The sequence below is a fragment of the Paenibacillus sp. FSL H7-0716 genome (assembly GCF_038002705.1).
In the GTDB taxonomy this organism is placed as follows: domain Bacteria; phylum Bacillota; class Bacilli; order Paenibacillales; family Paenibacillaceae; genus Paenibacillus_AQ; species Paenibacillus_AQ odorifer.
The window spans coordinates 1-57,671 of the sequence record NZ_JBBODA010000002.1 but is presented as its reverse complement, the minus strand read 5'-3'; the positions used below and the strand labels follow the sequence as shown (position 1 = coordinate 57,671).

The 57,671-nt window shown below is 44.9% G+C and carries 58 protein-coding genes (1 of these 58 running past the window's edge); 51 read left to right on the top strand and 7 right to left on the bottom strand.

Annotated features, from left to right (window positions below; translation table 11 throughout):
• Both hisC and MHH60_RS03115 read left to right on the top strand, forming a co-directional pair.
• Positions 1-573 carry the 3' portion of a histidinol-phosphate transaminase gene (gene hisC / locus MHH60_RS03120; protein WP_076127634.1) on the top strand. The gene continues 525 nt to the left of window position 1, outside the view, so only the last 573 of its 1,098 coding nucleotides appear in the window; the start codon falls outside the window, past its left edge; the stop codon is at positions 571-573.
• A gap of 46 nt (positions 574-619) precedes the next feature.
• On the top strand, positions 620-1,714 hold the full coding sequence (locus tag MHH60_RS03115) for a prephenate dehydrogenase (protein WP_036676253.1): 1,095 nt from the start codon (positions 620-622) through the stop codon (positions 1,712-1,714).
• A gap of 424 nt (positions 1,715-2,138) precedes the next feature.
• Here the strand turns inward: MHH60_RS03115 and MHH60_RS03110 are convergent, their stop codons facing one another.
• Positions 2,139-3,443 (bottom strand): CynX/NimT family MFS transporter, encoded by a 1,305-nt coding sequence (locus MHH60_RS03110; protein ID WP_081388949.1) that lies wholly within the window; start codon positions 3,441-3,443, stop codon positions 2,139-2,141.
• Positions 3,444-3,659: 216 nt separating this feature from the next.
• The gene (locus MHH60_RS03105) at positions 3,660-4,226 is read right to left on the bottom strand and encodes a helix-turn-helix domain-containing protein (protein ID WP_076134680.1); all 567 of its coding nucleotides are present in this window, start codon (positions 4,224-4,226) and stop codon (positions 3,660-3,662) included.
• A gap of 237 nt (positions 4,227-4,463) precedes the next feature.
• Between MHH60_RS03105 and MHH60_RS03100 the strand changes: the two genes are divergently transcribed.
• The 12 genes from MHH60_RS03100 (at position 4,464) to MHH60_RS03045 (ending at position 13,479) form a co-directional block, all read left to right on the top strand.
• Positions 4,464-4,613 carry a hypothetical protein gene (locus MHH60_RS03100; protein ID WP_179088888.1) on the top strand — a complete coding sequence of 50 codons (150 nt, stop codon included), beginning with the start codon at positions 4,464-4,466 and terminating at the stop codon, positions 4,611-4,613.
• 539 nt (positions 4,614-5,152) lie between these two features.
• A complete protein-coding gene (locus MHH60_RS03095; protein ID WP_036676255.1) occupies positions 5,153-5,740 on the top strand; it encodes an RNA polymerase sigma factor in 588 nt (195 codons plus the stop codon).
• A 152-nt stretch (positions 5,741-5,892) separates the two neighbouring features.
• The gene (locus MHH60_RS03090; RefSeq protein WP_143766678.1) at positions 5,893-6,339 is read left to right on the top strand and encodes an anti-sigma factor; all 447 of its coding nucleotides are present in this window, start codon (positions 5,893-5,895) and stop codon (positions 6,337-6,339) included.
• 178 nt (positions 6,340-6,517) lie between these two features.
• Positions 6,518-7,105 (top strand): histidine phosphatase family protein, encoded by a 588-nt coding sequence (locus tag MHH60_RS03085; protein WP_076134678.1) that lies wholly within the window; start codon positions 6,518-6,520, stop codon positions 7,103-7,105.
• 89 nt (positions 7,106-7,194) lie between these two features.
• Complete coding sequence (locus tag MHH60_RS03080) at positions 7,195-8,280, top strand: hypothetical protein (RefSeq protein ID WP_076134677.1); 1,086 nt, start codon at positions 7,195-7,197, stop codon at positions 8,278-8,280.
• A 244-nt stretch (positions 8,281-8,524) separates the two neighbouring features.
• On the top strand, positions 8,525-8,704 hold the full coding sequence (locus MHH60_RS03075) for an IDEAL domain-containing protein (protein ID WP_036676261.1): 180 nt from the start codon (positions 8,525-8,527) through the stop codon (positions 8,702-8,704).
• A 184-nt stretch (positions 8,705-8,888) separates the two neighbouring features.
• Complete coding sequence (locus tag MHH60_RS03070; protein ID WP_076134676.1) at positions 8,889-9,308, top strand: DUF2487 family protein; 420 nt, start codon at positions 8,889-8,891, stop codon at positions 9,306-9,308.
• A 239-nt stretch (positions 9,309-9,547) separates the two neighbouring features.
• Positions 9,548-10,102 (top strand): QcrA and Rieske domain-containing protein, encoded by a 555-nt coding sequence (locus tag MHH60_RS03065; protein WP_076134675.1) that lies wholly within the window; start codon positions 9,548-9,550, stop codon positions 10,100-10,102.
• A gap of 5 nt (positions 10,103-10,107) precedes the next feature.
• The gene (gene qcrB / locus MHH60_RS03060; RefSeq protein WP_036676266.1) at positions 10,108-10,779 is read left to right on the top strand and encodes a menaquinol-cytochrome c reductase cytochrome b subunit; all 672 of its coding nucleotides are present in this window, start codon (positions 10,108-10,110) and stop codon (positions 10,777-10,779) included.
• 26 nt (positions 10,780-10,805) lie between these two features.
• A complete protein-coding gene (locus MHH60_RS03055) occupies positions 10,806-11,678 on the top strand; it encodes a menaquinol-cytochrome c reductase cytochrome b/c subunit (RefSeq protein ID WP_076134674.1) in 873 nt (290 codons plus the stop codon).
• A 91-nt stretch (positions 11,679-11,769) separates the two neighbouring features.
• A complete protein-coding gene (locus tag MHH60_RS03050; protein ID WP_076134673.1) occupies positions 11,770-12,417 on the top strand; it encodes a DUF1405 domain-containing protein in 648 nt (215 codons plus the stop codon).
• Between the two features lie 159 nt (positions 12,418-12,576).
• A complete protein-coding gene (locus MHH60_RS03045) occupies positions 12,577-13,479 on the top strand; it encodes a sporulation protein YpjB (RefSeq protein WP_081388948.1) in 903 nt (300 codons plus the stop codon).
• Between the two features lie 60 nt (positions 13,480-13,539).
• On the opposite strand, the gene MHH60_RS03040 is transcribed toward MHH60_RS03045, so the two are convergent.
• Positions 13,540-14,409 carry a YitT family protein gene (locus MHH60_RS03040; RefSeq protein ID WP_036676270.1) on the bottom strand — a complete coding sequence of 290 codons (870 nt, stop codon included), beginning with the start codon at positions 14,407-14,409 and terminating at the stop codon, positions 13,540-13,542.
• Positions 14,410-14,576: 167 nt separating this feature from the next.
• Between MHH60_RS03040 and MHH60_RS03035 the strand changes: the two genes are divergently transcribed.
• The 27 genes from MHH60_RS03035 (at position 14,577) to MHH60_RS02905 (ending at position 39,740) form a co-directional block, all read left to right on the top strand.
• Positions 14,577-14,906: a nucleotide pyrophosphohydrolase gene (locus MHH60_RS03035; RefSeq protein WP_036676271.1), complete on the top strand. Its 330-nt coding sequence runs from the start codon at positions 14,577-14,579 to the stop codon at positions 14,904-14,906.
• A gap of 59 nt (positions 14,907-14,965) precedes the next feature.
• Positions 14,966-15,487 carry a tetratricopeptide repeat protein gene (locus MHH60_RS03030; RefSeq protein WP_036676272.1) on the top strand — a complete coding sequence of 174 codons (522 nt, stop codon included), beginning with the start codon at positions 14,966-14,968 and terminating at the stop codon, positions 15,485-15,487.
• A 34-nt stretch (positions 15,488-15,521) separates the two neighbouring features.
• Positions 15,522-16,325, top strand: a complete 804-nt coding sequence (gene dapB / locus MHH60_RS03025; protein ID WP_036676273.1) for a 4-hydroxy-tetrahydrodipicolinate reductase — start codon at positions 15,522-15,524, stop codon at positions 16,323-16,325.
• 15 nt (positions 16,326-16,340) lie between these two features.
• Positions 16,341-16,763, top strand: a complete 423-nt coding sequence (gene mgsA / locus MHH60_RS03020; protein ID WP_036676275.1) for a methylglyoxal synthase — start codon at positions 16,341-16,343, stop codon at positions 16,761-16,763.
• Positions 16,760-17,452, top strand: a complete 693-nt coding sequence (gene bshB1 / locus MHH60_RS03015; protein WP_076127533.1) for a bacillithiol biosynthesis deacetylase BshB1 — start codon at positions 16,760-16,762, stop codon at positions 17,450-17,452. The genes mgsA and bshB1 overlap by 4 nt, the downstream gene beginning before the upstream one ends.
• 45 nt (positions 17,453-17,497) lie before the next feature.
• Positions 17,498-17,641, top strand: a complete 144-nt coding sequence (locus tag MHH60_RS03010) for a hypothetical protein (RefSeq protein WP_179088887.1) — start codon at positions 17,498-17,500, stop codon at positions 17,639-17,641.
• Between the two features lie 46 nt (positions 17,642-17,687).
• Entirely contained in the window at positions 17,688-18,848 is a 1,161-nt protein-coding gene (bshA, locus tag MHH60_RS03005) for an N-acetyl-alpha-D-glucosaminyl L-malate synthase BshA (RefSeq protein WP_036676278.1), read from the top strand.
• Entirely contained in the window at positions 18,784-20,208 is a 1,425-nt protein-coding gene (locus tag MHH60_RS03000; protein WP_256715095.1) for a CCA tRNA nucleotidyltransferase, read from the top strand. Before bshA ends, MHH60_RS03000 begins: the two co-directional genes overlap by 65 nt.
• Positions 20,198-20,998, top strand: coding sequence for a biotin--[acetyl-CoA-carboxylase] ligase (locus tag MHH60_RS02995; RefSeq protein WP_076134671.1), 801 nt, complete (start codon positions 20,198-20,200; stop codon positions 20,996-20,998). The genes MHH60_RS03000 and MHH60_RS02995 overlap by 11 nt, the downstream gene beginning before the upstream one ends.
• A gap of 335 nt (positions 20,999-21,333) precedes the next feature.
• Positions 21,334-22,200, top strand: a complete 867-nt coding sequence (gene panB / locus MHH60_RS02990; RefSeq protein ID WP_076134670.1) for a 3-methyl-2-oxobutanoate hydroxymethyltransferase — start codon at positions 21,334-21,336, stop codon at positions 22,198-22,200.
• Positions 22,201-23,091: a pantoate--beta-alanine ligase gene (gene panC / locus MHH60_RS02985; protein ID WP_076134669.1), complete on the top strand. Its 891-nt coding sequence runs from the start codon at positions 22,201-22,203 to the stop codon at positions 23,089-23,091.
• The gene (gene panD, locus MHH60_RS02980) at positions 23,084-23,467 is read left to right on the top strand and encodes an aspartate 1-decarboxylase (RefSeq protein WP_036676288.1); all 384 of its coding nucleotides are present in this window, start codon (positions 23,084-23,086) and stop codon (positions 23,465-23,467) included. Before panC ends, panD begins: the two co-directional genes overlap by 8 nt.
• 111 nt (positions 23,468-23,578) lie before the next feature.
• Positions 23,579-24,220, top strand: a complete 642-nt coding sequence (locus MHH60_RS02975; protein WP_076134668.1) for a tetratricopeptide repeat protein — start codon at positions 23,579-23,581, stop codon at positions 24,218-24,220.
• 126 nt (positions 24,221-24,346) lie between these two features.
• Complete coding sequence (gene dinG, locus MHH60_RS02970) at positions 24,347-27,208, top strand: ATP-dependent DNA helicase DinG (RefSeq protein ID WP_076134667.1); 2,862 nt, start codon at positions 24,347-24,349, stop codon at positions 27,206-27,208.
• A 130-nt stretch (positions 27,209-27,338) separates the two neighbouring features.
• A complete protein-coding gene (locus MHH60_RS02965) occupies positions 27,339-27,992 on the top strand; it encodes a redox-sensing transcriptional repressor Rex (RefSeq protein WP_036676294.1) in 654 nt (217 codons plus the stop codon).
• Positions 27,979-29,280, top strand: a complete 1,302-nt coding sequence (locus MHH60_RS02960) for an amidohydrolase (RefSeq protein WP_076134666.1) — start codon at positions 27,979-27,981, stop codon at positions 29,278-29,280. Before MHH60_RS02965 ends, MHH60_RS02960 begins: the two co-directional genes overlap by 14 nt.
• 172 nt (positions 29,281-29,452) lie before the next feature.
• Entirely contained in the window at positions 29,453-29,971 is a 519-nt protein-coding gene (locus MHH60_RS02955) for a cell wall elongation regulator TseB-like domain-containing protein (protein ID WP_036676299.1), read from the top strand.
• A 410-nt stretch (positions 29,972-30,381) separates the two neighbouring features.
• Positions 30,382-30,924: a hypothetical protein gene (locus MHH60_RS02950; protein ID WP_076127549.1), complete on the top strand. Its 543-nt coding sequence runs from the start codon at positions 30,382-30,384 to the stop codon at positions 30,922-30,924.
• Positions 30,917-32,419, top strand: coding sequence for an AAA family ATPase (locus tag MHH60_RS02945; protein ID WP_036676302.1), 1,503 nt, complete (start codon positions 30,917-30,919; stop codon positions 32,417-32,419). Before MHH60_RS02950 ends, MHH60_RS02945 begins: the two co-directional genes overlap by 8 nt.
• 133 nt (positions 32,420-32,552) lie before the next feature.
• Positions 32,553-33,425: a 3-hydroxyacyl-CoA dehydrogenase family protein gene (locus tag MHH60_RS02940; protein WP_036676304.1), complete on the top strand. Its 873-nt coding sequence runs from the start codon at positions 32,553-32,555 to the stop codon at positions 33,423-33,425.
• Positions 33,422-34,630 (top strand): acetate/propionate family kinase, encoded by a 1,209-nt coding sequence (locus MHH60_RS02935; RefSeq protein ID WP_076134665.1) that lies wholly within the window; start codon positions 33,422-33,424, stop codon positions 34,628-34,630. Before MHH60_RS02940 ends, MHH60_RS02935 begins: the two co-directional genes overlap by 4 nt.
• 21 nt (positions 34,631-34,651) lie before the next feature.
• Entirely contained in the window at positions 34,652-35,950 is a 1,299-nt protein-coding gene (gene asnS / locus MHH60_RS02930) for an asparagine--tRNA ligase (RefSeq protein ID WP_036676308.1), read from the top strand.
• Positions 35,951-35,981: 31 nt separating this feature from the next.
• The gene (locus MHH60_RS02925; protein WP_076134664.1) at positions 35,982-36,728 is read left to right on the top strand and encodes a DnaD domain-containing protein; all 747 of its coding nucleotides are present in this window, start codon (positions 35,982-35,984) and stop codon (positions 36,726-36,728) included.
• Positions 36,729-36,799: 71 nt separating this feature from the next.
• Entirely contained in the window at positions 36,800-37,408 is a 609-nt protein-coding gene (locus MHH60_RS02920; RefSeq protein ID WP_174890058.1) for an RNA polymerase sigma factor, read from the top strand.
• Positions 37,405-37,896: a hypothetical protein gene (locus tag MHH60_RS02915; protein WP_076134663.1), complete on the top strand. Its 492-nt coding sequence runs from the start codon at positions 37,405-37,407 to the stop codon at positions 37,894-37,896. The genes MHH60_RS02920 and MHH60_RS02915 overlap by 4 nt, the downstream gene beginning before the upstream one ends.
• 15 nt (positions 37,897-37,911) lie before the next feature.
• Positions 37,912-39,012, top strand: a complete 1,101-nt coding sequence (locus tag MHH60_RS02910; protein WP_076134662.1) for a hypothetical protein — start codon at positions 37,912-37,914, stop codon at positions 39,010-39,012.
• Positions 39,013-39,014: 2 nt separating this feature from the next.
• A complete protein-coding gene (locus MHH60_RS02905; RefSeq protein ID WP_081388947.1) occupies positions 39,015-39,740 on the top strand; it encodes a hypothetical protein in 726 nt (241 codons plus the stop codon).
• A gap of 50 nt (positions 39,741-39,790) precedes the next feature.
• Here the strand turns inward: MHH60_RS02905 and proC are convergent, their stop codons facing one another.
• The 3 genes from proC to proB are packed head-to-tail and all read right to left on the bottom strand — an operon-like array spanning position 39,791 to position 43,097.
• The gene (gene proC / locus MHH60_RS02900; RefSeq protein WP_076134661.1) at positions 39,791-40,660 is read right to left on the bottom strand and encodes a pyrroline-5-carboxylate reductase; all 870 of its coding nucleotides are present in this window, start codon (positions 40,658-40,660) and stop codon (positions 39,791-39,793) included.
• Between the two features lie 49 nt (positions 40,661-40,709).
• Positions 40,710-41,957, bottom strand: a complete 1,248-nt coding sequence (locus MHH60_RS02895; protein ID WP_076134660.1) for a glutamate-5-semialdehyde dehydrogenase — start codon at positions 41,955-41,957, stop codon at positions 40,710-40,712.
• A 36-nt stretch (positions 41,958-41,993) separates the two neighbouring features.
• Positions 41,994-43,097, bottom strand: a complete 1,104-nt coding sequence (gene proB / locus MHH60_RS02890; protein ID WP_076134659.1) for a glutamate 5-kinase — start codon at positions 43,095-43,097, stop codon at positions 41,994-41,996.
• A 432-nt stretch (positions 43,098-43,529) separates the two neighbouring features.
• Here proB and MHH60_RS02885 point away from each other — a divergent pair, with 432 nt between their 5' ends.
• Positions 43,530-43,727 carry a hypothetical protein gene (locus tag MHH60_RS02885; RefSeq protein WP_076134658.1) on the top strand — a complete coding sequence of 66 codons (198 nt, stop codon included), beginning with the start codon at positions 43,530-43,532 and terminating at the stop codon, positions 43,725-43,727.
• Between the two features lie 84 nt (positions 43,728-43,811).
• Here the strand turns inward: MHH60_RS02885 and MHH60_RS02880 are convergent, their stop codons facing one another.
• Positions 43,812-44,723 carry a LysR family transcriptional regulator gene (locus tag MHH60_RS02880; protein WP_076101451.1) on the bottom strand — a complete coding sequence of 304 codons (912 nt, stop codon included), beginning with the start codon at positions 44,721-44,723 and terminating at the stop codon, positions 43,812-43,814.
• Between the two features lie 774 nt (positions 44,724-45,497).
• On the opposite strand from MHH60_RS02880, the gene leuC reads away from it, so the two are divergent.
• From leuC to MHH60_RS02835, 9 genes are all read left to right on the top strand, one after another.
• Entirely contained in the window at positions 45,498-46,922 is a 1,425-nt protein-coding gene (leuC, locus tag MHH60_RS02875; RefSeq protein ID WP_036676324.1) for a 3-isopropylmalate dehydratase large subunit, read from the top strand.
• 29 nt (positions 46,923-46,951) lie between these two features.
• Complete coding sequence (gene leuD, locus MHH60_RS02870) at positions 46,952-47,554, top strand: 3-isopropylmalate dehydratase small subunit (RefSeq protein ID WP_076134657.1); 603 nt, start codon at positions 46,952-46,954, stop codon at positions 47,552-47,554.
• Between the two features lie 186 nt (positions 47,555-47,740).
• Positions 47,741-49,345 carry an N-acetylmuramoyl-L-alanine amidase family protein gene (locus MHH60_RS02865; protein ID WP_081388946.1) on the top strand — a complete coding sequence of 535 codons (1,605 nt, stop codon included), beginning with the start codon at positions 47,741-47,743 and terminating at the stop codon, positions 49,343-49,345.
• Positions 49,346-49,494: 149 nt separating this feature from the next.
• Positions 49,495-50,934, top strand: coding sequence for an N-acetylmuramoyl-L-alanine amidase (locus tag MHH60_RS02860; RefSeq protein WP_076134655.1), 1,440 nt, complete (start codon positions 49,495-49,497; stop codon positions 50,932-50,934).
• A gap of 116 nt (positions 50,935-51,050) precedes the next feature.
• Positions 51,051-51,710, top strand: a complete 660-nt coding sequence (locus tag MHH60_RS02855; RefSeq protein WP_076134654.1) for a GerMN domain-containing protein — start codon at positions 51,051-51,053, stop codon at positions 51,708-51,710.
• A gap of 86 nt (positions 51,711-51,796) precedes the next feature.
• Positions 51,797-54,529 carry an S-layer homology domain-containing protein gene (locus tag MHH60_RS02850; RefSeq protein ID WP_081388945.1) on the top strand — a complete coding sequence of 911 codons (2,733 nt, stop codon included), beginning with the start codon at positions 51,797-51,799 and terminating at the stop codon, positions 54,527-54,529.
• 312 nt (positions 54,530-54,841) lie between these two features.
• On the top strand, positions 54,842-55,522 hold the full coding sequence (nth, locus tag MHH60_RS02845; protein WP_076134653.1) for an endonuclease III: 681 nt from the start codon (positions 54,842-54,844) through the stop codon (positions 55,520-55,522).
• 32 nt (positions 55,523-55,554) lie between these two features.
• Entirely contained in the window at positions 55,555-55,821 is a 267-nt protein-coding gene (locus MHH60_RS02840; protein ID WP_036676334.1) for a hypothetical protein, read from the top strand.
• A 344-nt stretch (positions 55,822-56,165) separates the two neighbouring features.
• Positions 56,166-57,671 (top strand): dynamin family protein (locus tag MHH60_RS02835; protein ID WP_341161110.1); only part of this gene is annotated, 1,506 nt, incomplete at its 3' end.

The following is a 57,671-nucleotide window of genomic DNA, read 5'->3' as shown; positions in this document are numbered from 1 at the left end:
TTCCTGGATGCTGTGCCTTCCAATGTAATGGTTGTCCTTGATGAGGCATACTGTGAGTATGTAACAGATCTTTCATACTCCAATGGTATCCAGTTACTGACTCGTTACAAGAATCTGGTTGTGCTTCGCACCTTCTCCAAAATTTATGGCTTAGCTGCATTGCGTATTGGATACGGTGTTGCGAGTCCTGAGATCATTTCGTTGATCAACAAGGTACGTGAGCCTTTTAATACTTCACGGCTTGCTCAAGCTGCAGCTCTTGCTGCTTTGAATGATCAAGATTACGTACAGGAATGCCGTCGTCTTAATAGCGCGGGTATTGTCCAATTGCAAGGTGAATTCAAACGTCTGGGTCTAGAATCCTTCCCGGCACACGGGAACTTCATCATGGTAGATGTTCGTAAGCCTGCTACAGAGGTCTTTGATGCTTTGATGCGTAAAGGAATCATCGTAAGAGCGGGTCATCAGGTTTATCCGACTTATATTCGGGTTACTGTGGGCTCGGCTGAGCAGAATACAGCTTTTATCACCGCGCTCGAACAAACGCTTATAGAGAGCGGAGTACGCGCCTAGTAATAACAGCAAGTCAAGACTAAAGAAGGCAGGTAGTTCAAAGAACATGACGACAAAAATAGCAATATTCGGTGTCGGTCTGATCGGAGGCTCACTGGCCCTTTGCTTTAAAGGCAAGGAGGGCCTGACCGTCGTTGGCCATGCCCACCGTCCTGAATCCGCGAGTAAGTATATTAGCAGAGGTGTGGTCGATAGTGCCACATTGTCTGTGGAGGAAGCGGCAATCGATGCCGATTTCATTTTTCTATGTGTGCCAGTGGGTATGCTAGAGGATTATTTGCAGCAGTTAAGCAAATTGCCGCTCAAGCCCGGCTGCATCATTACAGATGTTGGAAGTACGAAAGCTAGTATTGCCGCATGCGCGGTGTCTTTGGATATTCCTGGAGTACATTTTATCGGCGGTCACCCTATGGCAGGATCAGAGCGTTCAGGTGTTGAGGCAGCTTCATCGCTGTTGTTTGAGAATGCCTATTACGTATTAACGCCTCCACCGGGAGTGCCAGATGAGGCTTATCATGCGTTGGAGTCCTTACTCCACCTTACTAGAGCGCAGATTGTACGCCTTAATCCAGAACGTCATGATGAGATTGTAGGCGCCATTAGTCATTTACCACATATTATTGCCGTTGCGCTGGTAAATCAGATTAAAGCTTATGATGATACTGACTCCTTGTATAGTACGTTAGCTGCAGGGGGCTTTCGGGATATTACACGGATTGCGTCTAGTGATCCAATTATTTGGCGTGATATCTTGTTAAACAATCGTTCAGTGATGCTTCGATTGCTGAAGGATTGGAACGAGGAAGTTTCTTCTTTTGTTCGTTTGCTGGAAAGTGAAGATGGTGTAGGGATTGAAGAGGCATTTCATGAAGCCAATGGCTTCCGTAGTCAGTTGCCAGAACGGCGTAAAGGTATGATAGCACCTTTATTTGACCTACATATTGATGTACCCGATCATCCGGGGATTATCGGTCGTATTGCTACAGAGCTGGGGGATCAAGGAATTAACCTTAGCAACGTACAAATTATCGAAAGCCGTGAAGATGTGCCGGGGATTATGCGTCTCTCTTTCCGTCAGGAGAACGATATGGAGCGGGCGAAGATCCTGTTGCAGCATCATGATTATACGGTATACGTGTAGTATAAAGTTCGCTCGGGTTCATTTTCAAATCATAATAAACAGTAAAACAGCGATTCTCATGTGAATAGAGAATCGCTGTTTTTTGTTGGCTGCTTATTTCTACGTGCCTTCGTCAGTATCGTCATCGGTATCGCCATAAGTACCACCTAGTACTTACGGACCCTAGTGACGTTATTTGCTCGTTTTTTGCCTTTGAAGCAGTATTTCGGACTCCACAAACGCTATTTCACATGAAGAGGCTTATATTGTGTGTTTTTCGTGCCAATAGCTGCTATGCGGTCCGTTAGCATCCCAAATGCGGATTAATGCTGCGTTTAAGGTCAGCTGTGTCCGATAGCGTCTTCGTATAAGCTAAATGTTTATTGGATCAACGAAGAAAAGAAAGGAGTGCCGCAAAATGCTTCCGGATTTATACACGCAGACTCTAATTTAGGTTTGGTTTGTTGCAACTGTTCCCAAACTCGCTTTCTTCATTTCGATCAGAATTTCTTCCAAGAAATTCTCTGGTACTTGAGTTTTTTTCGTCGTAACTATTTCGACTACCTACAAAACGATTTCTTGCTGCTCCTAGACCGACAATAAAGAGTAAAACCGAAGCGCCAAGCAGTATGAAAAGTGGCAGGTTCCAACTATTTGTCTTATCATGCAAATATCCTATAAGTGCAGGACCAATTGCGGCAAGCAGATATCCGATCGATTGCGCCATACCAGACAGTTCCGCTGCTTGATGCGCATTTTTTGTACGTAAACCGAAAAACATCATGGACAAGCTAAAGGCGCAGCCTCCACCAATTCCGAGTATGATGATCCACAACAGAATGATATTGGAGCTTCCGTAAAGCAGTCCGAGCGTTCCCGTCAAAAGCAAAATGGTTGTGATGAACACTAACGAACGTTGATTTGACATTCGCCCTGCAATAACGGGGACAATAAAGGTAAATGGAAGCAGCGCTAACTGCATTATTGAGAGGTACCATCCTGATTGGCTTGAGTCAATACCTTGCTGTTTTAAAATTTCAGGCAACCATGCGATCAGCACATAGAAAATCATGGACTGCATTCCCATAAACAAGGTTACTTGCCAGGCAAGAGGGGAACGCCAAACATTCACATCATTGCCGACCATCTGTTGACTTGTCAAGGTTGTTTGCTTCGTATGCTTCCTTAATTGAGGCAACCAGCAGAGGATCGATACAAAACTTAGAATCCCCCAAATTCCCAATGCTCCCTGCCATTTTAACCCTGCGTTTGCAGCTAGCGGCACACTGATTCCCGATGCGATCGCTCCAGATAAACTCATTGAAATTGCAAAGACACCAGTCATAGCACCGATTTTATTAGGGAAATCGCGTTTGATTAAACTTGGCATTAATACATTACAAACGGCAATTGCAAATCCAAGAATTGCAGTTCCAATATACAGATTTGCAGCCCCAGATAAAGAACGTATTACAATACCAACAGTCAAAAAGATCAGGGCAAACAAAATTAAAAGTTCAACTCCATACCTACGTCCTAGTTTTGGTACTAGAGGCGATAATAAAGCAAAGGTAAGTAAAGGTACCGTTGTGATCAAGCCTGCTAAAGTATTGGAAATATGAACGTCATCCCTTATGAGACCTACTAAAGGACCGACCGAGGTTAAGGGAGCACGTAAATTTGCGGCAATAATAATAATGCCGAGTATTAGCAGCCCTAAAGATGATGGTACGAATTTTTTATTCGGCATTCTTCATTTTCCCTCCCAGAATTAATGCCTACTAATATCCGCGCGGACAATGAAAGTATAGTATAATATATTAAAATTAACAATAAGTATTTTAAAGTTTACTTTATTGAGATAGTTCTATAACTTGAAATGCTTATATTAGATAAAAAAATACAACTCAGAGTTTCCATATAGAATGGAATACTGAGTTGCATTTTATAGGTGAAATTTTCGACTTTAGAAACCATATTTTAAGGAGATATGGAGCACTGTTTCGCTATTTGTATGATTGGTATAAGAGTGAGGGCGATCTGCACGAAAACTGATCGTATCATATTGATTTAATGTGTACATTTCTCCATCGACTCGAATTTCAATGGAACCAGTCATTACTGTCGCAATTTCAGTTGTATTCACATGATGACCTTCAGGGTGATACGAACTATTTGGCTGTAAGTAAGCCCGACACATTTCAATATCGTTGCTTACGTTTTTGAAGACGGGTTCGATGATCCAATTCTTTTGATCATTAGAAAACCGGAGACCTTCGCCTGCTCGATACAAACTAACAGGGTCTTCAGATTTGAACAAAGCTAATAGGGGCAAAGATATGCCTTTTGAAATTTTCCATATTATCGCCAAAGTTGGATTTGTCTCGCCACGTTCGATATTCCCCAGAGTAAGTTTGCTTACGCCTGTTAATTCCGCTAAGTCATCTAAGCTCATGTTTTTTTCTTTTCTGTACTTTTTTAAGGCACCGCCGATTTGTAGTACCAGTTGTTTTGAGTCATCGATTTCATCCATTTCAAATTCACCTCAACAAATAACTTTATAGCTAGTATATTGTTTATCCTGACTCTTTTCCATACGATTAGGATTAGAGGGGGGATTACACACGCAGCTATACAAAATCTGACGTCTATGTAACGAACCAGCCCGTAAGCTTATCACCGTCCCCGGTTTAATTCTTTATTTTTGCAAAAAGGAAAGGATACCAATGGGGTGAGCACTGAGGAGGCTATATTTGTAGGTGATCATCCAATGAATGACTTACAAGCGAGCCGTAACGCAGGGCTGCAAGACATTTGGAAACGTAATGAGCATATCCCTCTTCAAGTGGACGTAGACGGGGTAATAGATAATTGTGGGGATTTATGGAAGCTAATTCGCTTGCTAAGTAAAATAATCTAATATAGATCATCTAATAAAAGGTAGAGCGCTTTCAGGACAAAAAAAGACCGCTTACAAAGTAAGCGGCTACAGTTCACAATAAATTGGAACCGTTAAGTATTGGATAGGAGTGGAGAGAAACCATACTGTACTTTTATTATATGTATACGTTTACATTTTGTCAACAGTTTTTAAAAATTGATAAATGTGTTATTTTTAAAGCCGGATTCTAAGTCAGAAATCCAATGTCAGGTCTTGCTGGCGAGTGGACCTATCTTAAGTCTATTAATGTCATCCTATGAGAATATGTGGTACAATAGAGCAGGTATGTTTCTAGATTCGTTTCTATATTTATGTAAAATTAGAAGTATGCCTTATTTCTTTTTGTCTTCTTCATATACATCATGCCTTAATTATCGGGTAGTTGAATATACATAGGTGTATTTCATAAAAAAACTAAAAATTTGCAGTAACACCGCAACTTTTAAAGCCCAAACCGGTATAATAAGTACGGACCGGATGGGAAAAGACGTGCAAGGGCGAGGAGGGCCAATCTCACCATGACGGATTCCCAGTTGATCCAGCAAATTAAACAAGGAAACACAGAATTATATTCAGAATTAATGCGTCGTTATCAACGTAAAATACTAGCATTTGTATATCATATGCTTAGAAATTCACATATGGAGCTTATCGCAGAGGACCTTTGTTCGGAGACCTTCTACAAGGCATTTCGTAGCTTGCATTCCTTTCGAGAGGTAGATGCTTCATTCTCAACATGGCTGTACACTATCGCCCGCAACACTGTGCTAAGTGAGCTTCGCAAGAACCGTGCCGGTAATGTATCTCTCGAAGAGAGTGGATACACACCAGTAGCACCGTTTGAAGTTGCACCCGAGCAGGCTGCATTGCGCAATGAACGGATGAATTTGGTCCGTGAGGCGATAAATAATCTTCCCGAAAAGCAACGCTCTGCACTTATCCTACGTGAATATGATCAAATGGACTATCAAGAAATCGCAGAAATTTTAGATCAGAGTGTAAGCTCAGTGAAATCATTATTGTTTCGTGCCAGGAGTAGTGTGAAGCTTCAACTCGAATCCTATTTCAATGAGCCTGAAGTTGAAGAGCAGGTTGAGAGGGTGTAAGGCGAATGAATTGCAGGGAAGCGCAAGAATGTATTCCGCTCTTGTGGGACGCTCCCCCCACACATCCTAGGCGGATTTTGCTTGAAAAACATATCGAAACTTGTCCTTACTGCGCTGCAGAATGGGCTCTATGGCAAGAGAGCAGCCTGCTTATGCAAGATTTGAGGGAAGAGATCAGTGAAGAGCGTGCTGAAGCTATAAATGTTAAAGTCATGGAGCGGATTTATTTAGAGAGTCCATGGTTGATGCCCGGTGACGGGAAATCTGCTGGGACCTCTGCTATTGTTCGCCATCGGCTTAGCTTATGGATCGCATGCTTTCTGGCAATATTTCTGTCCAGCGTTCTTTATTTTACGATGTTCAGAACTCCAGGTGATGCCGTTGTTGCTCAGAGTGGAATTGTGGAGACAGGTGTCGCTGGATCCTCGATGGAATGGCAATCAACGTATCCAATCTTGGGCGCTGAAGGTGGGATCATTGAACCCCTTGTTGTAAGTATGGGACCCACTCATCCTCAATACTGGATGATGTTATCGATGTTAGGTGTAGGCTTTGCAGTATTTTCATTAACTAGGCTGAATCGTTATCGCCGATCATAGAGGGTTATTAGACGTATGTCTTTGCTTCCGTTGTTTATACTATTCAGAACATTGAATGAGTCCCTTTACTTCATGTAATGAGGGGCTTTTTGCATTGTAAAACTCATAAAAAGAAGACTTTTTATTTCATCCATGTTACATTAAGAGACAAATACTTTGCTGAAAAGGGGGAGGCAACATGCTAATCGGCTTGATACGCCATGGATTGACGGACTGGAACGCGATAGGGAAAATACAGGGACAAAGTGATATTCCACTTAATGATGAAGGACGGATGCAAGCTGCAATGCTTGCTGACCGCTTATTACAGGAACCGTACAACTGGGACTACTGCGTTACTAGTAATCTTTCCCGCGCTGCTGAGACCGGTAAGATTATTGCTGACAAGTTAGGAATTCCGCTGTTAGAACCTGATCAGCGTATACGGGAACGTGCTTACGGGCAGGTAGAAGGGCTTACTGCCGCAGAACGTGAAGAGAAGTGGGGCAAGGAATGGAGCCAGCTCTCCCTCGGTCAAGAAACCGACGAACAGCTTCAGGCTCGCGCTCTTGCTTTTATGGAAGATATTTCTGCGCTGCATCCCAATCGGAATATACTCGTCATATCCCATGGAGGATTTCTTGCTCAGCTGTATACTGCTCTTTACAAGGATAAGTATTCTGAACGAATTGGCAATCTATCCTTGACGATTCTGGAGAAGAAAGAGCGGGAATGGAACCCTATTTTATATAATTGTACTCGCCATATCCTGCAAAATCAGCATTAACCCGGGCTTCGGGTTATTTTTTTTGCAATAAAGGGAATAAAATAGGCAGTATTCCCCATAATGGTAGTAAAACGGTGAGGCGATAAAACATGAATCTGGCGGATATGCTTACTTATGCAGATATTGGACAGCTGACCGCCATAGCGGGCCGCTACCGGTGTGAATGCAAACAGAATTCCAAACACGACTTGATCCAAAGTATTTTGATTATGCTTGGAAGCAGAAGTTTTATGGAGTCTCATATCCGGGAATGCGCTCCGGAGGATTTACGGTTTTTGAATACATTGCTTTTTGATGAACGCACCTACTTTAGTCTTGAAGATTTGTTGGCTGTAGCAAGGCAAGCGTCTTTTGATGCACCTGAAGGAAAAACTGGAGGTTTCCGGGAGATGGTCTCTCGCTTCAAAAGTGGAGGCTGGCTCTTTAGTGGTTCCTCACAGCAGACCAGATATTTGTACCAGGTACCCAAAGATTTAAAAGAGCGTTTTCGGGAGACGATGAGTGCACATATCAAAGAGAGTGTCGCAACTAGCCCTGAACCTGTGATGTATCGCAGTGAAGGAGAATTAATGATCAGTGATCTGGTAATGCTGCTGAGATATATTAAGGACAATGAGCCAGAACTGAATCAGGAAGGGGCAATGTATAGGCGATATCAGCAAGGTGTGATGAACGCGCTTCATATTCCGGAGGAGCTTCTTAGCAAAGGCGGTTGGAGGTTTGGTTATGGGAGAGCTTGTGAGCATTATCCTCCAAGATTTGCGCTTTTGTATGACTATATTCGTCACCGCCGCTGGATCTCTGAGGAAGGCTTCCGGCTAAGGCTTACTGCGACCGGTGAGGCTGTGTTAAACGATGGAAAATGTGATTCGTTGATGCAGATATTCTCTTTTTGGTTAAGACTATATAAAGGGGCTGTGCCAAATCTACCTTCACTTGTGTATTGGGTAAGCATCAGCGCCGGTAATTGGGTGACAGTACCTTCTTTAGTGGATGGTGTGGGGTGGCTAATTAAACCGTTTTATTATGACAGTGCTGCTTCTATTCTAGAGCAACGTATAATACGGATGATGGTGCACCTAGGCATGCTTAAACTGGGTGAGACTTCTGGTGGACTCGCTGTGATGATGACACCATGGGGGATAGAGACAGCCGTGCCTAAGTATCTTCGGTAGAGGTGCGCGTATGAATGCTTATGGGGATTACATATGCAGAAGTAGGAATCCGTTATTGTTGCTGATGGGTACAATAGAGGAAGTATTGAGCGGAATGGGCGAATATGTAGAACGAAGACAGGATTGATGAATATGCTTTAGTAGGTGCCGATTCTCTTGAAACCGAAAACATAATCATCTTGATGAATATCAAAATATCAAATAACAAGAAAAAAGGATCTCTTAAACAGCGGAGGTGTATCGAATGGACAAAATGAAGGCTACGTATGAAGTGATGCTAGGACTTGCGGCAGAAATGGTGTGGGATGAAGCGCTGCGAAAGCGTCGCTCCGACATCTTGCACCGTGAGATTGACACGGCGCTGGCTACCGGAGATGAGATGGCTTTCCGAAATCTTACTGAGGAACTTAAAAGTTTGGCATAAAGAAATGCGCTTAGCGCATTTCTTTTTTTGCTTATAGTCTACTCAATTTGCTTAATCGGACGAAAATAAAAAATCTAAATCTGGACGTTCCTCCTCCTCCTTCAATATAATGGGTTCTATAACTTCAGGAAGTTCTGCGAAAGACCGGTAAAATTAACAATTATACATAGGGAGATGAATGGGAATGAAATTCAGCGATTTTGAAGTGGACACTTGGGAAGAAAATCGAAAATTCTATGATACATGTCTCATTCCTTTTACAGGATTGAGGGGACTGGAGAGTCCTCCTGAGACCGTTCAGGCACTCGAAAGATTACGTAATTTCATGGATATGGTGGAAATACCGTTCAAGGGGCGGATCGTGACTTACCCAGCCATTCAGTACGCTGGAGAGGGCTATGTGAATTTAATAAATGAGATTTGTCAAAAAGTCAAATCCAGTGGTTTCCAGCATGTAGTGGTGTTGACAGCGGATGTACCTCTCCAAGAAAGCCAAATCTATGAAAGCGATTTAGTTCTCTCTCTGCCTATCATTGAGGCTACTCAGGAAGGGAAGAATTACAGTGAAATTAGTATGAAAATTCAAGACATGTGGCGGCGGTGATCTCCTTATAAATGTGACAGAAAATCAACAATTATAGGTTGAAATCGCTTTTTGGCCTGTCACAAATTAGACAATATTCTTGACGGGTTTTGGAGCCTAAGCTATTATTAGGTTGAATCCAAATGGTATGTGATGTATTTCATTGAAAAGATTTGAAAACGGATTATTTATATTGAGACATCTCTGATCGGACACCACAGATACTTTCTTATATCTTGAGAAGGGGGTTATATAACAGTATGAGCAGCCATAATGAACAACAGGAGACATGGCCTGAACAACCACCCAGCCGTAATGAGATGTCGCGCAGGCAATTTTTGACCTACACACTTGGTGGCGCTACTGCTTTTATGGGGGCGGGTATGATTCTCCCCATGGTCCGTTTTGTCGTGGATCCGATATTACATAAGAAGGGTGCTGGAGATTTTATCAAGGTTGCTGAGATAAGCAAAATCACCGAAGAGCCCCAGGAATTTACTTTTGAATTGAAACAGAAGGACGGATGGTACGACAGTACAGCGACACTCACTGCGTGGATCCGGAAAGACGCAAAGGGTGATATTTATGCGCTTTCACCGATTTGTAAACATTTGGGATGTACGGTCGGGTGGAACAACGATAAAGCTCATCCGGACGAATATCACTGCCCTTGTCATGGTGCACGTTATACAAAGCTTGGCAAAAATCTTGAAGTTGCTCCTAAGCCGCTTGACCAGTATAAAACGAAATTCGATAACGGGTGGGTGCTTTTGGGAGACATTGTGCCAAATACAGTAGCTCGTGAGGAGGCGTAGTTCTGATGTTTAAAAATGTCTATAACTGGATTGACGAACGTCTGGATGTTACGCCGATTTGGAGAGACGTGGCCGATCACGAGGTTCCTGAGCATGTTAATCCGGCCCATCATTTCTCTGCGTTCGTGTATTGCTTTGGCGGACTGACCTTTTTTATTACTGTCATTCAGATTTTATCAGGTATGTTCTTAACGATGTATTATGTTCCGGACATTATTAATGCTTATGCTAGTGTTGAGTACTTGCAGACAAGTGTTGCATTTGGACAGATTGTCCGCGGGATGCATCACTGGGGCGCAAGTCTAGTAATTGTTATGATGTTCCTTCATACGATGCGCGTCTTCTTTACAGGCTCTTACAAAGCGCCACGCGAGATGAACTGGGTAGTTGGAATGCTGATTTTCTTCGTAATGTTGGGACTTGGTTTAACAGGTTACTTGTTGCCTTGGGATAATAAAGCTTATTTCGCAACAAAGGTAACTCTTGAAATAGCCAATTCTGTTCCAGTGATGGGGCCGGTGCTGAAGGAACTGATGCAAGGTGGAACGATTGTTGGTGCCGAAACCTTAACTCGTTTCTTCGCATTACATGTATTTTTCCTCCCAGCGGTGCTTCTTAGTCTGCTCGTAGGACACTTTATTATGATCCGCAGACAAGGGATTTCCGGACCGTTGTAAGATAATCTGAGAGAGGAGGAATACGGATGGCGCATGGAAACAATTCTAAGGAAAAGGTTGTATATGTCGGTGATTCCAGAGTTCGCAGAGGGAACGGATTTATCACACCTCCGGACTACACAGCTTACCCCGGCAAATCGGAAGCCTTTATCCCTAACTTTCTACTGAAGGAATGGATGGTCGGAGTCGTTGTACTCGTAGGAATATTAGTACTTACTATTTCAGAGCCAGCTCCGCTGGGGTTTCCAGCAAATGCTAGTGCTACGGTTATCCCGATTCCTGACTGGTATTTCTTGTTCCTCTATCAGTATTTGAAGCTCCCATATGCTTCGGGTGATTATATCGTTCTGGGTACACTAGGAGTTACTGGTGTGGCTTTTGGTTCACTTCTGTTGGCTCCTTTTCTGGATACGGGTAGAGAGCGTCGCTTTTACCGTAGGCCGATTGCTTCATCTTTAATGTTCTTGTCGCTTGCAGCAATTGTTTATTTGACCAATACAGCCTGGACTGAATACAAACATGAAATGGCTGAAACGGGTCAGATTCCTGAAGATGTTCAACGGGAAGAAAAGGCGGCGGAGAACAGGGCAAAGGGTCTTCCAACCTCCAGTGCCGTTAAGCCAAAAGAAGTAGCGATTGTGGACAAGGATGATCCTGCTATGGGGCTCTTCAAGCAAGCCACTTGTATCTCCTGCCACGCAGCGGATTTGAAAGGGGCGGGCGGGCCTTCTCTTCGTGGAGTTGGGGACACCCATGACAAAGAAGCAATCCTTACCATTATAAAAGAGGGTCAAGGGCAGATGCCGAAAATGTACGATACCGCCTTGGGAGCGGGTCTATCAGAAGCGGATATCGATACCTTGGCCGGCTGGCTTGCCAAACAAAAAAGCGAACAGTAAAATAATGATAACGCAACCTGATCGTGCATGCGGTCAGGTTTTTGTATGTCTAAATGCAAAGTGCCATTACTTGGGGAGGTTAATAATCTGTATGCCAGTTCATTGGTTTAACAAACTGTTTAAGAACCGGGGAATTATCTGGTTGTTATTTATCGTAAATTTCCTGGGTACAATTTATGGTTACATATGGTATGGCAATCAACTGGAGTTCACTGCGGCTAATTATCCACACTGGCTGCTTCCATTTGTTCCGGATAGCCCAACCGCAAGTTTGTTTTTTACCTTGGCTCTGTTGCTGATGCTCTTCCCTCCGAAAAGCTACACAGGAAACAATGTAAGGGAACTTATTGAGGCTTTGGCGGTTGTTACGTCAGTGAAGTACGGGATATGGGCAGTGAGCATTATTTTTGCCGGGGGTTATCACGGTGATGTTTTGGTTTGGAAAGATTGGATGCTGGTAATCTCCCATACGGGGATGGCAGTTGAGGCATTGATTTATGCAAGGTTTTTTTCTTTCCGCAAAATGATTCCATTAGCCCTGCTTTGGACACTCGCCAACGATATGCTGGATTATTCTTACGGAATCTATCCGTGGTTACCTTCTGTTTTGGACGATTATGTTATACAGGTACAGTACTTTACAATGGCGCTTACGCTGCTTAGTGTTGCAGCTGCTTGGTTGTTTAGTAGAAGACAAAGACCGGTAGAGTCAATCTATCAGTTCAAGAATAGACGTTAGTAAGCAGTTCTATCCCTTGTCCCCCTGCCATACATTTAGAATTATAAGAAGTATAAGTTTTATACTATGCTTTATCCTTATAATTTTACGAGAAACGAATATCGTCTTTAAAAGACGACAACGAACGTCGTTTCTTCTTAAGTAGGAGGGGGATGTCTCATGCTCCGCGGGAGATATTATGTAGTGGTTGTTCTAGTATTCTGCTGGCTATTGTCCAGTATGGATGTTGTAAAGGCTTCAGCAGCGCTAGGGGATGCTGGTGAAGGGTCTGGCAAAGCTTCGAAGCAAAGCGCCGACGTTAGTTCGGGCGACGGTTTGGCAACAATGAGCGGAAAGACTGGAGCGCAGCAGCTGGAACAAGCCGCTGAGGCATTGTATGGGTATGTTTTGGAAGGGGATGTAATGAAGGTCCGACAGGAGACGGAAGCGATCTCCAAGATCTTTGTGTCCTCATCCTTTGAAGGAATGACCTCTGTGGAGGGTATTAATGCATTGTCAGGGGTCATTATGGACCTGAAGGCTACCGTGGCAGGCGCAAAAATAAATTCACAGCAATGGGAAGCGGCAGCCGCCAAGCTACGTCTAGCCGCCAACAGTCTTAATCATCCGCGGCAGCCTATTTGGCTTCAGTACTACAAATTGATTCGTGAGGATCTAAATGCGATGGAGCAAAGTGCGGTTGCAAATGATTTGGCGGGCTGGAAAACAGCTCTGGAAAGACTGCAGGGCAGGTATGATAACATCCGGCCGGCAGTGATTGTCTCCCGCCAGCCTGAGGTTGTGAATGCTTTTGATTCCTGGCTCTCATATGCGGCAGGCATTCCTTCGTCCTCACAAAAGGTTGAGCGTACCCGCCTGCTTGAAATTGTATCTTATGGTCAGGATACGGTAAGAGTGATGTTTGGAAAAGAGAAGGATGAACCTGCTTTGTCCTTGCCGCTGGCATCGCAAGAATTTGGGATTTGGGGAGGGTTAGCCGCAAGCTTCATTATAGCTGCGTTAGCCTATGTAGCCTATCGCAAGTACCGTGGTCAGAATCAGAATTGGAAGCCGATTCCGTAAAGTGAAATTATAAGCGATAAAAAGGAGTGTGGGCTTGAAATGGCCTACACTCCTTTTTATTTAGGTTTCTCGAAAGCCTTCTCCATGTACGTCGTGTACATCGCTAATAATTACGAAGGCGCGTGGATCAACGGATTTGACCAGCAGACTTAGCCGGCGGATTTCTTGCCTTGAGACTACACAGTACACCATATATTTGGCTTGCTTGGAATAAGCACCAATGGCAGGGATGAGGGTTACACCACGGTCCATTTCGGCTGTAATCAGATCGGCAATTTGCGGTGCATCATCACTGATAATCGTAAATGCCTTGGCAGCATAGGCACCTTCTTGGATAAAATCTATAACTCGTGATGAGATAAAAACTGCGACGAGTGTGTAAAGTATTTTTTCTTTAGGAATGTAGAGGATGGAAGAGCCAATAATAATAATGTCGATGGCCAAAATAATCTGCCCCATGCTCCAACCAAAATTCCGTCCCAGAATTCTTGCGACAATATCAACACCACCTGTTGTACCCCCAAAACGGAATACAAGTCCAAGCCCCGTTCCAAGCGTTACTCCTGCGTACAGTGCCGCAAGAATAAAGTCGTGTTCGGTACTGAAGGGGATAATCCATCCCGCAGTAATCATTCGTTCGAAAACCCACAGGAAAAAGGTCAACGCTCCAATCCCTACACCTGTATACACAATTTGCCGCCCGCCTAGAACTTTCCAGCCCAACAGAAACAAAGGAAGATTGATCAGCAGTGTGGATAAAAAGATGGGAATACTAAAGGCATAATTAAGGAGAAGTGTGATCCCGGTTACGCCGCCTTCCATCAACTGATTAGGAATGATGAAATACAGTAGCCCGAAGGCATATACTGCGGCTCCGAGCAAGATGGGAGCGACTGTTTTGCTGATTGTAATTACCTTTTTTGAATTCATGAAATCCCTCGTTAGGCCTTTTGTAGGCAGTTTTTCTTTTCCTATAATAAGTATACCTTTTCTTGCGTGTGTTAAAATATTCAAAAAAGATTGTCTTCAAAACGTCTTTACGATAACATAGGGGCAAACAGAAGGCAAGATATACAGAGGGGGAGAAGTTACATTTTATGGACAAAAGTCTTGGTGACATACAGCGTGAAGTAGACGCTTATATATCGCAGTTTAAGGAAGGGTACTTCAGTCCACTCTCTATGCTGGCCCGCATGTCCGAGGAAGTCGGAGAACTGGCTAGAGAGGTTAATCACGAGTTCGGCGAGAAGCCTAAGAAGTCTGATGAAGCTGAGAATTCTATTGAACTTGAACTGGGAGATATTCTGTTTATTACCGTTTGTTTTGCAAATTCTCTAGGGATAGACCTGACGGAAGCGCATAATAAGGTAATGCATAAATTTAATACCCGTGATGCGGGACGTTGGACACCGAAAGACACCGATTAGGCCTCTATAACATATGCTGTACCAAACGAACGGGATTTAGCCGTGAGGATGGTGTGTATATGGATCATAAGGATTATGTAAGAGAGGCCTACCGCTCGATATTGCGCAGTGACTTTGCCGAAGCTATTGTTTGCTTCGAGTCTGCAATTGCAGCAAGCCCTGCTGATGCCGAGGTTAGATATCGTTGTTCCATAACGTATGCCCGCAGTGGTATGCTAGATAAAGCTTTAGTTCATGCTCAGGCTGCTGTAAAGCTGGACACCAGCAAACCTGAGTATAGTCTGCATCTGCAGCATTTGCAGGCTATGATGCATGTACAGGAAGCCAAACGGTTGATAGAAGATGAAGACAACAAAACTCGCAACCCTTATCATCCGATTACACTGCTCAAAGAGGCGATTACCCTTGATCCATTATATGGGGATGCTTATGTATGGCTTGCTATCGCGCATAGCCGAGTGAATGAACATTTACAGGCTATGACTGCCTTAAAAGAAGTGATTTCGTTACATCCGGATGATTCTGGCTTGCGGGAATTGATGAGAGACCTTCAGAAATCCATACAATCGTATATGCAATAACTATATAACTAGTGAGAGCGAGGATGGAAAAAATATGAATAACAAGATCAGGGTCGTTGTATCCGGCGCAGGCGGAAGAATGGGTAAAGAGGTTGTTAAACTTGTATTGCAGGACGAAGAGCTGGAGTTAGCAGCAGCAGTAGATCGTTCTTCGGGCGATATTGATGCAGGGCGTCTGGTAGGTCTGGAAGACTCAGGCGTTATTGTAACTTCTGATCTTGAGGCCGCCCTCGCGGGAAGCAACGGAGATGTCCTTGTGGATTTCACTACACCGCAGTCAGCGTATACGAATACAGCGCTAGCTATTAAGTACGGAGTGCGTCCGGTTATCGGTACAACCGGATTCACGCCGGAGCAGATGGTGGAACTGGACAAGCAGTGTCAAGAACAGGGAATCGGCGGACTTATTGCTCCGAATTTCTCCATTGGAGCTATTCTATTGATGAAATTTGCGGCACAAGCTTCAAAGTACTTCCCGCATCTGGAAATTATAGAGTATCATGGTGACCAGAAACTGGATGCTCCATCCGGAACTGCGGTCAAAACCGCAGAAATGATTTCGGAAGTTCGTGAGGAACTTCGTCAAGGTAATCCTAAAGAGGAAGAAACCATTGAAGGTGCCCGTGGTGGTTACTATAACGGATTCCGGATACATAGTGTCCGTCTTCCTGGTGTGTTTGCTCAAGAAGAAGTGATTTTTGGTGGATTCGGACAATCCTTGAAGATTCGCCATGATTCTTATGAGCGTGCAGGATATATGCCAGGCGTTAAGATGGGTATTGAAAAGGTAATGGGATATACAGGCTTGATCTATGGATTCGAGCACTTTATAGAATAGACAGGAGAGAACACCATGTTAAAGATCGCATTTATTGCCCACGATCGTAAAAAAGATGAAATCGTAAATTTTGTATTAGCTTATGAACATGTATTTGAAGGTCATGAACTTTTTTCTACAGGGACTACTGGCCAACGGATTATGGATGTAACTAACTTAAAAATTCATCGTTACATGTCTGGTCCATTAGGTGGAGATCAGCAAATCGGTGCAATGGTAGCACAGGATGAACTGGATCTTATTATTTTCATGCGTGATCCATTAATGGCGCAGCCACACGAACCTGATATTTCAGCACTGCTTCGTCTATGTGACGTATACGGAATACCGGTAGCTACGAATATTGCCACAGCGGAGGTTCTTGTGAAGGCGATTGATCGTGGTGATTTTGCTTGGCGTGCACTGGTTCACAAATACAAACCAGGTGTTGATGAATGAAGCTGGACATTCTTGTATTTGGTGCGCATGCAGATGATGCTGAGATTGGTATGGCAGGAACAATTGCAAAGCATACCGCTGCGGGACTTAAGGTGGGACTTTGTGATTTAACAGCCGCGGAAATGTCATCGAACGGTACAGTAGAACTTCGCAAGCAAGAAGCGCAGCAAGCTGCAGACCTTCTCGGAGCATCCGTGCGGACAAACCTGGGTCTGCCAGATAGAGGGCTTTTTATTACAGCAGAGCATGTGGCGGCTGTGACTGCTGAAATTCGCCGCTTTTCTCCTACAATAGTTTTTGCTCCTTATTGGGAGGATCGTCATCCCGATCATATCGCCTGTAGCAAGCTGGTGGAAGAGGCTGTTTTTAATGCCAAGCTACGTAAATATATGCCGGACAAGCCGGCAATTCCTGCTCCACAGCTGTACTTCTATTTTATCAATGATTTAGGACGTACCGATCTTATTGTTGATGTTACTGAACAATATGGCTTGAAGGAGCAGGCATTGTCCTGCTATCGCTCCCAGTTCACCAAACCTCCGGGTGCGGATACTGTATCCACACCGTTAACGGAAGGCTACATTGAACGAGTCCGTTCGAGAGATATGCTGCTTGGCCAGCGCAGACTGATTCCTTATGCAGAAGGGTTTGCAACCAAGGTACCTCATACGGTGGAATTGTTTACTTAAGGAACGGATATAACGAAGTTTGTATGATAATATAATAAGCTGATTATGATTGATCCAGGAGCGCTTGGAATTAACGCCAATGCGCTCCTGAGAGCTTTTTTTGAACAGCTTAGAGAAATGAAGTCCTGTGTGATTTTGAAAGAAACGGTGTTCGCTTTCGCTTTTTTGAAAGCGGCCGACAAACAATAGATGATTCATTACACGAATCAATACTGGAGAAGAAGGAGACAGGAAGATGGATCGTATGCTAAAAATAGGAATTACCTGTTATCCGTCTCTTGGCGGTTCAGGCGTAGTTGCGACTGAATTAGGTAAACTCTTGGCCGAGAAGGGTCATGAAGTTCATTTTATTACACATAGTATCCCGTTCCGGTTGGGAACGTTTCAGAAAAATATTTTTTACCATGAGGTAGAAGTAAACGATTATTATGTATTCCGCTATCCCCCGTACGATCTAGCGCTTGCTACGAAGATGGCTCAGGTTGCCAAAATGCAAAATCTGGATCTTCTCCATGTCCACTATGCAGTGCCACACGCAGTGTGTGCTTTCCTTGCAAAGCAAATGCTAGGGAACGATATGAAGGTTGTAACGACTTTGCATGGTACGGATATAACGGTGCTTGGTCAGGATGAATCGCTTAAAGATTTGATTCGTCTGGGGATTAATGAAAGTGATGCCGTTACGGCGGTCTCTCAGGATCTTATTAGAGAAACACGGGACGTACTCGATATTACCCGCGACATTGATCTCACTTATAACTTTGTGGATCATCGGGTTTATTATCCGCGTGATGTAACGGATCTGCGGGGAGATTTCGCAGCGCCTGATGAGAAGATTCTGATGCATATCAGTAACTTCCGTCCTGTAAAAAGAGTCAGCGATGTTGTTGACGTATTTGCCAAAGTGAATCGTGAACTGCCTTCACGCCTCCTGCTTGTAGGTGAAGGTCCGGATCTTCCCAAAATTCAAGCCAAAATTAGCGAAATGGGTCTGGAAGATAAAGTTCGTTTTCTGGGAAGGCAGGATGAAATCGCTCAGGTGATCTCTTTAGCTGATCTGCTTCTGCTACCTTCCGAGAAGGAAAGCTTTGGTCTGGTTGCTCTGGAAGCAATGGCTTGTGGCGTACCGACGATTGGCTCGCAAACCGGAGGCATTCCTGAGCTTATAGAGCATGGGAAGACTGGATTCCTTGCACCGATTGGCGATACAACGGCTATGGCTAAATATGCAGTTAAGCTCCTGTCGGATGAACGTATGGTGCAACAGTTCAGAGAAGCTTGTTTACAAACAGCCTGCAAAGATTTCTGTAAGGATTCAATAACGAAACAATATGAAGATATTTATTACCGGGTGCTGGGGCGCAAGGTACTTGGACTGGACCCAGTTCGGGGGTAAGGAGTCATATATGGAATGGACAATGGCACCTTCTGCGATGGCAATTGCAGCGGAGATTGTAATTTCCGAGTTAACCCAAAATGGCCACGAGGCTTATTGGGTTGGAGGATGTATTCGCGATGAGCTATTGGGTAGGCCAGTGCATGATATGGATATTACAACCTCAGCACTGCCAGAGGAAGTGATAGCTATCTTTGCGCGCAGTGTGCCAACAGGATTAGCTCATGGTACGGTCACCGTGATACAGGATGGTTGTGGGTTTGAAGTGACGACATACCGGACAGAGAGTGGTTATGTAGACCATCGTCGTCCTGAGCATGTTTTTTTCGTCAACGATGTGAAGGAGGATCTTCGTCGTCGTGATTTCACGATCAACGCGATTTGCTGTGGATTAAATGGGGAACTTATTGATCCTTTTGAGGGTGAGAAGGATCTACAGCTGCAGGTGATTCGCTGTGTAGGCGATGCGGAGGAGCGGTTTGACGAAGATGCGCTTCGCATGCTTCGCTGCATTCGTTTTGCATCGGTGCTGGATTTCTCCATCGCGAAGAACACGTGGAGGGGCCTGATGCGCCAGCGGGATAAGCTGGCGCATATTGCTGTGGAGCGTGTCCGCGCGGAGCTGGACCGCATCGTCGAGGGGCCGCATCCTCTGCGCGGCCTCGGCATGCTAGCGCGCTGCGAGCTGCTGGCGCGCGGCAAAGCCCCGTTCCCCTGGACCGGAACCGATATGGCGGCTGCTGCCGCCTTAACGGCCGGGATCGGGGAACTGGAGAGCGCCCGCCTGCGGTGGGCGCTTCTCCTCCATGCCCTGAAGCAGTCGGCCCAAGAGGCCGATGTGCTGCTGCGGGCATGGACGTTCTCGGGGACGACGCGGAGCGGCGTCGTCCAGGTGCTGCGGGTCCGCGAAGCTTGGACCGCTGCGATAGAGGCCATGCCGCCGGGTACGGGCGGCATGGAAGGTCTGCGGCGGCAATGGATCGCCGCGGTGCTGGCCTTCGGCGTGGAAGCCGCCGAAGGGTGGCTCTCGCTGCTGGCGATCCTGCCAGCCGCCGCACCTACTCTTCCCACTGCGGCCTCTTCTGTCTTTTCCGTCGTGGAATCGTCAGAGGCCTCAACCTCACCTGCCGCTGTAAATGTACAAGCGGCAAGAGAATGGATCGCTCAAATGCCGCTAACCAGCCTTTCAGAGCTTGAGATTACAGGCCATGAGCTGGTGGAGGCTTTGGACAAACGTCCGGGACCATGGCTAGGCAAAATGTTAAATGGACTCCTGCAAGCGGTCGCTTCAGGTGATTTACCTAACGATAAACAATTATTGCTGCTTGAAGCAAAAAGGATGGATGGACATGAGCGTTGATAAAGCGCTGTCGCTAACTGAGCTGAAGCGAGAGACCTCCGCTTCGAATTGGGTAGGCGACATTCAGTTGCTGGAAACTGTGGTGTCCACTCAAGAAGAAGCTAAGTTTTTAGCCGAAAACGGCGCGCCGGAAGGGACAACTGTCATCGCGGAGGAACAGACGGGTGCCCGAGGCCGAATGGGAAGAAAGTGGTTTTCTCCCCGTGGCAAGGGCATTTGGATGAGTATTGTGTTACGGCCCCAATTACCCTTGTCGGAGACTCCACAACTGACATTGCTGGCTGGGGTTGCCGTCTGTAAGGCAATTCGACGGGTAACGGGTGTAGATGCCGGCATCAAATGGCCGAATGATCTGCTCGCAGGCGGTCGTAAGATTTGCGGGATTTTACTCGAATCTTCTCTAAGAGAAGGGGAGCTTCATTATTGTATTGCTGGAATTGGCATTTCCGCGAACCTGACAGAGGAAGATTATCCTGGTCATCTGCAGGAGGTCGCGACTTCACTTCGGATCGAGCGGGGAGGTGCTCCAGTTGACCGTTCTGAGCTGGTAAAAGCGGTTTTGGACGAGCTGGAGATGCATTACAATTTGTACATGAAGCAAGGTTTTAAACCCATCAAAGAGCTCTGGGAGTCCATGTCAGTGACTTTGGGTCGCCAGATCGCACTGAATAGCCCTCAGGGGCGTTCTGAAGGTGTGGTAGTAGGTTTGGATGAAATAGGTGGTCTGCTGCTTAAAAACAGCTTGGGAGAGATCTCTAACGTATGCTCAGGCGAGATTGAACTTTTATAATATTTTTTATATGACAAGGGTATCATCCCTTGTCATATTTTTTTCGTGTAATTCCGAGCTTTTTTTGTTATACTATGGGTCGGAGGCGGTATCGTTTATCGAACTGTACTCTTGAACGGAAGAACTTTTTTATATTTTTATTATTGGAAATACCTTCATAACTGCGTTTGACGGTTACGTTGGATTCTGCTCTGAGCCGTAAGGACCGAGACAGAAGGGACGATCGCAAGTGACTCTTTTTTGCCCTTCGGACCTTTTTAGCAAATGATTGCTAAAAGGTTTTTTTGTTGCGATTTTTACGGGCAGGTTACTTGAAAAAGGAGGACGAAAGAGAAATGGCAAACAAACAAGCGCTAAATATTGTAAAAATGAAAAAAATGAAAGCAGAAGGTGTGCCACTGAGCATGCTGACCGCTTATGATTATCCGTCTGCAGTTCTTGCAGAAGAAGCAGGTATCGACCTTATTTTGGTTGGTGACTCTCTTGGGAATGTAGTCCTTGGATACGATACAACTTTACCGGTAACCATTGAAGATATGGTCTACCATACCCGCTCGGTAACTCGAGGAGCACAGAGCACCTTTATCGTGGCGGATATGCCATTTATGACTTATCACGGAAGTGTAGATGAAACTCTGCGGGGTGTGCGCAGATTAATGCAGGAAGGGCGGGCTCATGCCGTCAAAATGGAAGGCGGACTTGAGATTTGTGAGACTGTAGCTATGGTTGTAGCTGCGGGAGTCCCTGTACTGGGACATATCGGTCTTACGCCTCAATCCGTGAATATGATTGGTGGTTACCGGATTCAAGGCAAAGATGCCAAAGATGCGCAACGCCTGATGGATGAAGCTAAGGCGCTTGAGGCAGCGGGTGCTTTTGCGATCGTACTGGAGCTAGTAACGGAAGAAGTAGCCCAAGCGATCTCTGAAGCGCTTAGTATCCCAACCATTGGGATCGGTGCAGGCCGTTACTGTGATGGACAGGTATTGGTTTTCCATGATTTGCTGCGGTACGCCTCACCTTACCGTGAGAAACGTTTTGTCAAAACTTATGCGGATGTGGGTAATGTAATCCGTGAGGGCATCAGCCAATATGTGAAGGAAGTGAAGGAACGTTCCTTCCCAGATGAAAGTCACGTTTTTAATGCAGATGAAACGGTTTTGGAATCTTTATATGGCGCTGCAAGAAAGGAAGGGAAATAAATGAGAGTCGTCAGAAGCATTGAGCAGCTGCGCGAAGCTTTGGAGTATATGAGACAAGGTGGCCACGCCCCGATTGGGTTCGTTCCTACGATGGGATATTTGCATGACGGACATGCCAGTCTGCTTCGCCGGGCTGGAGAAATGAGCAACACAGTGGTAATGAGCATTTTTGTGAATCCTTTGCAATTCGGGCCAAACGAGGATTATGATTCCTATCCGCGTGACGAGCGTCGTGATTTGGAACTCGCTGAACGTGAGGGAGTAGATATTGTATTTATCCCCAGTGTGGAAGAAATGTATCCGCAGCCTACTCGGACTACGGTCTCGGTATCGGAGCTTACTACCCGTCTTTGTGGGGCTTCCCGCCCTGGGCATTTTGATGGTGTAACCACAGTGGTTAATAAATTCTTCAATATCGTACAGCCGGATTATGCTTTCTTTGGGCTGAAGGATGCTCAACAAGTTGCAGTGCTTCGCCGAATGGTGTCCGATCTTAATATGAATGTTGAAATTATCCCTTGTCCGATCATTCGTGAAGGGGATGGACTTGCACTCAGCTCACGTAACGTATTCTTGTCTCCAGAGGAGCGTAGTCAGGCATTGGTGTTATCTCGTTCCTTACGTGAAGCACGTCAGTCTATTGAAGAAGGAAAAGTAAGAACCGTTGCTGAAGTGCGGGAATTGTTGACATCGGTTATTTCCAGCTCACCTCTTGCGGTGATTGATTATGCGGAGATCCTAACATTCCCTGATCTTGAAGGATTAGAGGATGAAGCTCTTTTATCAGAAGTGGATGGGGAAATTATTATAGCGCTCGCCGTGAAGTTTGGTAGAACACGTTTGATTGATAATAATGTATTTATTCCAAAGGAGGTTGCTGCACTTGTTTAGACATATGATGAAATCCAAAATTCACCGCGCAACAGTAACGGAAGCGAATTTGAACTATGTTGGCAGTATTACCATTGATGAGAGCTTGATGGAAGCCGCGGACATTCTTGAGAATGAAAAAGTTCAAATTGTGGATAACAATAATGGTTCGCGACTGGAAACCTATGTAATCCCTGGACCGCGTGGAAGCGGAGTGATCTGTCTTAATGGTGCCGCAGCTCGTCTTGTTCAGCCGGGCGATACAGTAATTATCATTTCGTATGCGATGTTGTCCTCGGAAGAACTGGAGTCACATAAGCCAACGGTGGTATTCGTGGATGAGAATAACAAACCAGTGAAGCTGGCTGATCATGAATTGCATGCTACAATCGCTTAATGTATGGACTTACGCCATGTAATGAATGGCAGGGATGAAAGACCCCGATCTCGCAGAAAATGAAGTCAGGCAAGCTGAACTGATTTCATCTTCAGTAAGGGGGGATCGCCCATGTTTCAACATTTGTTTGCTGAAATGAACAAGGTGCTTCAGGAGATCGTAACAGATTACCCTACAGCGGAGGGTGCCCGCCGGAACGAGCTTTTATGCAATTATAATATGCTGCATAGACTGAGCGATAAAGTGATGGATGAATGGCTCGCTTTCGCTGAGAAGCTTAGTTCCTTTCGCGAAAGTGCGGATTTTACAGCAGTGGTCGAAGAGGAAGTGCCGGAACAGGAAGCACCAGAGCTGTGTATGGATTCCTTTGTAAGAGGTCAGGGGTATTATAAGCTGCTGATGTATGGAAAGTGTATTGATCAGTTTAAAGAAGTTATTGCGCAATACCCGGATAGCTTGGCTGCTCGATTATATTTAGCCATCTCTTATCTGCAGGAAGGTGACGGTGAGTCCGCTTGGAGTCATCTGAACCATATGCTGGGCTTGATACGGGAAACCAAGCTGAAAGCCATGGTTTATAATGCTTTAGGCTGCATACGAGCCTCACAGGAACGTTTCAATGAAGCGCAGGAATTGTTTGATCTTGCTTTGCAGCATGACCCTGCGCTTCCGGAACCAAACGTTAACTTAGAGGTATGCCGCCGTCGTGGAGGGAAGCTGCACTTTGGAAATCAGCTGGTTTCCCTTTTGTAAAAGAATAACGGTTTTGGAAATTTCCATTCAAGCGATGCATCCCCTGAACCAGTGGTGTGCATCGCCTTTTTTCGCAACTTCTGTTATGCTGATTAAGAGTCTCAATTGAAAGGGAATAGAATTATAATGAAATTTGCCGTGCTTGATTTTGAAACAACAGGAACCCAATCCGTGGGTGAAATTATCCAGGTTGGCCTTGCAATTATAGAAGAAGACCGGTCCATCTCCCGGGTATATGGTTCCTATGTCAAGCCCGGAACGCCGATTCCTCCTTTTATAACAGGTCTGACGGGGATTACTGATGATGATGTGAAGGATGCGCCTGAGCTGGATGAGATGATGATGGAGCTTGTTCCGCTCTTGGATGATGTTGTGCTCGTAGGGCATAATGTCGCTTTCGACTTCCATTTTTTACAAAATGCTTTAGATCGTTGTGGTTATTTGCCATTTCAAGGGCGGATTTTGGATACGATTGATTTTCTCAAAATTTGCTTTCCTTCGCTCACATCTTATCAGCTAGGCTCTGTCAGTGCTCATTTTGGAGTGACGCATGATCGTCCGCATCAGGCAGATAGTGATGCACTTGCGACTGCTTTAGTGCTGTTGAAATGTCTGGAGGAGCTCTACGAGCTGCCGCTGCTTACGATCCAGAGACTCTGTGAGCTGTTTACTGAAGAGGATAGTGATCTGGGCTGGTACTTTGATGGTCTGCTGCGAGAGCGGGAAGCGGAGACGCTACAGCCTGAAGGTGATCTGACTTTCTATCGTCAATTAGCGCTTGCAGTAGGAGACTGGACGGAGTTAGCGCCACCTAGAGATGAGCATGCTGAGAATCCGCTAGCGAATTTATCTTTTACTGATTATATGGACGAAGTAACCAAACGACTTAAAGACACATTACCGCAGTATGAAAGCCGGGAAGCTCAGGATATTATGATCAATGAGGTGATGACGGCACTTGCCGAAGACAAACACCTACTGATCGAAGCGGGCACAGGAACCGGTAAATCGCTCGGTTATTTGTTGCCTGCCATTTATCAAAGCGTTCGCACCAATGAAAAAGTCATGGTCAGCACTCATACTATTAATCTGCAGGACCAATTGCGCGAGCGGGATATCCCTTTGTTAACGCAGGTAGTTCCTTTTCCGTTTAAAGCTGCTATTTTTAAGGGAAGAGGACATTATTTGTGTCTGCGTAAGTTTGAGCATAAAATTAATAAAAAGGACTTTATAAGCCCAAGGGAAGATGCGCTTACTGCCGCTCAGATGATCGTATGGCTCACTCAAAGTGAATCAGGGGATGATGAAGAGCTGAATTTAAGCGGCCGGGGTGGTGATTTCTGGGAGACGGTGGCAAGCGATACCGACTCCTGTCTGGGCCGTTCCTGTCCGTGGTTCCGCAAATGTTATTATCATAGGGCTAAGCATGAAGCTGGGATTGCTGACGTGGTCATTACAAACCACTCTAAGCTATTCGCAGATGTTAAGGCTGGGCACCAGCTGCTTCCGGCTTACGAGCATCTTGTCATTGATGAAGCACATCATTTAGAAGATGTGGCTGGTAAACATCTTGGCATGCATATGAAGCATTTCACTGTGGCACACACGTTATCGCGACTGTATAAAGATAGCCGAAACGGACAGCTTCCTGCTCTGCGCCAGATATTACAGTCGTCAGGCAGTGAAGAGGCTTCAGAATGGAGCGGAGTCATCGATCGGATTTACCCGGATCTGCTTACCGTCAAAGAAACCTGGGATGCACTCAGCGACAAGCTGTTCAGCCTTTTGCCGGAACGCAGTGATGCAGGGGCGGGGGAAGCGGGACAACTGGTTATGCGGTTGCTTCCCGCCCGTAAGCCGAAGGATTGGGATGAATTAGTTGCGCTAGAGAACACTATGAATCTGACGTTAAGCGACATCATCCGTAAGGGTGATAAAATGCTTAACGAGATGCGTGACCAGGAAAGCCAATCCTCAGCAGACAGTCTTGTTACTGATATTAGCGGTTTATTTAAGGATTTGGCTTCCATCCGTGAGCAAGTAAGATTCTTTATGGGGCTGAATGACGATAATGTAGTATATTGGCTGGAGGCAAATGGAAATTACCGCAGCAAATCACTACAGCTGTATGCCGTCCCTGTGGATGTTAGCAGCCAGCTTAAAGAGTTGTTCTTCGATAAGAAAAAAAGCATCGTGCTTACCTCGGCGACGCTGTCTGTAGATAAATCTTTTCAATTTATGATTGATAATCTCGGACTTAACGAAGCTGCGGAAGAGGGACGTCTAATGACCTCACTCCTTCCATCTCCCTTTAAGTATCGTGAGCAGGCACTGTTAGTTATACCGCGTGATTTTCCTAGTGTGAAGGGCAGTGTGGGCGATGCTCGATTTGTCGATACACTCGTACAGTCATTATCGGAAGCTGCTAAAACAACACGTGGGCGGATGCTGGTTCTGTTTACTTCTTATAAAATGCTGCGTCAGGTATATGATCCGCTTAAAGAGGCTTTGGCCTCACAAGAGATTACGGTGCTTGGTCAAGGCGTGGAAGGTGGCAGCCGGAGTAAGCTGATCCGCCGCTTTCAGGACAGTGCAGCATCCGTTCTGCTGGGGACGAGCAGCTTCTGGGAAGGTGTAGATATTCCAGGTGAAGCACTGACTTGCCTGGCCATCGTGAGACTTCCGTTTCAACCGCCGAATCACCCGTTGGCGGAAGCGAAGTCGGAGTTATTGCAGGCCCAGAAGAAGAATCCGTTCATGAAATTATCAGTTCCTCAAGCGGTTATTCGTTTTAAGCAGGGATTCGGAAGACTGGTTCGCACGGCGCAGGATCGCGGAATAGTTATTGTTTATGATACAAGGGTTATTGAATCTCATTACGGAAAGTATTTCCTTTATTCATTGCCTGGTCCCAAAATGGAGCATATGCTTACTGATCAAATGGTCCCTCGCATAGCGGAATGGCTAGAGGATGGCGGCGCTTCTTAAAACGCTCGTCTTCAGTTTAGCTCCTCCTTATCCTTAAGGGCGGTCTGTTACAGTACCGCCCTTAGTAAGGAGAGGTAGACGTTTGAATATGGATTTACACAAGAACATTATTATTTTTAGGAGGAAAAATATGAAATCGGATAAAATATCAGAAGCCGTTGTTCGCAGACTACCTGTGTACTTGCGTTTTTTGAATGATCTCCAGAATCGCGAAATATTAACAGTTTCCTCTCAGGAACTTGGACAAAAGCTTGATCTTAATCCCGCACAGATTCGTAAGGATTTAGCATATTTTGGTGACTTCGGCAGAAAAGGTATCGGCTACGATGTAACGTATCTTATTGAGAAAATCCGTCATATCCTAAAGCTGGATCAACAGCTTAATGTAGCTTTAGTTGGAGCAGGTAATCTCGGACATGCCTTGTCTAATTACAATGCATATCTTAAAGATACTATGAAAATCACGGCTATATTTGATTCGTACGCTCCTAAGGTTGGACGTAAGATCAACTCCCTTACTGTGCAACCGATGGATGAACTAGGCAGCACGATTCGTGAGCAAGGTATTCGCATTGCCATTATTACCGTACCTGATTCAGAAGCTCAAAATGTAGCAGATATTCTCATTTCTTCTGGGATTGAAGCGATTTTGAACTTTGCCCCTGTGATTCTGAAGACACCACCGAATATCCGGGTGCATGCAGCTGATTTTACAACTGATCTGCAAAGTCTTGCTTATTACTTGCGGGATGGAAAGGAAGAAAGCGAACATGAACAACAATAAAACGATAATTAAGGGCGGGTATTTTCTGACTCCGGGAACGGATGAGCCGGTTCTGAGTGGATATATGACTATTGAAGATGATTTAATCACTTACATAGGAAAAGAAGAGCCTCAGATGGAAGCTGGAGTGCAAGTGGTTGATGGCAGCCGTCTGCTGTTCATGCCTGGACTTGTAAACACACATGGTCATGCGGCGATGTCTTTGCTGCGTGGATATGGAGATGATTTAGCGCTACAAGTGTGGCTTCAGGAGAAGATGTGGCCGATGGAGGAAAAGTTCACCGGAGATGATGTATACTGGGGAACCTCCTTATCTGTATTGGAAATGCTGAAGGGTGGAACTACGACCTTCCTCGATATGTATGATCATATGGACCGAGTAGCCGAGGTAGCTGAGTTATCAGGTATCCGTTCCGTATTGATGCGTGGTGTGATCGGGTTATGTCCAGAGGATGTACAGAATCACAAGCTTGCGGAAGCGATTTCTTTTGCCCGTAACTGGCATGGAAAGGCTGACGGTAGAATTACTACTATGATCTCGCCACATGCCCCTTATACTTGCCCTCCGGACTTCCTGGTTAAGTTCGTGCAGGCAGCGCATGATCTGGATTTACCGATGCATACGCATATGTCCGAAACGAAACGTGAAGTGGAACAAAATGTGGCGGATTACGGGTTGCGTCCTGTAGCTCACTTAGAGAAGCTTGGAATGTTCACACGTCCCTCGATAGTTGCACATGGTGTTCATTTAAATGATGAAGAGATTGAGATCTTGGCTCGCCATAATGTGGGTGTATCTCATAATCCGGGCAGTAATTTGAAGCTGGCTAGCGGAGTGGCTCGGGTTACTGATCTTCTAAAAGCTGGTGTGAAGGTGTCTCTTGGCACGGATGGCGCGGCAAGCAACAATAACTTGGATATGTTTGAAGAGATGCGGCTTGCAGCTCTCATTCATAAGGGTGTCAGCGGTGATCCAACGGCTGTTCCAGCTCCAGAGGCTCTGCGTATGGCTACAGAATATGGCGCGCAGTCCATCTTTTTAAATAATGTAGGCAGACTTGCTGTAGGGATGAAAGCTGATTTCATTGCTATTGATATCGATCAGCCGCATTTGCTGCCACACACAGATCTGTTGTCTCATGCAGTTTACTCTGCTAGCGCTCAGGATGTTGAGCATGTGTGGGTGAATGGTAAACAGGTCATCAAGCATGGACAATGCTTAACCCTGGATGAGGAAGCTATCCGGCGTAAAGCGCAAGAAGCCTTCGAAGGTTTATTGAAGCGTTAAGTCTGGAGAATAACGAATAAATAAAAGGCTGCGACTTTTTGCTTTTAGCAAAAGTTGCGGCCTTTTGTGTATTTTTAAGGCTGGGAAAGCTAGAAAATTATGAAATTTTGGATAAACACGCGGGTGTGTTATATAATCAAAAAAGATATATTACTAGAAAGGGAGCTGTACCTTGAAGAAAAGGAAAAAATGGATCCTCCTGGGGTCAGTTCTGATTCTGCTCCTGGGGTTTGGACTTATCCAGTTCTATGCCTATATTATGAAAGATCAATGGAACGAGCGTGATATCGCTAAGGATGTTGCCAAAACCAGAGCGGGTCTAACAGAGGTAACCAAAGCACAAAAATCGGTTTGGGATGAAAATGCAGTGTACTGGGTATTAACAGGGAAAAATGAAGCCGGGACTGCTCTTATGGTCTGGGTCCGCTTTACGGTAGATGGAAAATTTGCTGAAGGCGACGATGCAGTGTTTGCTGAGGAACTAAGTAAAGGAACCTCGGAAGCCCAAATACGCGGCATTATCAAAGCTGATCTTCCGGACATAACGATTGAACGCTTGCTGCCGGGAGTATATAACGGAGAGTATGCTTGGCAGCTTTTTTATAAACAAAGCGGTCGGTATTATTATCAATTTTATCGCTTTTCGGATGGGTCCCGAATGGGCGAAGGTTACAGTTTACCTAAAAGTTAAGCTGAACATAAGGAAATTAAGGGTGGCATAGTAAACAAGCGAACTTAGTATAAGTTCGCTTGTTTACATTTATTTGATGTACAAAAGTGATATACTAAGTGATATACTGAATGGGTGGTTATCACCGAATATTCTCTTAAATTCATACACAAAAATAGGCCGATTGATTAAAAATCAAGGCCGATTTTGTCGAAAGTGAGGAATATATTTGGTATTGATGGAAATATTTAAAAAATTAAATTTTAAATATATTCACATTTATTTTGAAATTAGTATATACACCTGTGATATACTACTACTTGTAATTAGAACAGCAATAAGAGACTTCAGTCTCTCTGATGAGCTCTCAAGTAGCTATAAATTATTATACTGAGCTTTATATTTTGTCATCTTTGAGAGGAGGACGTTTCTTGAAATTACGTCTTGTACCTGTGCTGATAACGTCTCTACTGTCGGCTACTCTATTGTTTGGTGGCTTCTTTTTATATCGTCAGTTTGCAATGCAGGAACCACTTCAGAAGATTGTATCTCAATATGAGGGCGTCAATAATTCTCATATCAGTATTAACCGCAATGAGGTCACTTTGAAACTTGATCTCCAGCCAGGCACGAAATTACGTGAACTGGTTCAGTACGTCTCCCAAGAAGGAAAATCGATGATTGATGGACGTACACTAAAACTTGATGTAGAACAGAACTCCAGTGAACTGCTGGATGAATACTGGGATAAAGCGATGTTCTCTGTAGCTGAAGCCATGGAGAGCCGTAAATATACACTTATACCCACAGAACTTGATGGACTCAAAGCGCAATATCCGCAATATAAAAATGTGATAGCCTCAACAGAAATTGACGACAATAATGTCTATGTAAGCTTGAGTAATGGAAAAGAAAGCAAATTTATTATTTTGCCGCGTAAACCTGCGACATTGGGGGTATGGAATAATGCCTAAATACCTTAAAGAAATTCTAATCGGATTTGTTCCTGTTTTGTTTATTTTTATGGCTTTTTTAGGCATTAATATATTCCCGATTGTAATTGCTGCTGGGATGCTCACGGCTTTACTTATCATTGCTCATTTAAGAGGCGGACTTGCGGTAAATGCAGGTGCGGGGAAGAAACGCAAGAAGGATGGACCTTCAAAGCTTACTTTTGAAGAAATTGGCGGGCAAGACAATGCAAAGCAGGAGCTGCGTGAAGCGTTGGATTTTTTGATACGGCATGAGGAAATCAGCAAATTCGGGATTCGGCCTTTGAAAGGGATTCTGCTTACAGGCCCTCCAGGAACAGGTAAGACCCTTATGGCTAGAGCAGCAGCACATTATACGAACTCTGTATTTGTAGCAGCATCAGGCAGTGAGTTTGTAGAAATGTACGTAGGTGTCGGTGCCGGCCGTATCCGCGATTTGTTTAAGGATGCCCGTACCCGCGCCCTTAAGGAAAATAAGCAAAGCGCTATTATTTTCATAGATGAAATTGACGTAATTGGCGGTAAGCGTGAAGGCGGACAGCAGCGAGAATATGATCAGACCTTGAATCAGCTGTTGACCGAGATGGACGGGATCTATAACAACGAAACACCGCGTATTTTGCTGGTAGCAGCCACTAACCGAAAAGAAATGCTTGATTCAGCATTGCTGCGTCCTGGCCGGTTTGACCGTCATATTCAAGTGGACATGCCTGATAAAAAAGGCCGCAAATCGATTCTCGAATTGCATGCCAAAAATAAGCCGCTTCATGCAAATGTGAACCTCGACAAAATTTCCGAAGAAGCCTATGGTTTTTCCGGTGCTCAGCTCGAAAGTGTTATGAATGAGGCAGCAATTTATATGATGCGTGAGGAATTGACAGAGGTTGAGCAGCGGCATCTGTCGATGGCGATTGACAAGGTTATGATGGGGGAAAAAACGGACAGAGAAACTAACCACGAAGAGAAAAAACGTGTGGCGATTCACGAATTGGGACATGCCATTATGGCAGAGCTGCTTCGTCCGGGAAGTGTTAGTCAGGTTACGTTGACTCCGCGGGGGCAAGCCCTTGGTTATGTACGTCACAATCCTCAGCAAGAGCAGTATCTGTACACCAAGGATTATTTAGAAGATCAGATTATGATCGCACTTGGTGGAGCGGCTGCAGAAGAAATGTATTATGGCGGACGAAGCACAGGTTCACGTGGTGATTTTGATCAGGCCCTGAATATTGTCGAAACCATGATGAAATCCGGATTGACTTCGTTGGGTATCGCCAAGCTGGAAATGGTTACCACTGAAGAGCTTATGAAGGAAAATAGTAAAATATTGGATGAGTTGATGGTACGTACTCACGACCACCTTGAAAAGCAACGAAATGTATTTGATTACTCCCTTGACATTTTAATGAAGGAAGAAGTGCTCTCTGGAGAGCAATTTCGATGTCAATTTCGTGACAGCGTGCGTTTACCAGCATAAATATTTATGCTGGTTATTTTTTTTTACTTTTCAGGCATGCTAAGATATCATTATATGTCGGGCTTTATAAATTTTTGCGACAGACAAGGTACAATACAAAAGTATAGATACCTGAAAGGATGGAGACTTTTTTATGAATTTCAAGAAAATTGGTGTCATCGGCGGTGGCACAATGGGACAAGGGATTGCCGAAATGCTGGCAGCCAAGGGCCTGGATGTATTGCTGGTGGAGAAAACCCCTGAGAAACTGGACTACTCCTACGAAATGATCGAGACAAGTCTAGATAAGCAACTGGAGAAATGGGCGATCACTCAAGCTGAGAAGAAGCTGATTCTTAGCCGCATTCAAAAAGTGACACATTTCGCAGAGCTGAGCTCCTGTGACATGGTTATCGAAACAATCGTTGAGGATTTAGAAGAAAAGAAAAAAATATTGAATCAACTGGATCAAGTATGTCCAAACCACATTATTCTTGCCAGCAATACGTCAACACTTAGCTTGACTGAACTTGCAAGTTCTACAATGTATCCGGAACGCGTGATCGGAATGCATTTCATATACCCTGTAGCTAAAGTGGATCTTGTTGAAATTGTACGCGGTCTGAAAACTTCAGATGCTACTTTTGAAGATACAAAATCCTTTGTTGATGAAATTGTTGAGAAAAAAGGTGTAATGATTTATGAATCCCCAGGATTTGTAACATCACGCCTCATTTGCTTGTTTATCAATGAAGCTATGCATGTGCTGCAAGAGGGCGTTGCCTCTGCACAGGATATTGACGATGCTATGCGTATTGGTTATCAATTCCAATATGGACCGCTTGAAATGGCTGACAGATTCGGTCTGGATTCGGTTCTTGCTGCACTCGAAAATATGTTCCGTGAATATGGTGAGCTGAAATATCGTCCTTCCACGATCCTTAAGAAGATGGTGCGTGCAGGACAATTGGGTATGAAATCAGGCGAAGGCTTCTTCCAGTACGACAAGGATGGTGACCGTATATGAATATTCTAGTAATTAACTCCGGTAGTTCTTCTTTAAAATATCAATTGTACAATATGGCTGATGAATCCGTTTTGGCTAAAGGTTTGGTGGAACGTATCGGGATGGATTCCTCCATTCTGAACCATAAACCTACTGGTAAACCTGAAGTAACAGAAGTAAGTGAAATTTTGGAGCATAACACAGCGATTCGTAAAGTTCTAGCTTGCCTAACGGATAAAGAGCATGGTGTTATTGAATCCATTAAAGAAATCAATGCTGTGGGTCACCGTGTAGTACACGGTGGTGAATTCTTCAAAGCTTCCGCACTTGTGGACGCTGATGCCAAGACTAAAATTCGTCAATTGTTTGACCTTGCACCCCTGCATAACCCAGCAGCAATGATGGGGATTACGGCTTCTGAAGTAAATATGCCGGGTGTACCGCAGGTTGTTGTATTCGATACTGCATTCCACCAAACAATGCCTGAAAAAGCGTATATGTACGCGATTCCTAGAGTACTGTACAATAAATATAAAGTTCGTCGTTATGGCGCACACGGTACATCACACGACTTCGTAAGCAAAGCTGCTGCGGAGTACTTGGAGCGTCCATTGGAAGATCTGAAGATCATTACTTGTCATATCGGTAACGGAGGTAGTGTAACTGCTGTTCAAGATGGAGTGTCTGTGGATACTTCGATGGGTATGACTCCTCTGGAAGGTTTGATGATGGGGACTCGCAGTGGTGATCTTGATCCAGCAATTGTTCCTTACGTAATGAACAAGGAAGAATTGTCCGTGGGCGAAGTTAACTCCATGTTGAACAAACATAGTGGACTCCTAGCAATTTCGGGCGTAAGCAGTGATATGCGTGATATTATTGAGGGTATGGAAAAAGGTGAGCCTAATTCCACGCTAGCTTTTGAAATGTATGAGTACCGCTTGCGCAAGTATATCGGTTCTTATGCGGCTGCTATGAACGGTGTAGATGCTATCGTATTCACTGCTGGTGTTGGTGAAAATGCTTCATTGCTACGTGAGAAATTGCTAAATAACCTTACGTTCCTGGGTATTGAGTTGGATGTTGAAGCTAACAAAGTTCGCTCCGGTGACCCGCGTCGTATCTCTACGGTAGATTCCAAAGTGCAGGTGCTTGTAGTTCCGACTAACGAAGAGCTTGTCATCGCACGTGATACAAACCGTATTGTGCAAGGAATTAACGGCTAAATTAGAGGAGAGATTGAAGGCATGGCTAACAAGAGTGTAATCAAGAACGTGAATGAACATGTTGGAGAAAGTGTTGTTATCGGTTGTTGGGTAAACAACAAGCGCTCCAGTGGTAAAATTCAGTTCCTGCAGCTTCGCGATGGTACAGGTTATATTCAGGGAGTTGTAGTGAAATCAGAAGTGCCTGAAGAGGTATGGGATGCAGCTAAGAGCCTTACACAGGAAAGCTCATTGTATGTGACCGGTATTATTCGTGAGGAGCCTCGCAGTCAATCCGGTTTTGAAATGACTGTTACCGGAATTGAAGTTCTGCACCTTACAGAGAATTATCCAATTACTCCGAAAGAGCATGGCGTTGATTTCTTGATGGATCACCGTCACCTCTGGCTCCGTGCCTCGAAGCAGCGGGCTGTTCTGGTTATTCGTGCGGAGATTATCCGGGCAATCCAACAGTTCTTCAACGAGAGCGGATTTACAAAGGTGGATCCTCCGATTCTGACGCCAACGTCAGCAGAGGGAACTACTAACTTGTTCCACACGAAATACTTCGATGAGGATGCTTACCTGACCCAAAGCGGACAGTTATACATGGAAGCTGCAGCTATGGCACTAGGCCGTGTATATTCCTTTGGACCAACCTTCCGTGCGGAGAAATCAAAAACTCGTCGCCACTTGATCGAGTTCTGGATGATCGAGCCGGAAATGGCCTTCACAGATCATGAAGAAAGCTTGAAGGTTCAGGAAGAGTTTATTAGCTTCGTAGTGCAATCCGTATTGAAGAATTGCCGTGCGGAGTTGGAAGCGGTAGGCCGCGATATTTCCAAGCTGGAGAATATCAAAGCACCATTCCCACGCATTACTTATGACGATGCAATCAAGTTCTTGAATGATAAAGGCTTTGAAGATATTGCTTGGGGTGATGATTTCGGTGCACCTCATGAAACAGCAATCGCTGAAGCATACGATAAACCTGTATTTATTACTCATTATCCTGCTTCATTCAAAGCGTTCTACATGAAGCCTGATCCAAATCGTCCTGAAGTCGTACTGTGTGCTGATATGATCGCTCCTGAAGGTTATGGAGAGATTATTGGGGGTTCACAGCGGATCGATGATCCTGCGCTGCTTGAAGAGCGTTATAAAGAGCACAATCTTTCGATGGATTCTTATAAATGGTACATGGATCTGCGTACTTACGGATCTGTACCTCACTCCGGTTTTGGACTTGGGCTTGAGCGTACTGTAGCTTGGATCTGTGGTCTTGACCATGTACGTGAGACTATTCCATTCCCACGTACACTGTACCGCCTCTACCCATAAGTTCTTAGGATTTGAACAAAGGGGGAAGCACATGGACGGCAAGACATGGAGTACCTGGAGCGAAGGCGTCTCCTTCGGTCTGGAGAACGGAATGGCCGTCATACCTTACGCTCTACTGAAGTATTACCGGAAGCTGAATTTAAGCGGAAGTGAAGCGATGCTGCTGATTCATCTGCTCTCCTTCAGGCAAGTGGAAGGGATTGAGTTCCCTTCTCTGGAGGAGCTTCAGGTCGTAACTGGTCGTAGCATTTCCGTTCTCGCCGGAGAATTGCAGAAGCTCATGAAGGAAGGTTTCATTAGCATCGATGGAGACAACGATGAGCTAAGAGATATCCATTATGAACGCTACAATTTCTCAGGGCTATATGGAAAGCTCGGTGCTTATCTTGCGACAGCTGTACAAGAAAATGAGCAAGATAAGGGAGCATATGGGGCATCAGCTCCCCGGGCTGCTGCGTCAGGTGGAGGATTCGGAACTCCCCCCACATCTCCTTCTTCACTTGGAGATAAAGAGGAGAGCCGGAATCTATTCAGTATTTTCGAGAAGGAATTCGGGCGCCCGCTGTCTCCAATGGAATGTGAGACGATTTCCAGCTGGGTGGATCAAGACCGATATCCTGAAGAGCTGATTCTATTAGCACTCAAGGAATCCGTATTTGCGGGGAAGGTTCATTTTCGTTATATCGACCGGATATTGCTGGAATGGGCCCGTAACCGGGTCAAGAACGCTCAGGATGTTAAGACGTATACACAAAAATTCCGCAATGGTGGAAGATAGATCGTTTAGGAGAGAACCGTATTGCTTTAGCTATTGCTAGAGTCTGTACGGTTCTTTTTTTATTTTTTTAGATAAGTGCAGGGGTAGGCGAAGATCTCAGCGTCTATTGCTGTGGGAAGGAGGGGAGAGTCATTGAGGAAGAGCTATTAATCAAGCGGATTTGCCAAGGAGACGAAGATGCGTTTCGCCAGTTTGTAAATACATACAGTCAGCATATATACAAAATCACCTATTCTGTATTACGTGAAGCCAAAGGGGCTGAAGACGCTGCTCAGGAAGCTTTTCTTCAGATGTATAAATCTCTCCCTGACTACCGTTATCAAGGCTTAAAATCATGGATTACACGGATCGCCTTAAATAAGGCTATTGATGCCAAACGTAAACGTGATCGGCTACGAGAGTTGCCTGTTGACTATGAGCTTGTGCTGAGCCAGACACCTTCTAATGAGGAGGATGTACTAGCCACTGTTGTCCGTCGTGACCGGATGAATCGTCTGTCGGGTGAGATCAACAATTTACCGGAGGGTCATCGGGAAATTATGGTGGCTTATTATCTGGAAAATAAAAAATATGAGCAAATTGCTGCTGAAAATGAAATTACTCTGAAGACGGTGGAGTCCAGACTATATAGGGCGAGACAATGGATGCGAAAACATTGGAAGGAGGACGAATGGCTATGATGAAGAGTGGAGAAAACCTAATTCGCCGCGAGCAGGCAAAAGCTTATCTTGAAGGGCAAGAAGATAGTATAGAGCGAGATGAATGGGAACAGTTGCTGCTCAAGGATGAAGACACATTTGTTTCGTACATGGAGATGCTGGATGAGCTAAAGGAGGATCTGCCTTCATTGGAGAATTCGTCTGCTTTTACAGAGAGAGTTATGGGAGATTGGGTGGCTACAGTGAGATCTTCAGTAGTCATAGAAGAAGTAGCTGGGCAAGAAGAAGGATCACGGCGATATCCCTGGTATGAAAAAACAATCTTTCATTATGCCGTTGCTGCTTCATTAACGCTGTTGATTATGTCTTCCGGGATGTTTGATAAGTTACTCACGGGTGAAATGGAGCTTGTTGTCCCTAAGAAAGATAATGTGCCATCTTATAGCGAACAATTCATGCAAGCCACCAGCGGATGGTTGAGCCGGATTATGGACGGAAGACAGAAATGAGAGGAGAAATGAACAATGCAACAGCAGCGTAATAAAATTAAGGGTCTTTTTCTTAATATGATTCCTGGAGCAGGTCATTATTATATGGGAAGACGCCCACAAGGGATTGTTTATTTTTTGCTAAGCTTGGGTGTGTTATTTATGTCATTCTTAATCGCTATGGCTGAAGGGGATGAGGGAATTCTGGCATTGGGAGTGATCGGATTCTTACTTCTATGGATTCTTTCGATGATTCATCTGGTGATTAAATTACTGCAAATGCCCACTCCAATTGTAGCGCCTGATGGATCAATGCCGGATTTTAGTTCTACTATGCCCGTAAAGACGGAGGATAATGAACGTGTACATGTCATTTTATTGTCTTTCATTCCTGGATTGGGTCATTTTCATATGGGGCTGATGCAGCGTGGACTATCCTTTCTGATTTCTTTTTTCGGATTCATGACCGTTATGTTGTTCTTGGCCGGAATTACTTCGAGTGATGCATTTTTGCTGCTGTTTGGAGTATTGCCAGTAATTTGGCTGTATTGCATGTTTGATGCAGTTCAGCTGATCCATCGTAAACAAGCAGGAGAAATGCTTGTTGACCGCACATTATTCGAAGAGATGGAGGCTGGACGTGAGGAAGGTCGACGCAGCAAAGTATTAGCGACATTACTCTCCGCATTTCCTGGTGCTGGACAGATGTATCTGGGACTGCAAAAAAGAGGACTCCAGCTCATGCTTCTTTTCTTAGGAAGTATTTATGTTATGGATCTATTGCGGTTAACATTGCTCTTTTTCCTCATCCCGGTCATTTGGTTCTATAGCTTATTTGATGGCTTACAGTTAGTTAGCCGATATGGACGTGAACCTTTGCAGGATAAGCCGGTTATCGAAGGTTTCTTAAATCATCAAGGCTGGCTCGGAGCAGTCCTGATGTGTCTCGGATTATACTTTATTGTTGTGAATGTCGCAGTTCCTGCCATCGATATCAGATTTCCAGAATGGCGGCTGGAATATCGCGTAAATGAATATTTTAAGACCATTGTCGTCTCCGTGTTATTGATTGGTGGCGGGGTGAAGCTGATGACTGGAAGTAAGAATAATAAGGGTAGAAAAGGGGCGGGGGGTTAATCTTGAATAATCCAATAGAAGTAGAGCCGGGTGTCATGGTAACTAGCGAGTTTCCAGTGAACGAAAGGAAATCTAGAAGTTGGCGTGTAGGTACGCTGTCGATGGGGCTGAGCCTTTTATTTCTCGGGGCATTAATAATGGTGTCGCAGTGGAAAGGAGCGGATGTGTTCGAGACAACGCTTGCTTGGTGGCCGCTCATTTTTATCTTACTTGGTTTAGAAATTGTAATTTACACCTTATGGTTCCGTGGTAAAGGGAAAATGTACTATGATGTGCTAAGTGTTCTGTTCGTCGGATTTCTGGCAGTGTGCTGTTTAGTATTCGCAGGAGTCAGCTCTTTAGGATTAACACAAGAACTTAGACATGTGATCTCATCTACGGAGGAGAATTATTCCTTGCCGGAATGGAAGGGGAATGTTCCACAGGGTGTAGGCACACTTATAATCCAGGCTGCCGAACCTTATGGAGTTATGGTTGATCGAACGGCTGGGAATGAGTTGAATGTATTTGGGAGTTATTCCACGGCAGAAGGGCAACTCAAGCAAGAGCAAGAGAAGCGGCTGTTGCAAACTAAACAAGTTGGAGACACATTTTACGTCATTTTAGGAGACATACCTAGACATCTAGTATTTGATAACTCCAGGAATGCGTTGAACGTGACCGTTGCGGCTCCTGTAAATCTAAAGGTAATCGTAAGAGATAATTATGGAAATGTTGTAACAAGATAAAAAAAGATCGCTTCCCACCCGATGAGGGGATGGGCTGCGATCTTTTTTGGTTAAGAACGAAGCTCTTTCTCTAGGGCAGCACCCATTTCACGTGAGCGCTCGGCACATCGGTTAACGGCTGCAATCACAGTTTCAAAGAATTCCCCTCGTTCAAGCACTTCTATAGCTGCTTGTGTTGAACCGTTAGGGGAAGTAACCTTCTTACGAAGTGCTGCGGGTTCTTCTCCTGTCTGTTGTACCATTCGGGCAGCTCCCAGCACAGTTTGAACAGTTAACTCGGTGCTTTGGTCAAGTGGCAGCCCACCACGGATACCAGCGGCGATCATGGCTTCCATCATGTAATAGATATACGCAGGCCCGCTGCCTGAAATTCCGGTCAAGGTTTCCATACGTTCCTCATCAATGACTGTTGTAAGCCCGACAGCCTCAAAGATATTAAGAGCAAGGCGACGGCCTCTTTCGTCTACTTCTTTGGAGAAGGCTAGACCCGTGGCACCCAGACCGATGGAACTGGAGGTGTTAGGCATTGTGCGAACAATAGGCTGTGCTTTGCCAAGTAGACCTTGCATGGTGCGAATAGATAGACCTGCAATGACAGAAACTACGATCTGATCCGGAGAAAGAAGTGGACCTAGTCCGCGTAAGGATTCTGCAGCATCTTTAGGTTTCATTGCCAGTACTATTACTGGTGCGTTCCGTAAGTATTCTATTTTTTGTTCGGGATCATTTGTGCCTATTACACCATAACGGCTTTTTAGTTCTGCCAGACGTTCACTGCTGCTGCGATTGAGCATGATGACATTATCGGACTTCACGATATTGCGGCTAATCATCCCGCGAACGATGGCTTCTGCCATGGAGCCTGCGCCATAAAAAACAATATTATGATTCATGAGTGGAACTGAAGGTTGCTGACACATGGCTAAAATCCTCCTAAAAGTTGTGTGATAGAATACTTAAACGTGTATACTAACCCCGAATTTGTCCCGTTCCGTAGATCTTATATTTGGTTGAAGTTAGTGCAGGCAGACCCATCGGGCCACGAGCGTGGAGTTTCTGGGTACTAATACCAATCTCTGCACCGAATCCAAATTCAAAGCCATCCGTGAAGCGGGTTGAGGCATTGTGATAAACAGCGGCAGCATCCACTTCTTGTAAAAAGCGTGTGGCGTTCTCCTGATCTTCCGTTACGATACATTCCGAATGTTTCGTGCCATACTGTGCGATATGCTGCATAGCTTCTTCCAAATCACTGACGATTCTAATATTAAGGATATAATCATTGTATTCTGTAGCATAGTCTTCTACAGTTGCAGGTAATACCCATGGAACAAGAGAGATGGTTTGTTGACAGCCACGAAGTTCTACATGAACCTCACGGAAGGCTTCGGCTAAGGATAACAGATATTTGCTCGCGTAATCCTGATGAACGAGTAGTGTTTCCATAGAGTTACATACCGAAGGGCGCTGAGCTTTGGCATTTAAACTAATGTCCTGTGCCATTTCTGGCAAGGCAGCTGCGTCGAGATAAGTATGGCAGATGCCTGCTCCAGTTTCAATTACGGGAACGGTTGCGTTAAGGACTACATTTTGAATAAGAGAACTGCCTCCGCGCGGGATGATCACATCTAAAAGTCCGTTCAGTTTTAGCATTTCATCTACTGAAGAACGATTTGGGTCTTCAATCAGCTGAAGCGCGTTAGGCGGCATTGAGGTTTCAGCAAGAGCATTGTGCAGAACCTCGACAATTTTACGGTTGGAGGACAGGGCAGAGGAGCCACCTCGCAGCACAACAGCATTGCCGGTTTTGAGACATAGACCTGCAGCATCAACAGTAACATTGGGACGTGCTTCGTAGATGATGCCGATCACACCAAGCGGAACACGCAGCTTCTGGATGCTGAGGCCGTTAGGACGTTCAATGCTTTCTAGCGTGTCACCGATAGGGTCCGGTAATACAGCGATTTGTTGCAAGCCTTCGGCAATGCTGTTAATCCGGCCCACATCTAAAGCCAGCCGGTCGAGCATGGATTCCGGAGTCCCATTAAGTCTTCCTCGTTCCAAATCCTCCGCGTTGGCGGTGATAATGGCGGGAGCTTCGCGGCGAAGTGCATCGGCCATGACCAGCAGTGCTTCATTCTTCTGGCCAGTTGTTAAGCTTGCTAGAACTCCTGTTGTCTCCTTGGCTAATTTACTCTTATTAATAACTTCACTCATGACGTTTCCTCCCTATATTTGAATTGAAAAAAATGTTTATCTCAGTGTAATCCATTCGTCACGGTGAATGACCTCAAGCCGGTGTACTTCTCCCAGCTTCGGTACAATTTCACGGCTTGGCAGACCTTGAATGCTGCGCAGCTGAGCATCATCGTAATTTACAATCCCACGTCCAAGCAATTTGGAGTCGGGTCCAAGAACTTCTACAACATCTCCTGCGTGAAAACTACCTTCTGTCTGTTTGACGCCTACAGGCAACAGGCTGTGTCCGCCATGTAGCAAAGCTTCTACAGCCCCTTCGTCCACGTATAGGGAGCCGAGAGGGGTAGACATAAAGCCTAGCCATTGTTTTTTGACGGGAAGAGAGGATAGCTTCGTTGCAAAATAAGTGCCCCTGCCGTCTCCCGTTGCAGCAAGCTGTAAATCACCAGGTTCGGTGGCTCTTCCGACAAAGACAGGAACACCACCCCGAGTAGCAATTTTGGCCGCATCGATTTTGGATCGCATACCGCCCGTTCCAACACTAGAGCCAGCTCCACCAGCAATAGCATATATCTCCGGTGTAATGTCATCTACGAACTGATAGCGGACAGCATCCGGATGCTTGCGAGGATCTCCACTGTATAAACCATCCATGTCGGTTAAGACAAGCAGTCTAGAGGCTTTTAACAGGTTGGCTACGAGCGCGGAGAGGGTATCATTATCGCCAAATTTCAGTTCATCTACGGAGACAGTGTCATTCTCGTTAAATACGGGTACTGCTCCTTGGCGAAGTAGCTCTTCTACAGTCATCATAGCGTTATTCATGGCTCTGCGGCTGCAGAAATCGGTGCGAGTCAGCAATATTTGCGCGGTAGTAATTCCATGCTGGGCAAAAGCTTCCTGATAAGCCTGCATCAGCAGTACCTGACCCACAGCCGCAGCGGCCTGCTTCTCATGCAGCAGCTTCGGACGTGCTGGATAACCGATACTGCGGAAGCCTGCGGCTACCGCACCAGAGGTTACTAACAACACCTCACAGCCGTTTTTCTTCAACTCAGCAATCTCTGAGGCGAAAAAGGAGACTGCTTCACGATTCAAACCGCCCTCGGGTCCGGTCAGCGAGCTGCTGCCTATTTTGACCACGATTCGCGTCGTCATTTCTATCCACATCCTCTTCGTTTATTAAGTCCTGAAAACAACAAAAAGCCCCCATCCTTAGACTTAGCAAAGGACGAAAGCTTATAAACTTCCGCGGTACCACCTTCATTGATGAGGGATCATCCGACTTCATTCTCATAACGGGAGGATCCGTCCTGTTAGATACAGGCCGCTCGGGGGTAGGATTCAGAACGAAAACCGCGGTAAATTCTTTCAGCCTGTCGGAATCTACTCTCTAGGCGCGGTTAGACTCATTCTTACTGGTCCCGTCTGCACGTTTCACTTATTTTCAATAGAATACCATGGAGCTGGTTGCATTGCAAAGGGAAAACGTAGGATATATTTCTTCATGCAGAAAGCTCTATATATTATGTTTAACCTCAAAGAGAAGGGGTAAAGAACTTATAATCTGTTACCAGGAGGTGGATTAAATTGACTAAAGACAATAAAGCCGAGCAGGGACAGAATCAAGGTTCAAACGAAGTTGCAGAGCTTCAGAATAGTGTGACTCGTGAATTTGTGGAAGAGCACACCGGGGCTCCAGTTGATAAGGGATTGGCTGATTCAAGTAAAGCACGTGTGTCGGATGATCAGAACCGCCTGATTACACAGCGTAATTTGCGTAAATAATCTAGTACTGTTACAAGAGGTTCACCTGAAAAGTGCTCCGACAACCACACGAATGGTTACTGGGGCACTTTATTTGTATATATTCTATTCTTCCGTTAATTCAGACACGGTTGATTTGAATGTTTCTACAAAAGCCTTTGCGGCTTTGGACAAATATCGTCCGCGTCGATATGCTACAACTAGCGTACGACTAGGCACTGGATCAGCAAGCGGTAAGTAGACTGGAACAAATTCACTCCGCGGTGCACGAGCGATAAAACGAGGAACAAGAGTCACGCCCATACCTGTTGCCACTAGAGATTGAACGGTTTCCATATTATTGCTCTCGAAAACGATTCGTGGCTCGAATCCGGCTTTCCGGCATAGTTCCACAGTCATTTTGCGGAAGCCCTGACCTTCCTTAAGTACGATAAAAGGTTCGTCCTTAAGCTCTTCAAGTGAGGTCCGTGTTCCATCTAGGATTCGTTTAGCGAGTGGGTGTTCAGGAGGAACAGCGAGATCGATTCTTTCCTCTCCAAGCTCTTCATAAGCTAGTGCAGGAATTTCGAGGGGTAAGGAGAGCAGGCTTAAATCGGTTTGGCCACTTGCCGTGAGCTTCTCTAGGTTCATTGACGAGTCTTCGAGCAGCGTTATTTCTACCTCAGGATAATTTTGTTTAAAAACTGGAAGTACATGCGGCAGAAGATGTGCACCTGTAATCGGCATACTGCCCACAACTACACGTCCAGTACGCAGTTCTGAAATGTCGGACATCTCTTGCCGCAGCAGCTCCACTGCGTCAATGATAATCTGGGCTTGTTCAACGAATTTAGAACCTGCGTAGGTCAGCTCAACTGAGCTGGTATTACGCTGAAAAAGCATTACGCCGAGCTCTTTTTCCAGTTTGGAAAGCTGCTGGCTGAGCGAGGGCTGGGCAATATGCAGCTTGTCCGCTGCACGTGAGAAGTTTTTTTCGGCTGCGATTTGCAGCACATACTGCAGTTGTCTCAGTTCCATATATGGACTCCTTAGAGAAATGATTTACTTATAAGTATATCCTATTGGATTATAGTTTTGTATAGGCAAACCGAAGGAGCATTCACTTCATCACTCCCCAGAATTTGCTGGGCCTGATTTTAAGAGAGTAACCCTTGTACACTGACCGAAGTATCCGAAATCCTCTCACAGTATATTTTTTACGCCGAATCTTGAGGGTTTTTATGAGATAACTGCATTCTGTGCAGCTATTTCGTATGCAAAAGGGATCATTTTGGTTTTAAGTGTATTCTATACAACTAAAAACGAGAGTTCCCAGGTATAGGGCGATAATTCAAGAAAATAGCTGCACAAAATACAGTTATATTCATTAACGAAAGATTCACAGGAATATAGCTGTACAAAATACAACTAAACGCTCTTACACCTCAAGCTAGCGTATCGCTCCTACACTCCAAGCTAGCGTATCGCTCTTACACCTCAGGCTTGCGCTTCGCTCCTACACCTCAAGCTAGCGTATCGCTCTTACACTCCAAGCTCGCGTATCGCTCTTACACATCAGGCTTGCGCTTCGCTCCTACACCTCAAGCTCGCGTATCGCTCTTACACCTCAGGCTTGCGCAACGCTCCTACATATTGCGCCTCAACACACCCTAACTCAGCTTATAGGTTCAGACTATCACTTTTATAGATATCATATCTTGGAATTATAAAGACAGGGGTGTTATATTTAGATCATTCAAGAGAGACTCCACGCTCTCTTCCAATGAACGATTCTATTAATGAGGTGAAATTATGAGCAACAAGACAATGTTTGAGAAGATTTGGGAGAATCACGTTATTCATCAAGAGGAAGGCAAACCTAGCATTATTTATATTGATCTGCATTTAGTTCATGAAGTTACTTCTCCACAGGCTTTTGAAGGGCTTCGCCTCAGCAACCGGAAGGTTCGCCGTCCTGAGCTGACCTTCGCAACGATGGATCATAACGTACCAACTAAAGATCGTTTTAACATTAAAGATCCAATCTCCAAGCAGCAAATTGATACCCTTTCTAAGAACTGTGCTGATTTTGGTGTAAGACTGTTCGATCTGAATGATATTGATCAAGGCGTTGTACACGTAATGGGTCCTGAAATCGGCTTGACACATCCTGGCAAAACTATCGTTTGCGGCGACAGCCATACCTCCACGCATGGTGCATTCGGCGCGCTGGCATTCGGTATCGGAACTAGTGAAGTTGAACATGTAATGGCCACCCAATGTTTGCAGCAATCCAAAGCTAAGACTATGGAAGTACGCTTTACAGGCAAACGTAACCCTGGCGTAACAGCAAAGGATATGATCCTTGGTGTTATTGCTAAGTATGGTACTGATTTTGCCACAGGTTATGTAATTGAGTACACAGGCGAAGCTATTCGTGAATTGTCGATGGAAGAACGTATGACTGTTTGCAATATGTCGATCGAAGGTGGAGCAAGAGCTGGCTTGATTGCCCCTGATGAAACTACTTTTAATTATCTGCGTGGACGTCAATACGTACCGCAAGGCGAAGCTTATGATGCTGCTGTAGAAGCATGGAAGAGTCTTGTAAGCGACGAGGGCGCACAGTACGATACGGTTGTTGAATTTGATGTGGAAACATTGATTCCACAAGTGACCTGGGGTACTAGCCCGGGCATGGGAACTGACATCAACTCCAGCGTTCCGAATCCGGCGGACTTCACCACTGAAAATGAACGTAAAGCTGCTGAAAAAGCGCTTGAATATATGGATTTGACTCCTGGAACACCTATTTCTGAAATTCCGATTGATTATGTATTTATCGGTTCCTGCACTAACGGACGGATCGAAGATTTGAGAGCTGCAGCAGTGGTAGCTAAAGGCCATAAGGTGTCTGAAAAGGTTACTGCCATTGTTGTTCCAGGCTCGGGCCGTGTTAAGATGCAGGCTGAGAAAGAAGGACTTGATAAAGTCTTTACTGAAGCTGGCTTTGAATGGCGTGAAGCGGGATGCAGCATGTGCTTGGCCATGAACCCGGATGTTCTGCAGCCTGGACAACGCTGTGCATCTACCTCGAACCGTAACTTTGAAGGACGCCAAGGACGCGGAGGACGTACACATCTGGTATCTCCAGCTATGGCAGCCGCAGCTGCGATCAAAGGTCGTTTCACTGATGTACGTGATTGGAATTATAAGACGGAAGCCGTCAGCTCATAGAACTAGAGAGAACACGGGAGGATAAAACTATGGATGCTTTTAAAAAATTAACAGGAATTGTTGCACCAGTTGACCGGGTAAATGTAGATACGGATGCGATTATTCCAAAGCAGTTTTTGAAACGGATTGAACGGACGGGATTTGGACAGTTTTTGTTCTATGAGTGGCGTTTTGATGAAGAAGGTAACGATAATCCAGCCTTCGAAATGAATAAACCACGTTATCAAGGGGCTTCTGTCCTGATCTCACGCGCTAACTTTGGCTGCGGATCCTCTCGGGAGCATGCACCATGGGCGATTATGGATTACGGGTTCAGAGTTGTAATTGCACCTTCTTATGCGGATATCTTCTACAATAACTGCTTTAAGAACGGCATTTTGCCGATCAAGCTTTCGGAAGAGCAAGTGGATGAATTGTTCAAACGGACAGCTGAGCATGAGGACTACAAGCTGACAGTTGATCTTGAGAACAACGCTTTACAAGATGAATTCGGACTGAGCATCAGCTTTGATCTGGATGAGCACCGTCGTCAATTCCTGCTGCAAGGCTTGGATGATATCGGTTTGACTCTTCAACATGCGGATGAAATTGCTGCTTATGAAGAGCTTCATGCTGCAAAGCTATTCTCTTAAAAAGAGGATATAACTGGTCTGACTCTTAAACTTTATAAAAAATACGCAAAACTTCTATTTCCGGGTGTCGGAAATAGAAGTTTTTTTGCTATAATCGATATATTCATTGGTCATTAAGGAAACATTTGGTGATTTCTGTCGTCTAAATACTTATCTAGGATCTATTACTTGCAGAAGGAGCGGAAAATGAGAATGAGAAGAGCTGGGCTTCGTGTATTGCTGCTTTTGTTACTGCCATTATTATTTTTAACATCCACCGGACAAGAAGCTGCCGCAGCTGCTAGCAGCACAGGCAGAATTATTATGGACAATCAGGAACTTGCTTTGCCAAAAGGAATTAAACTCGAAAATGTAAATGGAAGCGTTATGATTCCGGTCAGAGTGGTAGTAGAGAATCTTGGATTCGAGGTGTTATGGGAGCAGCAGACCCGGAAAGTAACCGTTCTCCAGGATGGTAAAAGCATTGAGCTGGCGGTAGGACGGAAAACAGCTGATGCAGATGGGGTGACATTTGATTTAAATGCAGCTCCTAAGCAGAGTGGCGGCACAGTACTTGTTCCCATTCGTTTCGTAAGCGAGCAGTTCGGTTTAAAGGTGGGCTGGGATAATGTTGATAAAACCGTCTATTTGACAGGTGGACAAGTTAGCAATCCTCCAATGACACCTGAGGGGAATACTACCAATCCAACAGCAACTATTACACCTGCTCCAACTCCAAGTGCTACGCCGGGAAGTGACAACGGGACAACTGCTGGCAGTGTAGTAACTTCACCAAGCCCGACACCAGTTCCACAAACAACTACGGCACCGGGAAGCACAGCAGGAATCCCAACAGGAATCCCAACAGGCCCTCTAGTAAACGGGGCAGTATTTACTGAGAACCGACTTATTATCGCTGTGTCGGGGGCTACTAAGCCAAATGTTACTAAAATGAGCAACCCTGATCGAATCGTCGTAGATTTTCCGGGTGCTGCGTTCGATCCGAATTTCATTGGAAGTCTTACGGGTGTTACCACCGCTGGCGGTCCACAAGGTAAGCTGGACGTTGCCGGCTATCCGCTTGTTTCTGAGATCCGGTATGCACTGTTCAGTGTGAGTCCGTCCACTGTCAGATTCGTAATTCAAACGGTTGGAAATCAACCGTACCAGCTTAGTACGGATGAAAGCACCGGGTTGGTTACGATTGATTTGAATGTAACTAACAGCGGAGGCAACACCACAGGGGCTAATGGAACGTTAGGTAAGCCAATTGTAGTTCTAGATGCGGGTCATGGCGGAACTCAATCCGGAGCTGTCAGTCTCACAGGTAAGCTGGAAAAAGACTTCAATCTGGCCGTCATCCGCAAAGTACAAGCGCTGTTAACGCAGGAAGCATTAGTTGACGTGGTGTTTACTCGAACTGACGATGCTACATTGGGGCTTCAGGATCGTGTGAAAATTGCGGAGGCTGCTAAAGCGAATCTCTTTATTTCAGTGCACGCGAATTCGCTAGATGTCGGCTATCCGAATAGAGATAAAATAAATGGCAGTGAAACCTATTATTCTCGCAGTGATAGTCTGCCGCTTGCTCAGATTATGCATAAGCATTTATTAGCCGCTACTGGTTTTAAAGACAACGGGATTCGTACGAAAAGCCTTCATGTTACACGGGAAACCACAATGCCAGCAGTCTTGCTAGAAGTGGGATATCTTACAAATTCAGGCAATGAATCGGCGATGTATAGTGAGCAGCTTCAAGAGAAATTAGCGAGAGAAATTGTTGCCGGAATTAAGGAATATCTGGGGCTTTAAGACTTGAGGTTGGTGAGATTTCTCAATTTTTATGGAATATATTCGCAACCTTTATAGATTACCAGCGTCTAATAGAGGTCTGAGGTTGACGGAGACAGGGCACCACGATCGCCATTCACAGGCGAATACTAGATTCTTAGAGGTGAAGAATGAAGAAATTCAGTTTGATGTTGTTTTTGTTGCTCTTTGTGTTGGTTTTGCCTGAGCATGGACATGCTGCTGCCGCGAATAGCAAGATTTATCTGGACGGCAAAGAGATTACTGCAGGGCAAAAAGTACCGGTTGAAAATGTGAATGATACTATCATGGTACCGTTGAGATTGATCTCCGAGAGTCTTGGTTATACCGTGGGCTGGGATCAAAAAAGCAAAACGGTGACGATTGAACAGCAAGGGAAGGTCATCAAACTTATTGTTAATCAAAAGACAGCATCGGTTGATGACAAAACAGTACAGCTTACCACTGCGCCTGTCCTGCGGAGTGATACGACACTTGTACCTATACGGTTCATTAGTGAGCAGTTTGGTCTCACCGTCACTTGGGATAATGCAAAGAAGATCGTGTACCTTATTACCCCAGGATCCTCAAATGAAAACGGAAGTTCAGATGGAAACTCTGGAAATGGTGGATCTGAGGTTGTTCCGCCGGTAGATCCTACTAAGAATTTAACCATGATAAATGGTTTGAGCTTTAGTGAGAATCGTTTGAGCATTGCGATGGAAGGTAATTCCACGCCAAAAGTAAGTGTAATGACAGGGCCGGATCGGTTAGTTATTGATTTTCCAAATGCCACTTTTTCAGATCTGTTTGGTACGGGACAAGTTCTTGATCCTGATCTGAATGGTAAACTGGAAGTGAAGGATTATCCTGATGTATCAGGTGTCCGGTATTCGCTTTATAGCTCGAATCCTTACACTGTACGTTTTGTAATTGATTTGAATTATCCTAAGAATTATAACATCAGCGTATCTGGCACGGATTCTAAGTTGGTCATCATTGACCTGAATGCAGAAAGTACGGATGATACTTCAACACAGCCAGGTAATGATGGCAAGAAGCTCGTAGTACTGGATGCAGGACACGGAGCTAAAGATTCTGGTGCAGTAGGAGTAACAGGAAAATACGAAAAGAATTTTAATTTAGCTATAGTACTTAAGACAGCAGCATTGCTGAAAAAAGAAAGTAATATCGATGTCGTACTGACACGCAGTGACGATACATTCTTGGAGCTCAAAGATAGAGCGGCAATGGCTAATAATTTAAAAGCAGATCTATTTATTTCTGTACATGCCAACAGTTCCGCATCTTCTGCGGCAAGCGGTACAGAAACGTATTATCAGCGGGAAGCCAGTAAGGCCTTAGCGAAAGTAATGCATAAGTATCTTGTTGAGGCTACTGGGCTTAGTGATCGCGGTGTACGATACGGGAATTTTCATGTCATTCGTGAAACGAAAATGCCTGCCGTTCTACTTGAAGTAGGATACCTTAGCAATAAGAAGGATGAGACATTGCTCTTTACGGAAGCATTACAAAACAAAGTTGCTGCTTCAATAGTGAGTGGAATCAAGGAATATTTGGGTATAAAATAACAGACCAGTGGCAGACGAGCGCCGCAAAGTCAGCTTTCTGCTTTTATCTATAAAAAGGCAAGAAGTGGTTTTGCGGTACCTGTCTGCCCGTATTCATCTAGAGGAGGCGTTTATTAATGTTTAAACAAAAATGGACTATGGTTGGGGTTGCTGCGCTGCTTCTACTAGTGATTGCTGGCTGTGGAGATAAGCCTACTGCAGCTCCTGCTAATGGAGTGGAGCAAGAGACTACAAACGTTGTAAGTGGTGCGGGAGAAAGTACCCCAGCTCCGTCTGATGATCAGGAAACCGAAGTGGCTAGCACTCCGCAACCGACAGCAGATAATACTAATGCAGATTCTCAGCCGTCTTCGAAGCCGGTAGAAAATGAGACACAAAAGCAAAGCCAGAGTATTGAAGTTTATTACACTGATTCGCAAATTATGGATTTAGTGCCTGCTAAGACTACGATTAACTACTCTGACGATGTTGAGAAATATACAGAGACGTTCAAAGCACTGCAAAGTAGTGAGAATGCAGATCTTGTACCTTTGTGGGGGAAAATTGAGCTGAAATCATTAAAATTCGTAGAGGGTCAAATCGTAATGGATATTCACAAACCAGATGAAGCTCAGCTTGGTGCGGGTGGAGAATCCTTTGCCATTACTTCACTTGCCAAAACTTATTTTCAATTTGCGGAAGTAAAGAGTATCGAAGTTTTAGTTGATGGTGAAAAGGTAGAAAGTCTAATGGGCCATGTGGATCTATTGCATCCTATGACTAGAGATAATTCTTAATTGGTTATGCAACAAAGGAATTAGGCATCTAGCTGACGAATTTTTAAACATACTATTTATTTGAGTCATAGAGAGGGGAATATCTATTGTCCGCGCAAAAAAGGTCAAAACGTCCATTGAAGGCTTATTCTAATAAAGCGGTGTCGGCTGTTATGGCTGGCGTTATGGTTTTTGGTGGTGCAAGTGCAGTGTTTGCAGACACAGCTGCCACTACACCGACATCAACCACTACTCAATCTGTAGGGATTTTTAGCGATGTGAAGACAGGCTTCTGGGCTGAAAAACATATTTACAAACTCGCTTCACAAGGAATTGTGGTTGGGAATAATGGATTGTTCCGTCCTGGAGATTCTGTAACTCAGCAGGAAGCAGTGCTTATGGCCCTGCGGTTTATGAAGTTGCAGGATAAAGTGGATGCTTCTTCTGCGGTAGCCTTGCCTACCGATTTTAAAGTTACGAATTATTACAAGGATTATGTTGTGTTGGCTTTTCAACAAGGATTACTCGATAAGGCAACCGAAATGGCTCCAGATAATCTGAAGACTTCTTGGGGAGAGCGTAAAGCATCCCGGGAATGGATTGCGGAGCTGTTAATCCGCTCCCTTGGAAAAAGCGCAGATGCAGCAGGGGCCGCTAGTGAGCCAACTGGCTTTGCGGATGATACCAAAGTGTCTGCCAACAAACGTGGTTACATCAACGTTGCTGTTAATTTAGGCCTAGCGAATGGACTTGACGGCAATCGTTTTGATCCGCAAGGCGCTGTAACACGTGCGCAATTGGCGACTTTTTTCAGTCGCGCTGAAGCTCACAATACGGTTGAATACGACAACACGGTATCAGGAACGATCAGTCAATTAGCAGATGGGAAACTATCCGTTTATAACAACGGAAAGACTTCTACATATACCCTGGGAGTAAGCACTGCTTATTACACAAGTGCTTCTGAAAGCAGAATCAATCTAAGTGATGTTCAACCCTACACTAAGGTTACTGTAATTGGTGCGACATATAACGCGGCTTATGTTGAAGTGACTGACCCTACACAACAAGTAGAGACTCTGTCAGGAAACTTCGCCATGGTAGCTCCAGGTAATAAGCTTTGGTTAAAGTCACCAACAGGGTTCACTGAATACTACTACGATGAGACTACTTCCTTTGTGGATGCAAATGGAGCTGGAATTGAACCTGCTTCGCTGGTAACAGACAGTGTAGTTTCACTGCAACGTGAAACGTACAGTGGTTCGCATAAAGTAGTAATGGTTCAAGTGACTTCAGGGGTTGTTAACAAAACAACAACAGGCACTATTCAAAGTGTAGATCTTACTGGTAAAAGCATTACTTTCAAAAATACCGCGGGTACAGTAGAAACTTTTAAATGGGAAGAGGGGACTTCATTATTCAGCTCCCAAGCATCAGTGCTGAAACCTGCAGATTTGAAGACAGGTAATGCTGTCAAATATACGATTCAAGATAATGTGATCCGCACTGTAGAAGTGACAGAAGGTGTTGAACGGACAGTTGATGGGGTACTTACCGAGCTGACTAGTTCCACAGTTGTTTACAAAAAAGCGGACGGAAATCGTGAGGTTAAACTGCTTGGCACTAAACCGACGATTGTTATTCCGAACATGAGTGGAGCAGTAGCTGATGATCTTATTGCTGATGCAGTAGGTGGGGACAAGATTCAGGTTACCCTAAACAGCAGCGATCAAGTCACCAAAATTGAAGTGTTAAGCCGCCAAATTGAGCAGTATAGTGGAGCAACAATTGTGGATTATAATAGCAAAACACAGCTCCTTACAGTTATGGACAGCAGCAAAAAAGCCCATGTGGTTCAGTTGGATGAGAAAACAAAGCTGATTTATGAAGGTGCACTGCCTAACTTAACTAATATGGGTGCGAAACTTATCGAGAACCGCAAAGTTAATCTGAAGGCAATAGGACAGCGGGCTTTGTCTTTGGAAATTGTCACAAAGTACGAAGGAACTTTAACGGCTGTTAATTCTACGTCGAAAACTCTTGTTTTGAAGCTTAATGATGGACAAAGTTTAACGATGCCTTATCCGCAACTTGTTGATCTCTTTGGTAAGACTAGTCCTTCCCTAAGTGATATTCCTATTGGAAGCAATGTAACGGCTTCACTGACTACAGGTCAGGATCTGATAGCGGTATTGAAAGTGAAGACTGTGCTGCAAGTTGAAGCGGCAACCGTGAATTCTGGAACCAACCGTTTGGGCATCAAATGGAATGGGGGAACCAGTGATATTAATACTTTGGCAATCCCTTTGACCAATGAAGCTGGTGAGAGCATTAAGCTAACGGATTTAAAAGCGGGAGATTATCTTAATGTGACCTTTGATGGTAGCACACCGCTGGCTATTCAAGCAGTTAAGCTCACAACAGGTCAGGTAAGTTCTGTAGATGCCGCTGGGAATAATGTAGTCGTGAAGGATTATGCTGGAGCTGCACAGACCTTAGCGGTAAGTGGAGGAGTCAAAATCATTCGTGACGGCTCGACAACGACTGCGCTTAGCAACTTGACGGCAGGGGACAGAGTAGAGATTCGCAAGGATCCGGATGGGTCCACAACGATTCGTATTATGTCTCAGCTCAGTAGAACATTCTCACGTTATGAGAGTGCAACAAACTCATTAGTGACGAAGAGACCTAATTTGAACGATAAATATCAATTCTTTGTTCCTGCTAATGTATATATTCATCAGGGAGATTCGACTTTATCCGTGCAATCTTTGAAAGAAAATGATAATATTATAATGTATTTCAATAATGATATTTTGGTTGAAATTGTGAAACAATAGTTGCAATGGTGGATTTCTGAGTGAATCACCGTCTTGACACAGGGGCTTTACCTGCGTCAAGACGTTTTTTTTGAAATATAAGAAAGTATAAGTATTGCTTCTATACTGTATGTCTTATATTTCTCGCTTAAACGCTTACTGTTCTTATTAGGACACTCAAGGCGTTAATACTTGAAATATAATGCCAGTATCGTATGTGTTGAAATGTATGAATCCATACGTTATAATACATACTTTGCTTATATTTCTAACATTTGAGGTGAGACGCTCGATAGAATTTTCTGAGCGTTTTTGCTCCGTGGAGGGGACACTATGAAAGTTGCAGACGTCCGCCACATTTTGGATACGATTGGAGATTTGTTTCCGGATGCACATTGCGAGCTGAATCACAGTAACGCTTTTGAATTAACCATAGCAGTGCTGCTGTCAGCCCAATGTACGGATGCAACGGTGAACAAAGTGACCGAGGACCTGTTCCAAAAGTACAAAGCCCCCATCGATTATATTTCTGTGCCGCTGGAGGAATTGGAGGGGGATATCCGGCGCATCGGCTTATATCGTAACAAAGCTAAGCATATCCAAAGCCTGTGCTCTATACTCATAGAACAGTATGGCGGAGAAGTGCCTGAGGCACATGACTTGCTTGTAACGTTGCCAGGAGTAGGTCGTAAAACCGCTAACGTAGTAGTATCCAACGCATTTGGAGTTCCTGCCATTGCTGTGGACACTCATGTGGAGCGGGTTGCTAAACGACTTGCATTGGCAGGCTGGAAAGATTCTGTGCTGGAAGTGGAGAAAAAGCTGATGAAGGCTGTGCCACGTGATGAATGGACGCTCACGCATCACCGGCTAATCTTTTTCGGACGATATCACTGTAAAGCTCAGAATCCAAAATGTCAGGTTTGCCCGCTCCTTGATGTATGTCGAGAGGGCAAAAAACGTATGAAAACGGCTGTCGTCAGGAAAGCTAAAGATCATACGCCAAAAAGTTAAAAGTTAGAGTTGAAGAAGAGGATGGGATAGAGATGAAATGCATTTCTGTATACACAGATAATTTTGAGGTATTCTCGGATATTTTTGACCGCGTAGTGGAAAGCCCGCTGGAAGAAAATGAAGAGCAAGAAGTAGAGGGCATCACGATCAGTCATTCCGGTGATGTGCCTGAGCACTATCTGGAGCGTATGTCTGTAAAACCAGAGGTTGTCGTAATGAGAGACAAATCTCGTGGATTGACTATTTTGCAGCACGGAAAAGTATTTGAAATTCTGTTGCCTGTTTTGGAAACTGCATAATTGAGAAGTGACCTGAAATGGAGTCAGCCCTTGGGGCTGGCTCCTTTTTTTATTTAATATCCTTATATTTCTACGAGAAACGACGGTTGGCTTTACAGGACGACAACGTCGCTTCTTTTTTTGGTATCATTTCGTAGGAGATGATAGGTTATTTTGTAAGTAGTGTGTATTTAATTTGTGTCAAACTGGTGATAAACTGTAATTATTATTTATAAAAATGTTCCGCGCTAAATTTCAGAAATTGCACCTATATAAGTATTGCATAAAAAAGAGCTTAAATCAGTATTCATGAATGGATTAAGATCAGTGCATGATTAGAAGGTATCTGTGGAGGTGGAAGGTCTGTGGGAGCGGAACAGGTTAGAATTCAGAGAGAAACATTAAGTGAAACAGCATCGCAGCTTTCCCGGCTGAAAGATTTAATGCGCCACTGGGGCGATGAGAGTGCTGAACGAATATATGAAGATTTACAAAATAAAGAGGGTGGGAATGAACTGACCCTTGCTTTTTGTGGGCATTTTTCGGCAGGGAAATCCAGCATGATTAATCTTTTATGCGGCAGCTCAGTGTTGCCTTCCGGACCTGTGCCGACTAGTGCCAATATTGTTTCTATCCGCAGCGGGGCTCCACGAGTGCTTATCTATCCAAGGGTTGAGGGAAGTGAAAATGAATCTACCCCTGTAGAGACAACACCAGAAAGATTACAGGAATATTGTCGAAATGGCGGAGAATATTCTGCGATTGAAGTCTGGAATGAGATTCCACTTCTAGGGAAGCATGGTGTTCTATTGGATACGCCTGGCGTGGATTCGACGGATGATGGCCACCAGGCGGCCACTCGTTCCGCGCTGCATTTAGCTGATGTCGTCTTTTATGTTATGGATTATAACCATGTACAGTCAGAGAATAATTTGGCTTTTGCCAAAAATCTTAGTGACTGGGGCAAACCGCTCTATCTTATTGTTAATCAGATAGACAAGCACAGAGAACAAGAAATTTCCATTGAAGAATATAAACGCCAGCTTGAAAATGCTTTTGAACAGTGGGGAATTCATTGTGCGGGGATTCTGTTTACCTCACTCAAAATGAAAGAGCACCCATTGAATCATTGGGATAATCTGCTGAACCTTATAACAGAGCTGTTGGAGCATAGGGAACAATTGCTTCAATATAGCTTGTCACGTTCCATTCATCATACAGCAGATTCTTCGCTGACCGCGTTCCGTGAAGACCAGCAAGAGGAGCGGGAAACTCTTTTAGCTGAGCTAGAGGGTGCAGAGGTTACAGTTGTGATGGATGAGCTGAAATCGCTGGAGGAAGAGAAGGCACTGCTTGAGGAGCTGCCTCAGCAATCACGAGCTAGCCTGCGAAGTGATCTTGATGCCTTACTCAATAATGCTAACTTAATGCCTGCGGATGTTAGAGAGGCGGCAGGGAGCTATGTGGAGAGTGTCAGCCCAGGCTTCCGCTTAGGTTTGTTCTCTACAGCGGGACGGCGGGAGAAGGAACAAGGCAAACGACTGGAAGCCTGGCAAGGATTACTGGTCCGAGAGGTTTCCGCTCAGCTGGAATGGCATCTGATTCAGCTGGTACGTCAATGGGCGGAGAATCTCGGACTGTGGGCAGAGGAGGCAGAGACGACTCTGAAGCAAGGGTTCCCGGCGGTGAGCCAGGAATGGCTGGCGGCTGCACTTAAGCCGGGAACGGGGTATAGCGGCGAGGCGCTGCTCAATTTCTGCCGCACACTTGCGGCAGATCTGAAGAGCCAATTCCGCCGCGCTGCGCTGTTAGTTGGCGATGAGCTGCTGGCGAAGCTGCCATCGCTTATCGAGGAGCAGCGCGCGGAACTC

What these genes read in the sequence shown, in the direction of transcription:
- MHH60_RS02915 (WP_076134663.1), top strand. Translation starts at nt 37,405, where the DNA reads ATGATGAAGAGTGGAGAAAACCTAATTCGCCGCGAGCAGGCAAAAGCT.
- MHH60_RS02865 (WP_081388946.1), top strand. Translation starts at nt 47,741, where the DNA reads ATGAGAATGAGAAGAGCTGGGCTTCGTGTATTGCTGCTTTTGTTACTG.
- MHH60_RS03010 (WP_179088887.1), top strand. Translation starts at nt 17,498, where the DNA reads ATGATTGATCCAGGAGCGCTTGGAATTAACGCCAATGCGCTCCTGAGA.
- MHH60_RS02860 (WP_076134655.1), top strand. Translation starts at nt 49,495, where the DNA reads ATGAAGAAATTCAGTTTGATGTTGTTTTTGTTGCTCTTTGTGTTGGTT.
- MHH60_RS03095 (WP_036676255.1), top strand. Translation starts at nt 5,153, where the DNA reads ATGACGGATTCCCAGTTGATCCAGCAAATTAAACAAGGAAACACAGAA.
- MHH60_RS03065 (WP_076134675.1), top strand. Translation starts at nt 9,548, where the DNA reads ATGAGCAGCCATAATGAACAACAGGAGACATGGCCTGAACAACCACCC.
- MHH60_RS02940 (WP_036676304.1), top strand. Translation starts at nt 32,553, where the DNA reads ATGAATTTCAAGAAAATTGGTGTCATCGGCGGTGGCACAATGGGACAA.
- MHH60_RS03000 (WP_256715095.1), top strand. Translation starts at nt 18,784, where the DNA reads ATGAAGATATTTATTACCGGGTGCTGGGGCGCAAGGTACTTGGACTGG.
- MHH60_RS03090 (WP_143766678.1), top strand. Translation starts at nt 5,893, where the DNA reads ATGCAAGATTTGAGGGAAGAGATCAGTGAAGAGCGTGCTGAAGCTATA.
- MHH60_RS03030 (WP_036676272.1), top strand. Translation starts at nt 14,966, where the DNA reads ATGGATCATAAGGATTATGTAAGAGAGGCCTACCGCTCGATATTGCGC.
- MHH60_RS03110 (WP_081388949.1), bottom strand. Translation starts at nt 3,443, where the DNA reads ATGCCGAATAAAAAATTCGTACCATCATCTTTAGGGCTGCTAATACTC.
- MHH60_RS03105 (WP_076134680.1), bottom strand. Translation starts at nt 4,226, where the DNA reads ATGGATGAAATCGATGACTCAAAACAACTGGTACTACAAATCGGCGGT.
- MHH60_RS02925 (WP_076134664.1), top strand. Translation starts at nt 35,982, where the DNA reads ATGGACGGCAAGACATGGAGTACCTGGAGCGAAGGCGTCTCCTTCGGT.
- qcrB (WP_036676266.1), top strand. Translation starts at nt 10,108, where the DNA reads ATGTTTAAAAATGTCTATAACTGGATTGACGAACGTCTGGATGTTACG.
- MHH60_RS03045 (WP_081388948.1), top strand. Translation starts at nt 12,577, where the DNA reads ATGCTCCGCGGGAGATATTATGTAGTGGTTGTTCTAGTATTCTGCTGG.
- MHH60_RS03040 (WP_036676270.1), bottom strand. Translation starts at nt 14,409, where the DNA reads ATGAATTCAAAAAAGGTAATTACAATCAGCAAAACAGTCGCTCCCATC.
- proB (WP_076134659.1), bottom strand. Translation starts at nt 43,097, where the DNA reads ATGACGACGCGAATCGTGGTCAAAATAGGCAGCAGCTCGCTGACCGGA.
- MHH60_RS02975 (WP_076134668.1), top strand. Translation starts at nt 23,579, where the DNA reads ATGTTTCAACATTTGTTTGCTGAAATGAACAAGGTGCTTCAGGAGATC.
- MHH60_RS03050 (WP_076134673.1), top strand. Translation starts at nt 11,770, where the DNA reads ATGCCAGTTCATTGGTTTAACAAACTGTTTAAGAACCGGGGAATTATC.
- bshB1 (WP_076127533.1), top strand. Translation starts at nt 16,760, where the DNA reads ATGAAGCTGGACATTCTTGTATTTGGTGCGCATGCAGATGATGCTGAG.
- MHH60_RS03085 (WP_076134678.1), top strand. Translation starts at nt 6,518, where the DNA reads ATGCTAATCGGCTTGATACGCCATGGATTGACGGACTGGAACGCGATA.
- MHH60_RS02855 (WP_076134654.1), top strand. Translation starts at nt 51,051, where the DNA reads ATGTTTAAACAAAAATGGACTATGGTTGGGGTTGCTGCGCTGCTTCTA.
- leuD (WP_076134657.1), top strand. Translation starts at nt 46,952, where the DNA reads ATGGATGCTTTTAAAAAATTAACAGGAATTGTTGCACCAGTTGACCGG.
- proC (WP_076134661.1), bottom strand. Translation starts at nt 40,660, where the DNA reads ATGTGTCAGCAACCTTCAGTTCCACTCATGAATCATAATATTGTTTTT.
- MHH60_RS03100 (WP_179088888.1), top strand. Translation starts at nt 4,464, where the DNA reads ATGAATGACTTACAAGCGAGCCGTAACGCAGGGCTGCAAGACATTTGG.
- dinG (WP_076134667.1), top strand. Translation starts at nt 24,347, where the DNA reads ATGAAATTTGCCGTGCTTGATTTTGAAACAACAGGAACCCAATCCGTG.
- bshA (WP_036676278.1), top strand. Translation starts at nt 17,688, where the DNA reads ATGGATCGTATGCTAAAAATAGGAATTACCTGTTATCCGTCTCTTGGC.
- asnS (WP_036676308.1), top strand. Translation starts at nt 34,652, where the DNA reads ATGGCTAACAAGAGTGTAATCAAGAACGTGAATGAACATGTTGGAGAA.
- MHH60_RS02840 (WP_036676334.1), top strand. Translation starts at nt 55,555, where the DNA reads ATGAAATGCATTTCTGTATACACAGATAATTTTGAGGTATTCTCGGAT.
- MHH60_RS03035 (WP_036676271.1), top strand. Translation starts at nt 14,577, where the DNA reads ATGGACAAAAGTCTTGGTGACATACAGCGTGAAGTAGACGCTTATATA.
- panB (WP_076134670.1), top strand. Translation starts at nt 21,334, where the DNA reads ATGGCAAACAAACAAGCGCTAAATATTGTAAAAATGAAAAAAATGAAA.
- MHH60_RS03115 (WP_036676253.1), top strand. Translation starts at nt 620, where the DNA reads ATGACGACAAAAATAGCAATATTCGGTGTCGGTCTGATCGGAGGCTCA.
- nth (WP_076134653.1), top strand. Translation starts at nt 54,842, where the DNA reads ATGAAAGTTGCAGACGTCCGCCACATTTTGGATACGATTGGAGATTTG.
- panC (WP_076134669.1), top strand. Translation starts at nt 22,201, where the DNA reads ATGAGAGTCGTCAGAAGCATTGAGCAGCTGCGCGAAGCTTTGGAGTAT.
- MHH60_RS02935 (WP_076134665.1), top strand. Translation starts at nt 33,422, where the DNA reads ATGAATATTCTAGTAATTAACTCCGGTAGTTCTTCTTTAAAATATCAA.
- MHH60_RS03055 (WP_076134674.1), top strand. Translation starts at nt 10,806, where the DNA reads ATGGCGCATGGAAACAATTCTAAGGAAAAGGTTGTATATGTCGGTGAT.
- dapB (WP_036676273.1), top strand. Translation starts at nt 15,522, where the DNA reads ATGAATAACAAGATCAGGGTCGTTGTATCCGGCGCAGGCGGAAGAATG.
- MHH60_RS02880 (WP_076101451.1), bottom strand. Translation starts at nt 44,723, where the DNA reads ATGGAACTGAGACAACTGCAGTATGTGCTGCAAATCGCAGCCGAAAAA.
- MHH60_RS02895 (WP_076134660.1), bottom strand. Translation starts at nt 41,957, where the DNA reads ATGAGTGAAGTTATTAATAAGAGTAAATTAGCCAAGGAGACAACAGGA.
- mgsA (WP_036676275.1), top strand. Translation starts at nt 16,341, where the DNA reads ATGTTAAAGATCGCATTTATTGCCCACGATCGTAAAAAAGATGAAATC.
- MHH60_RS02965 (WP_036676294.1), top strand. Translation starts at nt 27,339, where the DNA reads ATGAAATCGGATAAAATATCAGAAGCCGTTGTTCGCAGACTACCTGTG.
- MHH60_RS03080 (WP_076134677.1), top strand. Translation starts at nt 7,195, where the DNA reads ATGAATCTGGCGGATATGCTTACTTATGCAGATATTGGACAGCTGACC.
- MHH60_RS02910 (WP_076134662.1), top strand. Translation starts at nt 37,912, where the DNA reads ATGCAACAGCAGCGTAATAAAATTAAGGGTCTTTTTCTTAATATGATT.
- MHH60_RS03070 (WP_076134676.1), top strand. Translation starts at nt 8,889, where the DNA reads ATGAAATTCAGCGATTTTGAAGTGGACACTTGGGAAGAAAATCGAAAA.
- MHH60_RS03075 (WP_036676261.1), top strand. Translation starts at nt 8,525, where the DNA reads ATGGACAAAATGAAGGCTACGTATGAAGTGATGCTAGGACTTGCGGCA.
- MHH60_RS02945 (WP_036676302.1), top strand. Translation starts at nt 30,917, where the DNA reads ATGCCTAAATACCTTAAAGAAATTCTAATCGGATTTGTTCCTGTTTTG.
- MHH60_RS02960 (WP_076134666.1), top strand. Translation starts at nt 27,979, where the DNA reads ATGAACAACAATAAAACGATAATTAAGGGCGGGTATTTTCTGACTCCG.
- MHH60_RS02995 (WP_076134671.1), top strand. Translation starts at nt 20,198, where the DNA reads ATGAGCGTTGATAAAGCGCTGTCGCTAACTGAGCTGAAGCGAGAGACC.
- leuC (WP_036676324.1), top strand. Translation starts at nt 45,498, where the DNA reads ATGAGCAACAAGACAATGTTTGAGAAGATTTGGGAGAATCACGTTATT.